Annotated in this window: 52 protein-coding genes and 1 riboswitch (1 of these 53 cut by a window edge); of the genes, 24 read left to right on the plus strand and 28 right to left on the minus strand. The window is 64.5% G+C overall.

All coding sequences use genetic code 11. The features are described from left to right. Window positions 1-65 precede the first annotated feature (65 nt). Together E5X34_RS06570 and E5X34_RS06575 are read right to left on the minus strand one after the other, a co-directional pair. Entirely contained in the window at window positions 66-1646 is a 1581-nt protein-coding gene (locus tag E5X34_RS06570) for a hypothetical protein (RefSeq protein ID WP_292562398.1), read from the minus strand. A 99-nt stretch (window positions 1647-1745) separates the two neighbouring features. Then, a complete protein-coding gene (locus tag E5X34_RS06575; protein ID WP_292562400.1) occupies window positions 1746-2321 on the minus strand; it encodes a GNAT family N-acetyltransferase in 576 nt (191 codons plus the stop codon). Between the two features lie 65 nt (window positions 2322-2386). Between E5X34_RS06575 and E5X34_RS06580 the strand changes: the two genes are divergently transcribed. Further along, window positions 2387-3715 (plus strand): DNA polymerase IV, encoded by a 1329-nt coding sequence (locus E5X34_RS06580; protein WP_292562402.1) that lies wholly within the window; start codon window positions 2387-2389, stop codon window positions 3713-3715. Between the two features lie 64 nt (window positions 3716-3779). Here the strand turns inward: E5X34_RS06580 and E5X34_RS06585 are convergent, their stop codons facing one another. After that, entirely contained in the window at window positions 3780-4283 is a 504-nt protein-coding gene (locus tag E5X34_RS06585; protein ID WP_292562404.1) for a hypothetical protein, read from the minus strand. Between the two features lie 215 nt (window positions 4284-4498). Here E5X34_RS06585 and E5X34_RS06590 point away from each other — a divergent pair, with 215 nt between their 5' ends. Further along, window positions 4499-5386 (plus strand): DMT family transporter, encoded by an 888-nt coding sequence (locus E5X34_RS06590; RefSeq protein WP_292562405.1) that lies wholly within the window; start codon window positions 4499-4501, stop codon window positions 5384-5386. A gap of 1 nt (window position 5387) precedes the next feature. On the opposite strand, the gene dnaE is transcribed toward E5X34_RS06590, so the two are convergent. Then, entirely contained in the window at window positions 5388-8915 is a 3528-nt protein-coding gene (dnaE, locus tag E5X34_RS06595) for a DNA polymerase III subunit alpha (protein WP_292562407.1), read from the minus strand. Between the two features lie 121 nt (window positions 8916-9036). After that, a complete protein-coding gene (locus tag E5X34_RS06600; protein ID WP_292562409.1) occupies window positions 9037-11049 on the minus strand; it encodes an acetyl/propionyl/methylcrotonyl-CoA carboxylase subunit alpha in 2013 nt (670 codons plus the stop codon). Between the two features lie 250 nt (window positions 11050-11299). On the opposite strand from E5X34_RS06600, the gene E5X34_RS06605 reads away from it, so the two are divergent. From E5X34_RS06605 to E5X34_RS06640, 8 genes are all read left to right on the plus strand, one after another. After that, the gene (locus E5X34_RS06605) at window positions 11300-12427 is read left to right on the plus strand and encodes an S-(hydroxymethyl)glutathione dehydrogenase/class III alcohol dehydrogenase (RefSeq protein WP_292562410.1); all 1128 of its coding nucleotides are present in this window, start codon (window positions 11300-11302) and stop codon (window positions 12425-12427) included. Then, window positions 12428-12688: a hypothetical protein gene (locus E5X34_RS06610; protein ID WP_292562412.1), complete on the plus strand. Its 261-nt coding sequence runs from the start codon at window positions 12428-12430 to the stop codon at window positions 12686-12688. A 23-nt stretch (window positions 12689-12711) separates the two neighbouring features. Further along, window positions 12712-13281 (plus strand): S-(hydroxymethyl)glutathione synthase, encoded by a 570-nt coding sequence (gene gfa, locus E5X34_RS06615; protein ID WP_292562414.1) that lies wholly within the window; start codon window positions 12712-12714, stop codon window positions 13279-13281. A gap of 65 nt (window positions 13282-13346) precedes the next feature. After that, on the plus strand, window positions 13347-13814 hold the full coding sequence (locus E5X34_RS06620) for a YaiI/YqxD family protein (protein ID WP_292562416.1): 468 nt from the start codon (window positions 13347-13349) through the stop codon (window positions 13812-13814). Window positions 13815-13840: 26 nt separating this feature from the next. Beyond that, window positions 13841-14512, plus strand: coding sequence for a DUF1345 domain-containing protein (locus tag E5X34_RS06625; protein WP_292562418.1), 672 nt, complete (start codon window positions 13841-13843; stop codon window positions 14510-14512). Window positions 14513-14610: 98 nt separating this feature from the next. Continuing rightward, complete coding sequence (locus E5X34_RS06630) at window positions 14611-15483, plus strand: cytochrome b/b6 domain-containing protein (RefSeq protein ID WP_292562420.1); 873 nt, start codon at window positions 14611-14613, stop codon at window positions 15481-15483. A 1-nt stretch (window position 15484) separates the two neighbouring features. Next, the gene (locus tag E5X34_RS06635) at window positions 15485-16276 is read left to right on the plus strand and encodes a molybdopterin-binding protein (protein ID WP_292562422.1); all 792 of its coding nucleotides are present in this window, start codon (window positions 15485-15487) and stop codon (window positions 16274-16276) included. Continuing rightward, a complete protein-coding gene (locus E5X34_RS06640) occupies window positions 16276-16695 on the plus strand; it encodes a GNAT family N-acetyltransferase (RefSeq protein WP_292562424.1) in 420 nt (139 codons plus the stop codon). Before E5X34_RS06635 ends, E5X34_RS06640 begins: the two co-directional genes overlap by 1 nt. Before the next feature lie 6 nt (window positions 16696-16701). On the opposite strand, the gene E5X34_RS06645 is transcribed toward E5X34_RS06640, so the two are convergent. Then, window positions 16702-17706, minus strand: coding sequence for a hypothetical protein (locus E5X34_RS06645; protein WP_292562828.1), 1005 nt, complete (start codon window positions 17704-17706; stop codon window positions 16702-16704). Window positions 17707-17892: 186 nt separating this feature from the next. Next, a riboswitch (glycine riboswitch) is annotated at window positions 17893-17979 on the plus strand. A 150-nt stretch (window positions 17980-18129) separates the two neighbouring features. Between E5X34_RS06645 and gcvT the strand changes: the two genes are divergently transcribed. The 3 genes from gcvT to gcvP are packed head-to-tail and all read left to right on the plus strand — an operon-like array spanning window position 18130 to window position 22429. Beyond that, window positions 18130-19230, plus strand: coding sequence for a glycine cleavage system aminomethyltransferase GcvT (gene gcvT, locus E5X34_RS06650; RefSeq protein ID WP_292562426.1), 1101 nt, complete (start codon window positions 18130-18132; stop codon window positions 19228-19230). A gap of 6 nt (window positions 19231-19236) precedes the next feature. Continuing rightward, window positions 19237-19605 (plus strand): glycine cleavage system protein GcvH, encoded by a 369-nt coding sequence (gene gcvH, locus E5X34_RS06655; protein ID WP_292562427.1) that lies wholly within the window; start codon window positions 19237-19239, stop codon window positions 19603-19605. Between the two features lie 16 nt (window positions 19606-19621). Next, window positions 19622-22429, plus strand: a complete 2808-nt coding sequence (gene gcvP / locus E5X34_RS06660; protein WP_292562428.1) for an aminomethyl-transferring glycine dehydrogenase — start codon at window positions 19622-19624, stop codon at window positions 22427-22429. A gap of 103 nt (window positions 22430-22532) precedes the next feature. On the opposite strand, the gene E5X34_RS06665 is transcribed toward gcvP, so the two are convergent. From E5X34_RS06665 to cpaB, 8 genes are all read right to left on the minus strand, one after another. Then, window positions 22533-23006: a tetratricopeptide repeat protein gene (locus E5X34_RS06665; protein ID WP_292562429.1), complete on the minus strand. Its 474-nt coding sequence runs from the start codon at window positions 23004-23006 to the stop codon at window positions 22533-22535. A gap of 271 nt (window positions 23007-23277) precedes the next feature. Continuing rightward, window positions 23278-24243: a type II secretion system F family protein gene (locus E5X34_RS06670; protein ID WP_292562432.1), complete on the minus strand. Its 966-nt coding sequence runs from the start codon at window positions 24241-24243 to the stop codon at window positions 23278-23280. A 1-nt stretch (window position 24244) separates the two neighbouring features. Next, window positions 24245-25210: a type II secretion system F family protein gene (locus E5X34_RS06675; protein WP_292562433.1), complete on the minus strand. Its 966-nt coding sequence runs from the start codon at window positions 25208-25210 to the stop codon at window positions 24245-24247. A gap of 4 nt (window positions 25211-25214) precedes the next feature. After that, a complete protein-coding gene (locus E5X34_RS06680) occupies window positions 25215-26636 on the minus strand; it encodes a CpaF family protein (RefSeq protein ID WP_292562435.1) in 1422 nt (473 codons plus the stop codon). Next, the gene (locus tag E5X34_RS06685; protein ID WP_292562437.1) at window positions 26633-27847 is read right to left on the minus strand and encodes a response regulator/pilus assembly protein; all 1215 of its coding nucleotides are present in this window, start codon (window positions 27845-27847) and stop codon (window positions 26633-26635) included. Before E5X34_RS06685 ends, E5X34_RS06680 begins: the two co-directional genes overlap by 4 nt. A 13-nt stretch (window positions 27848-27860) precedes the next feature. Further along, window positions 27861-28133, minus strand: a complete 273-nt coding sequence (locus E5X34_RS06690) for a hypothetical protein (protein ID WP_126082359.1) — start codon at window positions 28131-28133, stop codon at window positions 27861-27863. 4 nt (window positions 28134-28137) lie between these two features. Then, window positions 28138-29502: a type II and III secretion system protein family protein gene (locus E5X34_RS06695; protein ID WP_292562830.1), complete on the minus strand. Its 1365-nt coding sequence runs from the start codon at window positions 29500-29502 to the stop codon at window positions 28138-28140. Between the two features lie 101 nt (window positions 29503-29603). Continuing rightward, window positions 29604-30524: a Flp pilus assembly protein CpaB gene (gene cpaB, locus E5X34_RS06700; RefSeq protein WP_292562439.1), complete on the minus strand. Its 921-nt coding sequence runs from the start codon at window positions 30522-30524 to the stop codon at window positions 29604-29606. 255 nt (window positions 30525-30779) lie between these two features. On the opposite strand from cpaB, the gene parE reads away from it, so the two are divergent. Both parE and E5X34_RS06710 read left to right on the plus strand, forming a co-directional pair. Then, the gene (parE, locus tag E5X34_RS06705; protein WP_292562441.1) at window positions 30780-32834 is read left to right on the plus strand and encodes a DNA topoisomerase IV subunit B; all 2055 of its coding nucleotides are present in this window, start codon (window positions 30780-30782) and stop codon (window positions 32832-32834) included. Window positions 32835-32874: 40 nt separating this feature from the next. Further along, entirely contained in the window at window positions 32875-34956 is a 2082-nt protein-coding gene (locus tag E5X34_RS06710) for an FUSC family protein (protein WP_292562443.1), read from the plus strand. Between the two features lie 4 nt (window positions 34957-34960). On the opposite strand, the gene E5X34_RS06715 is transcribed toward E5X34_RS06710, so the two are convergent. Next, window positions 34961-36082 (minus strand): DUF2336 domain-containing protein, encoded by a 1122-nt coding sequence (locus E5X34_RS06715; RefSeq protein ID WP_292562445.1) that lies wholly within the window; start codon window positions 36080-36082, stop codon window positions 34961-34963. Between the two features lie 150 nt (window positions 36083-36232). Between E5X34_RS06715 and E5X34_RS06720 the strand changes: the two genes are divergently transcribed. Further along, window positions 36233-36685, plus strand: coding sequence for a MaoC family dehydratase (locus E5X34_RS06720; RefSeq protein ID WP_292562447.1), 453 nt, complete (start codon window positions 36233-36235; stop codon window positions 36683-36685). Continuing rightward, on the plus strand, window positions 36685-37560 hold the full coding sequence (locus E5X34_RS06725) for a CoA ester lyase (RefSeq protein ID WP_292562448.1): 876 nt from the start codon (window positions 36685-36687) through the stop codon (window positions 37558-37560). Before E5X34_RS06720 ends, E5X34_RS06725 begins: the two co-directional genes overlap by 1 nt. A gap of 2 nt (window positions 37561-37562) precedes the next feature. Here E5X34_RS06725 and E5X34_RS06730 read toward each other — a convergent pair whose 3' ends face one another. After that, window positions 37563-38237, minus strand: coding sequence for an isoprenylcysteine carboxylmethyltransferase family protein (locus E5X34_RS06730; RefSeq protein WP_292562450.1), 675 nt, complete (start codon window positions 38235-38237; stop codon window positions 37563-37565). A gap of 140 nt (window positions 38238-38377) precedes the next feature. On the opposite strand from E5X34_RS06730, the gene E5X34_RS06735 reads away from it, so the two are divergent. Further along, window positions 38378-39106, plus strand: a complete 729-nt coding sequence (locus tag E5X34_RS06735; protein WP_292562452.1) for a TetR/AcrR family transcriptional regulator — start codon at window positions 38378-38380, stop codon at window positions 39104-39106. 34 nt (window positions 39107-39140) lie between these two features. Here the strand turns inward: E5X34_RS06735 and E5X34_RS06740 are convergent, their stop codons facing one another. Then, window positions 39141-39725 carry a nitroreductase gene (locus tag E5X34_RS06740; RefSeq protein ID WP_292562454.1) on the minus strand — a complete coding sequence of 195 codons (585 nt, stop codon included), beginning with the start codon at window positions 39723-39725 and terminating at the stop codon, window positions 39141-39143. 169 nt (window positions 39726-39894) lie between these two features. Here E5X34_RS06740 and E5X34_RS06745 point away from each other — a divergent pair, with 169 nt between their 5' ends. Continuing rightward, window positions 39895-40860: a hypothetical protein gene (locus E5X34_RS06745; RefSeq protein WP_292314509.1), complete on the plus strand. Its 966-nt coding sequence runs from the start codon at window positions 39895-39897 to the stop codon at window positions 40858-40860. A gap of 13 nt (window positions 40861-40873) precedes the next feature. On the opposite strand, the gene E5X34_RS06750 is transcribed toward E5X34_RS06745, so the two are convergent. Further along, window positions 40874-41815: a lysophospholipid acyltransferase family protein gene (locus tag E5X34_RS06750; protein ID WP_292562456.1), complete on the minus strand. Its 942-nt coding sequence runs from the start codon at window positions 41813-41815 to the stop codon at window positions 40874-40876. 83 nt (window positions 41816-41898) lie between these two features. After that, window positions 41899-43875: a threonine--tRNA ligase gene (gene thrS / locus E5X34_RS06755; protein ID WP_292562458.1), complete on the minus strand. Its 1977-nt coding sequence runs from the start codon at window positions 43873-43875 to the stop codon at window positions 41899-41901. A 173-nt stretch (window positions 43876-44048) separates the two neighbouring features. Between thrS and E5X34_RS06760 the strand changes: the two genes are divergently transcribed. Next, entirely contained in the window at window positions 44049-44933 is an 885-nt protein-coding gene (locus tag E5X34_RS06760; RefSeq protein WP_292562459.1) for an SAM-dependent methyltransferase, read from the plus strand. A gap of 4 nt (window positions 44934-44937) precedes the next feature. Here E5X34_RS06760 and blaOXA read toward each other — a convergent pair whose 3' ends face one another. The 3 genes from blaOXA to E5X34_RS06775 form a co-directional block, all read right to left on the minus strand. Beyond that, the gene (blaOXA, locus tag E5X34_RS06765; protein WP_292562460.1) at window positions 44938-45750 is read right to left on the minus strand and encodes a class D beta-lactamase; all 813 of its coding nucleotides are present in this window, start codon (window positions 45748-45750) and stop codon (window positions 44938-44940) included. A 143-nt stretch (window positions 45751-45893) separates the two neighbouring features. Next, entirely contained in the window at window positions 45894-46268 is a 375-nt protein-coding gene (gene yidD / locus E5X34_RS06770) for a membrane protein insertion efficiency factor YidD (protein ID WP_292562463.1), read from the minus strand. A gap of 58 nt (window positions 46269-46326) precedes the next feature. Further along, window positions 46327-46485, minus strand: a complete 159-nt coding sequence (locus E5X34_RS06775; RefSeq protein ID WP_292562464.1) for a hypothetical protein — start codon at window positions 46483-46485, stop codon at window positions 46327-46329. 91 nt (window positions 46486-46576) lie between these two features. Between E5X34_RS06775 and E5X34_RS06780 the strand changes: the two genes are divergently transcribed. After that, on the plus strand, window positions 46577-47482 hold the full coding sequence (locus tag E5X34_RS06780) for a LysR substrate-binding domain-containing protein (RefSeq protein ID WP_292562466.1): 906 nt from the start codon (window positions 46577-46579) through the stop codon (window positions 47480-47482). Window positions 47483-47491: 9 nt separating this feature from the next. Here the strand turns inward: E5X34_RS06780 and E5X34_RS06785 are convergent, their stop codons facing one another. Beyond that, window positions 47492-47938 carry an iron-sulfur cluster assembly scaffold protein gene (locus E5X34_RS06785; RefSeq protein ID WP_292562468.1) on the minus strand — a complete coding sequence of 149 codons (447 nt, stop codon included), beginning with the start codon at window positions 47936-47938 and terminating at the stop codon, window positions 47492-47494. A 236-nt stretch (window positions 47939-48174) separates the two neighbouring features. Between E5X34_RS06785 and folE the strand changes: the two genes are divergently transcribed. The 3 genes from folE to E5X34_RS06800 all read left to right on the plus strand — a co-directional run bounded on the left by folE (window position 48175) and on the right by E5X34_RS06800 (window position 50356). Continuing rightward, window positions 48175-48807 carry a GTP cyclohydrolase I FolE gene (gene folE / locus E5X34_RS06790; RefSeq protein WP_292562470.1) on the plus strand — a complete coding sequence of 211 codons (633 nt, stop codon included), beginning with the start codon at window positions 48175-48177 and terminating at the stop codon, window positions 48805-48807. Between the two features lie 40 nt (window positions 48808-48847). Then, the gene (hisI, locus tag E5X34_RS06795) at window positions 48848-49306 is read left to right on the plus strand and encodes a phosphoribosyl-AMP cyclohydrolase (RefSeq protein ID WP_292562472.1); all 459 of its coding nucleotides are present in this window, start codon (window positions 48848-48850) and stop codon (window positions 49304-49306) included. Window positions 49307-49390: 84 nt separating this feature from the next. Further along, window positions 49391-50356: a patatin family protein gene (locus tag E5X34_RS06800; protein WP_292562474.1), complete on the plus strand. Its 966-nt coding sequence runs from the start codon at window positions 49391-49393 to the stop codon at window positions 50354-50356. Between the two features lie 16 nt (window positions 50357-50372). Here E5X34_RS06800 and recJ read toward each other — a convergent pair whose 3' ends face one another. The 5 genes from recJ to E5X34_RS06825 form a co-directional block, all read right to left on the minus strand. Then, window positions 50373-52157 (minus strand): single-stranded-DNA-specific exonuclease RecJ, encoded by a 1785-nt coding sequence (recJ, locus tag E5X34_RS06805; protein ID WP_292562477.1) that lies wholly within the window; start codon window positions 52155-52157, stop codon window positions 50373-50375. A 138-nt stretch (window positions 52158-52295) separates the two neighbouring features. Next, a complete protein-coding gene (glpX, locus tag E5X34_RS06810) occupies window positions 52296-53279 on the minus strand; it encodes a class II fructose-bisphosphatase (protein ID WP_292562479.1) in 984 nt (327 codons plus the stop codon). A 185-nt stretch (window positions 53280-53464) separates the two neighbouring features. Beyond that, on the minus strand, window positions 53465-54778 hold the full coding sequence (locus tag E5X34_RS06815; protein WP_292562482.1) for a homoserine dehydrogenase: 1314 nt from the start codon (window positions 54776-54778) through the stop codon (window positions 53465-53467). A gap of 41 nt (window positions 54779-54819) precedes the next feature. Next, complete coding sequence (locus E5X34_RS06820) at window positions 54820-56037, minus strand: LL-diaminopimelate aminotransferase (RefSeq protein ID WP_292562484.1); 1218 nt, start codon at window positions 56035-56037, stop codon at window positions 54820-54822. A gap of 48 nt (window positions 56038-56085) precedes the next feature. Beyond that, window positions 56086-56395, minus strand: the 3' portion of a protein-coding gene (locus E5X34_RS06825) for a hypothetical protein (protein ID WP_292562486.1). It continues 98 nt past the right edge of the window; the window shows 310 of its 408 coding nt (coding positions 99-408); its start codon lies beyond the right edge, outside the window; its stop codon occupies window positions 56086-56088.

The following is a 56395-nucleotide window of genomic DNA, read 5'->3' on the forward strand; positions in this document are numbered from 1 at the left end:
TTTTTACGCAATTCCGGACGGAAAACCGCTCACACTTTTCCTGGAATTGCTCTAGCGCGAATGCTTCAGGGCTGCAGCTTTGCGCCCGCCCCGCCATTGTCGCCGCCGTCCGAATCGTCACCCCCGGTGGAATCGTCCGTTCCGTTCGCGCCGTCATCGCCGCTCGAATTGCCGTCCTGTCCCGCGCTGTCGTCCTGGACCTCGTCCGGGCCCTTCAGCATCGCGCCATTGACCGCGACGGACCCATCGGCCTTGGTGTTGATCACCCACTCCAGGCGACCGTCCGGCAACGTCTTGCCGAAGCCCTTGACGGCCAGGGCAAAGGGAAAGGCCTGCGCCATCTGCTCATCGCTCTTGGCGCCTTCCTTCAGGGCATCGACGATCTTGTCATAGCCGGCGACGTCGATGGTCACGCTCGCATCCGGTTTCTCGCCTGGAAATGTCATCTCGCCTTCCAGCGCGACCTCGATGTCGCCGTTCTTCACCGTGCTGTGCCCGATGACGACCTTGGGATTCTTGGCCTTGAAATCGGCGACCAGAGCCTTGCCGAATTCATCCGAGAGCGGTGGTTCCTTGTTGAGATCAAAGGCTTCGATCGCCTTTTTCGCCATCGTATCGAGATCGATATTGGCGCCGCCGAAGTTCAGGTCGATGTCGGTTGGCAGCAAGGGGGTGGTCCATTCTGGCAGGGTCTGATGCGGGATCGTCAGCCCCGAGGCCTTGATCGTGTAATCGACCTTGCCGTTCTGGGAGACGCCGTCCATGCCGAATGCGGTGCTGAATTGCTTCGCGCCGAACTTGCCGACAGGGCTCTCCACCTCGAAATCCTTGAAGCCGTAATTGCCGTCGATCCTTTCCCAGACGGGCAGCGCGGCGAGCATAAGCGATTTGAGCTCAGCCTGGTTCGCCTTGAGCTTGGCTTCGTCCTCATTGGCCACGGCGAAGGCAAGCAGGTCGAGCAGCGGCTTCGTCCGCACGCCTTTGCCGTTTGTATCCACCGAAAGTTCCGGCGTCTTCAAGGTGAGCGGGAAATTCATTCCGCTGTTGGGATCGTCGATCTTGATCTTCTCGACGAAGTCCGAAACTTTCTGGGTGGCCGTGAAGTCGACGCCACCATTGGCGGACTTGGTCGCGGTAACGGTGGCGGTGCCGGCGCCGGTCGAGACATCGGCCTGCTGCTTGGCTTCCCGGGACGTCATGGTCATCCCGGCCAAGGAGCTGGTGGCGTTGGTGAAGGCGGCAAGCGCCGGATCGTAGACGCTGGTCAGCTTGCCGTCCTTGATCGTGAACTCCATGCTCTGACGGCCTTCCGGCCCATCGAACTCGAAAGACGCGCCTTGCGAGAAATTCGACGAGACGTCCCATGATCCGTCGCTGCGCGGCTTCACCATCAGCGCGTATGGCGCCATGTCAAATTTCAGGAGCTTCTGCTCCGGCACCGCATTGACGAGTGCTTTGATGTCGAGCGCGATCTTGTAGGCGTCGCCCTCGACCGAAACCTTGAGCACCCCCTTGTCGAAAGCCTGCTTGCCGAAATAGCGCGCCAGATCGTCGGAAAGCTGCTTGGCGCCTTGATTGTCGACGGTCTGGGCAAAAGCTGGCGCGCTGAGCGCGAGGGCAAAGGCGAGTGGCAAAATACGCTTCACGTCGGTTCTCCGTGCTGTCGGAAGACGAAACAATGGCTTCTGGTAGGCAAGAAGCGTCACAGCCGCAAGACGCCGACTGTAGGCCAAAAGCGCATCCGGCTAAAGCACCAGCCGCATCAGCGGCCGGCCGGGCTTGCGCTCCACGAGCCTTTCGAAGCCGGCCTTCTCGAACACCCGCGACGAGCCGACGAAAAGCCCGATCGAGCGCGAATCGCGCGACAGGTCGATCGGGCAGGCTTCCAGCAGCCTCGCGCCATTCTCGCGCGCAAAGGCGATGCCGCCCTCGACGGGCCTATGCGAGACCCCGCGGCCCCTCGCTTTGAGGCGGATGAAGAAGCAGGAGATCGCCCAGACATCCGGGTCGCCGGCATCGGCCGGGTCGACCGGCGCCGAGCCTCTGCCCTGATTGTTCCACTCGGGCACGTCGGCGCGCGGGCCGACCTGCATCCAGCCGACGGCCTTGCCGTCCTCAAACGCCAGGAGTCCCGGCGGCGGACCTGCCTCTATGCGCGCCTTGATAAGGTCCTTGTTGCGCTCCTTGTCGCTGGCGCGGCGCTCCGCCGGCGCCAGCCGGAAATGCGTGCACCAGCAGCCGTAACAAGCGCCCTGCTTGCCGAAGAGGTCCTCGAAATCGGCCCAGCGCTCGGGGGTCAGCGGTGCTATGGTCGTGCTCATGCGTTCTCCCCAGGCCAAGCTTGTTGCCAGCCCTGCGCTGTCGTACCATTGCGTTTGTTCTCTTTATGTTCGCAGCGATGGCGGCTCCTGTCAACAATCCCGAACACGGTTTTTGCCGTGACTGCCTGGCGCTCCAGCGCTCGGAGACGCGTCGCTGCGATCGCTGCGGCAGCCCGCGCCTTGTCCGGCACACGGAGCTCTACCGGCTCAAGATCGCGCATATCGATTGCGACGCCTTCTACGCGGCGATCGAAAAGCGCGATAATCCGGCGCTGAAGGACAAGCCGGTCATCGTCGGCGGCGGCCGGCGCGGCGTCGTGTCCACCGCCTGCTACATCGCCCGCATTCAGGGCGTTCGCTCGGCCATGCCGATGTTCAAGGCGCTGGAACTCTGCCCGGAAGCGGTGGTGATTCCGCCCAACATGGAGAAATATGTCGGTGTCGGCCGCCAGGTCCGCGCGTTGACGCTGGCGTTGACGCCGCAGGTCGAGCCGCTGTCGATCGACGAGGCGTTTCTCGACCTCGCCGGCACCGAGCGTCTGCACGGCATGCCGCCGGCGCTGGTGCTGGCCCGCTTCGCGCAGACGGTGGAAAAGGAACTCGGCATCACCGTCTCGGCGGGCCTTTCCTACTGCAAGTTCCTGGCCAAGATCGCCTCGGATTTCCGCAAGCCGCGCGGCTTTTCGGTGATCGGCGAAGCGGAGGCGCCGAGCTTCCTCGCCGCCCAGCCGGTGACGATGATCTGGGGCGTGGGCAAGGCTTTGGCCGCGACGCTGGAGCGCGACGGCATCCGCATGATCGCGCAATTGCAGCGCATGGAGCGCGGCGACCTGATGCGCCGTTATGGCGTCATGGGCGACCGGCTCTACCGGCTCTCGCGCGGCGAGGACGACCGCCCGGTCGACCCCGGCGGCGACGCAAAGAGCGTGTCGGCCGAAACCACTTTCGATAATGACATCGGCGCCCTGTCGGAACTGGTGCCGGTGCTGCGCGGCCTGTCGGAAAAGGTCTCGGCGCGGTTGAAGAAATCCGGCATTGCGGGGCGCACCGTGGTGCTGAAGCTGAAGACGCAGGATTTCAAGCTTCGCACCCGCAACCGCCAGCTCGGCGATCCGACGCGCCTTGCCGATCGCATCTTCCAGACCGGCCTCGACCTGTTGCGCCGCGAAGCCGACGGCACGAAGTTCCGCCTGCTCGGCATCGGCGTCAGCGATCTCTCCAATGACGACAAGGCCGACCCGCCCGACCTGGTCGACATCCAGTCGCGCAAGCGCGCGCTGGCCGAAGGCGCGATGGACACGTTGCGCGACAAATTCGGCAGGAAAGCGGTCGAGACCGGCTATACATTCGGCAAGGGCCGCGCCGCCAATCCGCCCGAGCCGCTGGAGGATTGAGGTTTCGAGCAATTCCAGGAAAAGTGTGAGCGGTTTTCCGTCCGGAATTGCGTCTAAGCAAAGGTCAGTTGCGCTTCAGATCGATCCTGCTGGTCACCACCATCTTGCCGGTGGCGGGATCCATGTCGGTCACTGTCATGCGCATATTGTCCGGCCCGGTCTTCTCGACCGTCAGCTCCGCGTCGCGGTCGCCATTGACGATCTTCGCCCAATGGATGTCGAGGTCGATCGCATCGCCCTTGCGGCTTCCGTTGAGCCCGGCGGGTCCGCTGCGCGAGCCGATATAGGTGCCGGTGTAGCTCGCTCCGCTGACCTTCAGGTCGGCGCGGATTTCGCGCGACATGATCAGCAGCGCGCGGCAGGTGCCATCAAGCGACAGCGAGTCCGCCGTCGCGTCCGAAGTGAAGGTGCAGTTGATGTTCATCACCGGCGTGTTCGTCCTGATCCTGACCGTTCCCTTGCCGGAAAACTCGCCCTGCAGCGAACGCAGGAAGGCCGCCTCGTCGGCATGCGCCCCGGTCGCGCAGAAAAGACAGGCGGCGGCCAGCAAGGCAGCGATCGATTTCATCAAGGTGTTCCCCTCTCGCGATCACTCGTACAATTCCAGGAAAAGTACGAAACGGTTCAGCCGGCGCCTGCCGACGGAAGGCGTGGCCTTAACGGATGCCCAGGCGTCAGGTTCCGCCGCGGCGATGACTGTTTTTTGATACGAATCCCTGGCCCAGTGGAATAACGCCACTAACGGTTGCAGGCCAGGTCCGGGCTTGCGAGATAGAGCCCCAAATGGCACCCGCTCCCTCGATCCCCAAAGCCGCATTCTGGATGGCGCTGTCAATCGCCTCCTTCCTGGCGATGACCGTCGCCGGCCGCGCCACGACCAGCGATCTCAACGTCTTCCAGGTGCTGGAGCTGCGCTCGGTGATCGGTTTCTTCATCCTGCTGCCGCTGGTGATGACAAGCGGCGGCTTCCGGGCCATGCTCACGAAACGCCCGTTCACGCATATCGCCCGCAATGTCATCCACTATACCGGCCAGGCGGCGTGGCTCTATGCGCTGACGCTGATACCGCTCGCCGTGCTGATTTCCATTGAATTCACCACACCGATCTGGACCGCGGTTTTCGCGGTCGGTTTTCTCGGCGAACGGCTCTCCAGGCCCAGGCTGACGGCTATTGTGCTCGGCCTGATCGGGGTGATCATCATCGTGCGTCCAGGCGTCAGCTCGGTCAATCCGGGGCAACTCATCGTGCTGGGCGCCGCGCTCTGCTTCGGCGCTTCGGTGGTCATGGTGAAATCGCTGACGAGGACAGACAGCGTCGTGCGCATTATCTTCTGGATGCTGATCATCCAGTCGGTGCTCGGCCTGCTGCCCGCGCTCTACGAGTGGCGCAACCCGCCGCTTGCGCTTTGGCCATGGATCGTGGTGATCGCTTTCACAGGCATGTCGTCACACTTCTGCATGGCGCGCGCACTGGCTTATGCGGACGCCACCCTCATCTCGCCGATGGATTTCCTGCGTGTGCCGCTGTCGGCGTTTGTCGGCTGGCTGCTCTATCACGAGCAGATCGACATCTTCACCGCCGGGGGCGCGGCGCTGATTCTGGCCGGCAACCTGCTCAATTTGCAGAAGAAGACGCCACAGGTGGCGGAGGCCGAGGCGGCAACGCCCTGAGCTAAACCAGCTCCACCTCGACCACACCCGGCACCGCCCGCATCGCCGACGCCACTTGCGGCGAGATGCGGTAGCGGTTGGGCAACTCGATCTCGACCTCGCCCTGTCCTGCTTCCTTGATCAGCACGAAGCTCACCTGCCCCTCGCCCTTGACCGAGAGCTGGTTGGCCAGCGCGCCGAGTGGTGCCGCGTCGCGCACGAAGATGCGCAGCGCCTTCTGGATGCGGCTCGCCTCATCCTCCAGCGACTGCACGGTCTGGATGCGCAGGTTGATGCCTTCCGGCCGGTCTTCGGCCGAAACGGTGATCACCACCGAGCGGCCCGGCTCCAGCATGTCGCGATACTGCCCCAGCCCTTCGGAGAACAGCACCGCCTCATATTGGCCGGTCGTGTCGGAAAACTGCACCACGCCCATCTTGTTGCCGGTGCGAGTCTTGCGCTCCTGCTTGGTGGTGACGGTGCCGGCAAGCCGGCCTGCGGCCGCGCCGCGTTTGACCGCGGCCGAGAATTCCGCCCAGTTTTGCACCCGCATCTTCTGAAGTGCTGCCTTGTACTCATCCAGCGGATGCGCGGAGAGATAGAAGCCCACCACCTGGAACTCGCGATGCAGCCGATCCGCGGCCAGCCACGGATCGGTCGCCGGCAGGTTGAGCGCCTGCGACTGGCTGCCAAGCGATGCGCCGAAAATGTCGGCCTGGCCGGAGATGGCGTTCTGCTGCGCCAGCGAGGCCAGCCCCATCATCCGCTCGACGCCGGCCATCATCTGGGCACGGTCATGCCCGAAGCAATCGAGCGCACCGGCCATGATCAGGCTTTCGAAAACGCGCTTGCCGACGATCTTCGGATCGACCCGCTCGCAGAAGTCGGCAAGGTTCTTGAACGGCTTCTCCCCACGCACTGCGACGATGTGCTCGACCGCCGCGTCGCCCACGCCTTTGAGCGCCGCCAGAGAATAGAAGATCTTGTTTTCACCCACTTCGAACGGGCGGAAGCTGGTCATCACCGACGGCGCCACCACCTCGATGCCGAGCCGCATGGCGTCCTGGCGGAAGTCGGCCAGCTTGTCTGTGTTGCTCATGTCGAGCGTCATCGACGCCGCCAGGAACTCGACCGGGTAATGCGCCTTGAGATAGGCGGTCTGATAGGAAACCACCGCGTAGGCAGCCGCGTGCGACTTGTTGAAGCCGTAGTCGGCGAACTTCGCCAGCAGGTCGAAGATGAAGTCGGCCTGCGGCTTAGAGACGCCGCGCTCGACCGCGCCGGAGACGAAGCGCTCGCGCTGCTTGTCCATTTCGGCGCGGATCTTCTTGCCCATGGCGCGGCGCAGGAGGTCGGCTTCGCCGAGCGAATAGCCGGACAGCTCCTGCGCGATCTGCATCACCTGTTCCTGGTAGACGATGACGCCTTGCGTCTCCTTCACCAGATGGTCGATCTTGGGATGGATCGAGGCCATCTCCTCCTCGCCATGCTTTCTGGCGTTGTAGGTCGGGATATTCTCCATCGGACCGGGGCGGTAGAGCGCCACCAGCGCGATGATGTCCTCGATGCAGTCCGGCCGCATGCCGATCAGCGCCTTGCGCATGCCGGCACTTTCAACCTGGAACACGCCGACAACCTCGCCGCGCGACAGCATGGCGTAGGTTTCCTTGTCGTCGAGCGGGATCGTGGCGAGATCGATATCGACGCCGCGTCGGCGGATGAGCTTCACCGCGGTTTCCAGCACGGTCAGCGTCTTCAGGCCGAGGAAGTCGAACTTCACCAGCCCGGCCTGCTCGACATATTTCATGTTGAACTGGGTGACCGGCATGTCCGAGCGCGGATCGCGGTACATCGGCACCAGTTCGGACAGCGGCCGGTCGCCGATGACGATGCCGGCGGCATGCGTCGAGGCATGGCGGTAGAGGCCTTCGAGCTTCTGCGCCGTATCGAGCAGCGTCTGCACGATCGGCTCCTTTTCCGCCTCCTCGGCGAAGCGCGGCTCATTGGCGATGGCATCCGCCAGCTTGACGGGATTGGCCGGGTTCTGCGGCACCATCTTGGAGAGCTTGTCGACCTGGCCGTAGGGCATCTGCAGCACGCGGCCGACGTCGCGCAGCACGGCGCGCGCCTGCAGCGTTCCGAAGGTGATGATCTGGCCGACCTGGTCGCGGCCGTATTTCTGCTGGACGTAGCGGATGACTTCTTCGCGCCGGTCCTGGCAGAAATCGATGTCGAAGTCCGGCATCGAGACGCGGTCCGGGTTGAGGAAGCGCTCGAACAGCAGCGAGAAGCGCAGCGGATCGATATCGGTGATGGTGGTCGAATAGGCGACCAGCGAACCGGCGCCCGAACCGCGCCCCGGGCCGACGGGAATGCCTTGCGACTTGGCCCATTTGATGAAGTCGGCGACGATCAGGAAATAGCCCGGAAACTTCATCTTCTCGATGATGCCGAGCTCGAATTCCAGCCGTTCGCGATATTGCTCGACTGTGTAGCCCGGTGTTGGCCCATGCGCGGCAAGCCGCGCCTCCAGCCCTTCGCGCGCCTGGCGCGCCAGCTCCGCGGCTTCCGCCTTCTCGGCGGCGTCCTTGTCGGTTGCGTCGGCGCCGGTGAAGCGCGGCAGGATCGGGCTGCGGTTCTTCGGATAGTAGGAGCAGCGCATGGCGATCTCGACGGTGTTGTCGATCGCTTCCGGCAGATCGGAGAAGAGCCGCGCCATCTCGGCCTGGCTGCGCAGGAAATTGTCCGGCGAAAGCCGCCGGCGATTGTCCGCTGCGACCACCGATCCCTCGGCAATCGCAATCAGCGCGTCGTGCGCCTCGTAGTCCTCGCGCTTGGAGAAGAATGCCTCGTTGGTGGCGACCAGCGGCAGGTCGTGGGTATAGGCCAGGTCGACCGTCGACTTCTCGACCATGCGGTCATAGCCGGCGACCCGCTCCACCTCGACATAAAGCCTGTCGCCGAACAGGTGCTTCAGGAACAGCAGCCGCTGTTCGGCGAGGTCGCGCCGGTCCGCTTTCAGCGCGCTGCCGATCGGACCGCGCGGGCCGCCGGTCAGGCAGATCAAGCCGTCGCTTTTGCCTTCCAGCATGGCGCTGGTCAGGTGCACCGGCTCGCCGGGCGGCGTCTCCAGATAGACCTTGCTGATCAGCCGCACGAGATTGGCATAGCCAGCCTCGCTGGCGGCGATCAGCACGACCGGCGACATTTCCGGCCCATGCCGGCGGCGGTCGCGCTGACCGTCGCTCGCCTCTCCGGAAAAGGCGAGATCGACCTGGCAGCCGATGATCGGCTGGACGCCGTCCTTGACCGCCTTCTGGGCGAATTCCAGCGCGCCGAACAGATTGTTGGTGTCGGTGACCGCTATAGCCGGCGCCTCGTCCTTGACCGCATGGCCGACGATTGCGCCGAGTTGCAGCGCGCCTTCGAGCAGCGAATAGGCCGAGTGCACGCGCAAATGGATGAAGGTCCTCGCCGGCGCTTCCGGGCGCGCGGCCTTCACGGCTGCTTCGCGCTGCAACGGGTCGCGTGGAAGTCGTTCATCCGCCATGTTTTTTCGCGCTGTCCCAGAGACTCAAAATCCATGCAGATGTATTGTCCCGGACGCGGCCATGCCAGTCCAGCACAAATGACCGACAAGGCACAGGCTTACGGCCGGCTACCGCCTCTTCTCAGGCGAACTCCATGATCACCGCATCGACCGCCAGGCTGTCGCCTGGCTTGGCGTTGAGCTTGGCTATCGTCAGGTCGCGCTCGGCGCGCAGCACGTTTTCCATCTTCATGGCCTCGACCACGGCCAGCGTCTCGCCGGCCTTGACCTCTTGGCCCTCCGCCACCGCGATCGAGACGACGAGACCGGGCATCGGGCAGAGCAGCATCTTCGAGGTGTCCGGCGGCAGTTTCTCCGGCATCAGCCTTTCAAGCTCTGCCGTGCGTGGCAGCATCGCGCGCGCCGTCACCGACATGCCTTTCCAGGCGATGCGCAAACCGTTCAGCATCGGACGGATCTGTGCGACGACCTTGTCGCCGCCGACCCTGCCCTGCCAGAGCCCGTCGCCCGGCCGCCAGTCTGAGGCAATTGTCAGCGGCTTGCCGCCGTCGATCGACAGATCGACCTCCATCGGGATCGAGACCATGCCGTCGACAATCGCGACCGGGAGATAGTCCGCGCCGATCTTCACCACCCAGTCGCGCCTGAGATAGCCGGAATGCGGCGCCAGCCGGCCGCTCAGGCGGTCGAGCCGGTCGCGGCGCAAAAGTTCGATCGCGGTAGCGACGGCGGCGAAAACGGCCCTTCCCTCGCCATCCGGCGCGACCGGCGAAAAACCGTCCGGATATTCCTCGGCGATGAAGCCGGTCGACAGCCGCCCCTCGCGCCAGCGCGGGTGCTGCATCAGCGCCGAAAGGAACGGGATGTTGTGCTCGATGCCGTCGACGACGAAGCTGTCCAGCGCCTCCGACATGGCGTCGATCGCCTCCAGCCTTGTCGGCGCCCAGGTGCAGAGCTTCGCCACCATAGGGTCATAGAACATCGAGATTTCGGATCCTTCGGTGACGCCGGTGTCGTTGCGGATCACGATGTCGCCGAACGTGCCCTCCTGCGGCGGCCTGTAGCGGGTCAGCCGGCCGATCGACGGCAGGAAGTTGCGGAAAGGATCCTCTGCATAGAGGCGGCTTTCCACCGCCCAGCCGTTGAGCTTCACATCGCTCTGCTTGATGGCGAGCTTCTCGCCGGCGGCGACGCGGATCATCTGTTCGACCAGGTCGATGCCGGTGACCAGTTCGGTCACCGGGTGCTCGACCTGCAATCGCGTATTCATTTCAAGGAAATAGAAGTTCTTGTCCTTGTCGACGATAAACTCGACGGTGCCGGCGCTCTGATAGTCGACGGCTTTCGCCAGCGCCACCGCCTGCCCGCCCATCGCCTTCCTGGTCTTGGCGTCGAGGAATGGCGACGGCGCCTCCTCAACCACCTTCTGGTTGCGGCGCTGGATCGAGCACTCGCGCTCGCCGAGATAGAGCGCCGTGCCATGCGCGTCGGCCAGCACCTGGATCTCGATATGGCGCGGATCGACGACGAACTTCTCGATGAAGACGCGGTCGTCGCCGAAGGAGCTTTTCGCCTCCGAGCGCGCCCGGTCGAAGCCGTCGCGCACCTCCGCCTGGCTCCAGGCGATGCGCATGCCCTTGCCGCCGCCGCCGGCCGAAGCCTTGATCATGACCGGATAGCCGATCTCGCCGGCGATCCGCTCGGCATGGTCGGCGTCTTCGATGACGCCTAGCCAACCCGGCACGGTCGAGACCTTGGCTTCGCTGGCGAACTTCTTCGATTCGATCTTGTCGCCCATCGCCTTGATGGCCTTGGGCTTCGGACCGATGAAGACGATGCCTTGCTTCTCCAGCGCCTCGCAAAATGAGGCGCGCTCCGACAGGAAGCCATAGCCCGGATGCACGGCCTCGGCACCGGTCTCCTTGCAGGCGGCGATGATCTTCTCCGGCAGCAGATAGCTCTGAGCCGCCGGCGAAGGCCCGATATGCACCGCTTCGTCGGCCATTTCGACATGCACGGCATCGCGATCGGCATCCGAATAGACCGCGACCGTGGCAATGCCCATCTTGCGCGCCGTCTTGATGACGCGACAGGCGATCTCGCCGCGATTGGCGATGAGGATCTTCTTGAACATTCGGATGTCGTTCCTCCGGCGAAGCGGATCAGTTCTATGGATAATTCCGGCGCGCCTCAAGTACCCACGGGCAGGCTCCCAAGGCTGGCGCATATTGCAGAAACCGCGCCGAAAAACGTCGCAAGAGACGTTGGCCGCCAGCGCGGAACTCGCTAAAGTTACCCCAACACAAAAGGGATGGCAGGCTGGCATTCGCCATGGGCAGCCTGCCGTTAGCTAAAACTTACAGATCGCTTGGGAGGAATGCCTCATGAAAACGCGTGCCGCCGTAGCCGTTGCCGCCGGAAAGCCGCTGGAGATCATGGAGGTGGACCTGGAAGGGCCGCGCGAAGGCGAGGTGCTGGTCGAGGTCAAGGCGACCGGCATCTGCCACACCGACGAGTTCACGCTGTCGGGCGCCGATCCGGAAGGCATCTTTCCGGCCATCCTCGGCCATGAGGGCGCCGGCATCGTCGTCGATGTCGGCAAGGGCGTCACCTCGGTCAGGAAGGGCGACCATGTCATCCCGCTCTATACGCCCGAATGCCGCCAGTGCCCGTCCTGCCTGTCGCGCAAGACCAATCTATGCACCGCCATCCGCGCCACGCAGGGCCAGGGGTTGATGCCCGACGGCACCTCGCGCTTCTCGCTCGGCGGCGAAAAACTGTTCCATTACATGGGCTGCTCGACCTTCTCCAACTTCACCGTGCTGCCGGAGATCGCTGTCGCCAAGGTCAATCCCGACGCCCCCTTCGACAAGATCTGCTATATCGGCTGCGGCGTCACCACCGGCATTGGCGCGGTGATCAACACCGCCAAGGTCGAACAGGGCGCGACGGCCGTCGTCTTCGGCCTCGGCGGCATTGGCCTCAACGTCATCCAGGGGCTTCGCCTTGCCGGTGCCGACATGATCATCGGCGTCGATGTCAACAACGATAAGAAGGCCTGGGGCGAGAAATTCGGCATGACGCATTTCGTCAATCCGAAGGAGATCGACGGTGACATCGTGCCTTACCTGGTCAACATGACCAAGCGGGGCGCCGACCAGATCGGCGGCGCCGACTACACCTTTGACTGCACCGGCAACACCAAGGTGATGCGCCAGGCGCTGGAGGCCTCGCATCGCGGCTGGGGCAAGTCGGTCATCATCGGCGTTGCCGGCGCCGGCCAGGAGATTTCGACGCGGCCCTTCCAGCTGGTCACCGGCCGCACCTGGATGGGCACCGCCTTCGGCGGCGCGCGCGGCCGCACCGACGTGCCCAGGATCGTCGACTGGTACATGGAAAAGAAGATTAAGATCGATCCGATGATCACCCATACGCTGAAGCTGGAGGACATCAACAAGGGTTTCGACCTCATGCATGAGGGCAAGTCGATCCGCAGCGTCGTGGTCTACTAGGTGAAGGAGGTCCGAATTCGCTTTATCGACCACGAGAAATCGACGATCCATCGGATACGGAACTTCGGCGAGGATCTGTGGCGGAATTTTCGGGACAACAAGCACGTCGAAAGCGACCTGAAGGAGATCGATCGCGCGAAAGACGAAATCACCTATCTCGTGCATGGCAGGTTCTTGAGGAGGAGCTTGAGCGAAGTGCACCGACTGCTGGAGGGGCACTTCATGGAAAGTGAGGTGGTCATCGACACTGGGTCGGCATGACCGAAAAACATGGGAGGAATGGAATGGCCGAGAAACTGCATCCGAAGATTGACAATGGCTTGCCGAAGGAAAGCGCATCCTTCTCCGGCGGCACGCTGGTCTGCCTGTGCACCAGCAAGCCTGTGAAGGTGAAGGTCAAGGGCCAGATCGCCCACGACCACGCCTGCGGCTGCACCAAATGCTGGAAACCGGAAGGCGCGATCTTCTCCGTGGTTGCCGTTGCCGGCACAGGCGACGTCACCGTCACCGAGAATGGCGACAAGCTGAAGGTGGTCGACCCCTCGGCGCTGATCCAGCGCCACGCCTGCACCGGCTGCGGCGTCCACATGCATGGCCCGGTCGAGCGCGACCATCCCTTCAAGGGCCTGTCCTTCATCCATCCGGAGCGCTTCGAGGAGGATGGCTGGTCGCCGCCGGGCTTCGCCGCCTTCGTCTCCTCGATCATCGAATCCGGTGTCGATCCCAGCCGAATGGCCGGCATCCGCGCCCAGCTGAGGTCGATTGGGCTGGAGCCCTATGACTGCCTCAATCCCGGCTTGATGGACTATATGGCCACCTGGACGGCGAAGAAGTCCGGCGCGCTTCCGGCCTGACAAATTCTGCGATTTCTGCCATGGGGCTGGCCGACACGCCGGCCCCATATTTGTTTGGAGCAACGATGCCTGCACCTGTTATCTACGTCGATGCCGACGCCTGCCCGGTGAAAGCCGAGGTCGAGAAGGTGGCGGAGCGCCACGGTGTCGTCGTCACCTACGTCTCCAATGGCGGCCTGCGGCCGTCGCGCGATCCGATGATCCGCAACGTCGTCGTCTCCAAGGGCGCCGACGCCGCCGATGACTGGATCGTCGAGAACGCCAGGGAGAACGACATCGTGGTGACGGCTGACATCCCGCTTGCCGCGCGCACGGTGGCGCTCGGCGCGTACGTGCTGGGGCCGACCGGACGCCCGTTCACCCCGGAAACCATTGGCATGGCGGTGGCGATGCGCGATCTGAAGCAGCATCTGCGCGAGACCGGCGAAAGCCGCGGCTTCAACGCCTCCTTCACGCCGAAGGACAGGTCGCAGTTTCTTGGTGAGCTCGACCGCATCTTGCGGCGCGCGCTCAAATCCGTCACACCGGATTGATCCAACGTCTTCAAGGGCCTCGGGCCATGGGTGACGATCTCAAGACCCCAATGCATCGGCATATGCAGTTCGCCCTGGCCTTTGCCATCGGCATTGTCGCGCTGCTGCTTGCCTTGCTGCTGCACGCGCCGCTCCCCTATTCCATCGGCGCCAATGTCTTCTTCGTGAGCTATATCGCCCTGGTGCTGACCCTGATGCCCGGCCTTACCGGCCGCTACCTCAGCAGGAACGCGCGCGCGACCGACATGCCCGTGCTGCTGATCTTCGCCGTCACGCTCTTTGTCGTCGTTGCGGCCATCGTCTCGCTGTTTCTTTTGATCAACCAGAAAGACGCGGCGCACCCCTGGCAGCTCGCCTTCGCCATGCTCTCGATCCCGCTCGGCTGGTTCACCATTCACGCCATGGCTTCGCTGCATTACGCCCATGTTTATTGGAAGGATGGCGACGAGATCGACGTGAAAACCCAGAAGAAAATACCTGTCGGCGGCCTCGATTTTCCCGGCGGCAAAAGACCGGAAGGCTGGGACTTCCTCTATTTCGCGACGGTCATCGGCATGACGGCGCAGACCGCCGACACGGCCATAACCACCTCACGAATGCGCCTTGTCGTGCTCGTGCACTCGATCCTGAGCTTTTTCTTCAACACGGTGATCGTTGCCGCGGCGGTCAATCTCGCGGTCACCCTAGGCTCTCCGTAATAAATCCGTGATCGCATGAAACATTGCCTTGTGCGGCGACGTATTGAGGGGAAGACAATGACCTGAGAAGCCGCCTGCCTGAGGCGGTCGGAGGCAAGATGGACGCTGTTGCCAACAACCAATCCGCCCCCAAGGCGGACGCCAAGGACACGACCCTCATCTACCGGCAATCGCGCTGGACGCGCTTGACCCATTGGCTGTGGGCTTTCTCGCTGTTCTTCATGCTGCTTTCCGGCTTGCAGATCTTCAACGCGCGGCCGCAGCTTTATCTCGGCAAGCAGTCCGGTTTCGAGTTCAACAACACCATTCTCGAGATCGGCGCCGAAAACACCGCCAACGGTCCGCGCGGTTTCACCGCGATCCTCGGCCACCGCTTCGACACCACCGGCGTGCTCGGTTGGTCAGGCCCGCCCGGACAGGAAACGCCCCGCGCCTTTCCGGCCTGGGCGACGATCCCCTCTTACTACGATCTCGGCACCGCCCGCGTCGTGCATTTCTTCTTCGCCTGGATCCTGACCGCCACGCTGCTCGTCTGGCTGATCGCGGGCCTGATCAACGGCCATATCCGCCGCGACCTCGCCCCTCGCGTGTCCGATCTGCGCAAGCTGCCGAAAGACATCGTAGATCACGCGAAGCTGAAATTCCATCACACCCGTGAGTACAACACGCTCCAGAAGATGGCCTATGGCGGCGTGCTGTTCGTGGCTCTGCCGTTGATGATCGTGACCGGGCTCGCCATGTCGCCGAGCATGGATTCGGTGCTGCCGTGGCTCAACGAAATCCTTGGCGGCCGACAGACGGCGCGCACCATCCATTTCACCGTCATGGTGCTGCTCGTCCTCTTCTTCGTCATCCACATCCTGATGATCCTGGCCGCCGGCCCGATCAACGAGCTGCGCTCGATCATCACCGGCTGGTACCGCACCGACCCGCCGGCGAAGCACGACCAGTCGACCGAGAGGAGCGCCTGACATGGCAAAATTCCAGATCAGCCGCCGTAAATTCCTGACAGCCGGCAGCCTCGGCCTTTCCGGTATCGCGCTTTCCGGCTGCGATGCTTTCGACAGCGGGCTCGGCATCGGCGGCGGCTTGCGCAGCTTCCTCGAGAACGCCAACGGCCTGACATACCGGGCACAGCGTCTTCTTGCTGGGCGCGACGCGCTGGCGCCGGAATTCACCGAGGCCGACATCCGCCAGCCGCAGCGGCCGAACGGTGTCACGGCGCCGGACGACGACACCTATAAGGGCCTGCTCGCCAACAATTTCGCCGACTGGCGCCTGGAGGTGACCGGCCTTGTCGAGAAGCCGCTGTCGCTGACCCGCGAGCAGCTCCAGAACATGCCGAGCCGCACCCAGATCACACGCCACGACTGTGTCGAAGGCTGGAGCTGCATCGCCAAATGGACCGGCACGCCGCTGTCGCTGGTGCTTGACCAGGCGATGGTCAAGCCGCAGGCGCGCTACGTCATGTTCCACTGCCTCGACACGATCGAGCAGAGCCTGTCCGGCAACATCAAATATTACGGCACCATCGACCTGATCGACGCCCGCCATCCGCAGACCATTTTGGCCTACGGTCTCAACGGCAAGCCCTTGCCGGTCGAGAACGGCGCGCCGCTCAGGGTACGCGTCGAGCGCCAGCTCGGCTACAAGATGCCGAAATACCTTTACAAGATCGAACTGGTCGACAGTTTCGCCACTATCGGCGGCGGCCGCGGCGGCTACTGGGAAGATAACGGCTACGACTGGTACGGCGGGATTTGATGGCCCCTCGCCTGAGGGCCGAGCACGATCTGTCGTCCGCCGAGCTTGATGCCGTCGAGGAGCGTCTGCATGACGACAATCGACGGCTGACCGGTCGCGACGACGACCGTGCCATCATCTTTGCCTTGCGGGATGAACAAGGGCGCGTCGTCGGGATCGCCGCCGGCTATTCCTGGGCCGGCATTGCCGAGCTCACGCTGATGTGGGTCGACGAAACCCATCGCGGCCATGGCCACGGCAGGAAGTTGCTTGATGCCTTCGTCGCCGAGGCCGCCGCGCGCGGCTCGCTGCGGATATGGGTCTCGACCCACGATTTCCAGGCGCCGGGCTTGTACGAAAAGGCCGGTTTCGAGCGCATCGCCGAACTCATCGGATGGCCCGAAGGCCATTCCAACATCATTCTTTGCAAGACGATTTAAGAGCGCCTAAGCGACTTTATCCAGCAAAGGCTTCAGCGCCGGATGAATTTCAGGCGAAGCGTGCCTGATCAGCGTCAGCAGCGCGCGCTCGTTGTCGCGCAGCGGCCGCTGGCCGCCGCCGATGCGCTCGGCCAGCCATTTGGCTTCGTCGGCATCGATGGTCTGGGCGCGGCGGGCAAGCGCCTCGGCGGCCCGGTTCCTGGCTTCCCATTCGGCCTCGATATCGCCGGGAGAATGATAGGCTTCGAGGACCGCGGCGAATCCGCCCGACACCATCCGGCTGAAGAACCCACCGAGCGCCGGGCCAGCCTCGTCGAGGAAGTTTTCGTGGCGCAGCGCCGTTTCGCGCGTCGGCGGCTCGTAGCCGGCCGAGCACATGACATAGTTGGCGATCGCCTTGACGAAGAGCTCGTTCCAGGACGGATCATTGTCGGCGGCCGCCGTTCGGTCATTGATCCTGAACAGCACCTCTGCCTCGGCCTTGGTAATGGCGATGTTGCCGTCGCCGCCAAAGGCATGGAGGATGCGGCGCAGGAGATCGACCTCGGCCTTGGCGATCAAGCCCGGAACCAGCTCGCCGCCGATCATCAACGGCCCCTTGCCGTCGATCACCGCATGCGCGACCTGGTCCAGCGCATAGGCCGAAAGCTGGCCGGGCGAGGATTTCGCTTCCTCCAGCACATGCACCAGCAGCTCAAGCTCCGTGCGGCTGTCGACCATGCCGTCACGCGAGACGGTGCGGACCAGCCAGTCGGCATTCTCCTCCGAGATATAGCCTTCCGGCTTTTCCTGGTGGACGATGTAGTCGGTCACTGCCTCGACGAAGAACGGTCCCCATTCGCCGCATTTGTCGCGCGCCGTCTGGTCGAGCGCGAACAGCGCCTCCGCCTCGCCCCGCGTCACCACACCGTCGGCGAATACCTCGCGCCGCAGCATTGCCACGTCCTCGGCCGTGATCTTGTTCTTCGACGTCAGCCCCGCCACCGGAGCGCTCATGATCAATTCGCCCATCTGCCGTCCCTGCCCATCGCCTTTGCCGGCGAACTCGATGCGTCGTTTGGTGGGCATATCAGAAGTATCTTGAGAAACCGGCAAATGGCGTGGTTAGCGAAGACTTGTCGGCAACATGTCGCTGGGAGGTGACAAGGTGTCGCCAACGAGCTATGGATGGCGCGTCGGGGGCTCGGTTGTGAGTCCCACCTGTTTGCGGGAGAGAGCAGCGCAAGCTGTCGCCGAAGGGGAAATCGCCCGAAATCTCTCAGGCAAAAGAACCGTGGACGGGAAAGACAACTCTGGAAAGTCGGGGCCTGGCCCCGCGCCGAAGGTGTAAGCGCTGCCGACAGAGTTACGGGGCGCGAGTCTCTCAGGCTTCAGACAGAGGGGCACGGACTAGGCCGCCAATGGCGGTCGATTGCGTGCGACTCTGGAGAAGACATGACAGGCCAAGACACCAGGCACCTACCCCTCGAGGATTTGCATCAGGCCGCGGGCGCGCGCTTCGGCGCTTTCGCCGGCTGGTCGATGCCGCTCACCTATCCGCCCGGCGTGATGAAGGAGCACCTGCACACGCGCGAGCATGCCGGGCTGTTCGACATCTCGCATATGAAGCTGTTCGAGGTCGGCGGTCCGGGCGCCGCGGCGCTGTTGAACCGGGCCTGCCCGCTTGATGCCGGCGCGCTGGACATCTCGCAGTCCAAATACACTTTTTTCCTCAACGAGGCTGCCGGCATCATCGACGACCTCATCGTGACGCGCCTTGGCGACGACCGGTTCATGGTCGTGGCCAATGCCGGCAACGCCATCGAGGACGAGAAGCATCTGCACGCGCTCTCCGCCAATTTCGACGCCAGGGTCTCGCCGCTCGACCGCGTCTTCCTGGCGATTCAGGGTCCGGATGCCTGGGCGGCTTTGGCACGGGCCGGCATCGAGACCGGCTCGCTGCTCTTCATGCATGGCATCGAGCCGCGCCAGAACTGGTTCATGAGCCGGTCCGGCTATACCGGCGAGGACGGTTTCGAGATCGGCCTGCCGGAGAAGGACGCGCGGGATTTGGTCGCCAAACTCCTGGAAGACGAGCGCGTGCAATGGATCGGCCTTGCCGCCCGCGACAGCCTGCGCCTCGAGGCCGGGCTCTGCCTGCATGGCCAGGACCTGACGCCGGGGATCGACCCGGCAAGCGCCGGCCTGATGTGGGCGATCTCCAAGGATGTGCGCGCCTCCGGCGCTTTCATCGGCGCGGACGCGCTGCGCTCGATCCTGGAGCGCGGGCCGTCGCAGAAGCGCGTCGGCCTGAAGCCCGATGGCCGCCAGCCGGTGCGCGCCGGCGGGGCGCTCGTCGATGCCGGCGGCAATCCGGCCGGCCATGTCACCTCCGGCGGCTTCGGCCCTTCGACCGGCCACCCGGTCGCCATGGGTTATGTCGACGCGGCGCTGGCCAAGGCCGGCACGAAACTCTTCGCCGATATCCGCGGGACGAAGATCCCGGTCGACGTCACGTCCCTGCCCTTCACCCCACACCGCTACCGCAAAGGATGATTCCAGATGGCAAAGATCTATTTCACTGAAGACCATGAATGGCTCCGCGTCGAAGGCGGCGTCGCCACTGTCGGCATCACCGACTATGCGCAGGAGCAGCTCGGCGATCTGGTTTTCGTCGAGCTGCCGGAAATCGGCCGCAAGCTCGCCAAGGGCGACACCGCGGTGGTTGTCGAATCCGTGAAGGCGGCGTCGGACGTCTATGCCCCGGTCGACGGCGAGATCACCGAGGCAAACGGCTCACTGTCGGCCGATCCCTCGCTGGTCAATTCGGCGGCGACTGGCGACGGCTGGCTCTGGAAGATGAAGCTCTCCAACGAAGGTCAACTCGACAGCCTCATGGATGAGGCCGCCTACAAAGCCCATATCGGCTGACAACAGGATATTGGAAATGACCGCAGCACCTGCTCCTTTCTCGGCCCGCCATATCGGTCCCTCCGTCAACGACGTCAGGGCGATGCTCGCCGCCATCGGCGTTCCATCTGTCGAAACGCTGATCAGCCAGGCCGTGCCGAAGTCGATCCGCCTCGATCGGCCTCTCGACCTGCCTGCCCCGGCGAGCGAAGCCGAGGCGCTGGCCGAATTGTCGGCGATCATGGCGAAGAACACGGTGCTGAAGAGCTTCATCGGCGCCGGCTATCACGGCGTCTTCGTGCCGCCGGTCATCCAGCGCAACCTGTTCGAGAATCCAGCCTGGTATACGGCCTACACGCCCTATCAGGCCGAGATCAGCCAGGGCCGGCTCGAAATGCTGTTCAACTTCCAGACTTTGGTCGCCGAGCTCACCGGCCTGCCCGTGGCGTCGGCCTCGCTGCTCGATGAGGCCACCGCCGTCGCCGAAGCAGTCGGCATCGCGCTGCGCCATCATCGCGACAAGCGCACCAAGGTGGCTCTTGCCGGCACCCCGCACCCGCAGACGCTGGATGTCGTGCGCACCAGAGCCGAGCCGCTCGGCATCGAGGTCGATGGCGAGACGATCGACGACAACACCGCCGCCCTGCTCGTTTCCTGGCCTGACACGTTCGGTGTCTATGGCGACCACAAGACGGCGATCGAGAAGGCCCGCGCCGCCGGCGCGCTGGTCGTCTTCATCGCCGATCCGCTGGCGCTCACCCTGACGGATGCGCCGGCGAAGCTCGGCGCCGACATCGCCGTCGGCCCGATGCAGCGCTTCGGCGTGCCGATGGGTTTCGGCGGTCCGCACGCCGCTTATTGCGCGGTTTCCGACAAGCTGACCCGTCTGATGCCCGGCCGCCTCGTCGGCCAGTCGACCGACACCAAGGGCCGCCCCGGCTACCGGTTGGCGCTGCAGACACGTGAGCAGCACATCCGCCGCGACAAGGCCACCTCCAACATCTGCACCGCGCAGGCGCTGCTGGCCAACATGGCCACGGCCTATGCGATCTGGCACGGCCCTGCCGGCCTGCAGGCAATTGCCGGTCGCATCCACGGCCTTGCCGGCCGCCTCGCCTCAGGCCTCGAAGCCGCCGGCGTATCGGTGCTCGGCGCGAGCCGCTTCGACACAGTGACGGCCGAGGTGAAGGGCAAGGCCGGCGCGATCGCCGCCGCCGCGCAGAAGACAGGCCGGCTGCTGCGCCTCATCGATGCGGACAAGATCAGCATCGCCTTCGACGAGACCTCGACGGAAACCGATCTCGAGGCGATCGCCGGCCTATTCGGCGCCAAGCCAGGCGCAGAAGGCGGCTCGATGCCCGGCAAACCGCGCGGCAAGGAGTTCCTGACGCAGCCGGTCTTCCACGAGAACCGCTCCGAGACCGAGATGATGCGCTTCCTGCGCCGGCTGGCCGACAAGGACCTCGCGCTCGACCGCGCCATGATCCCGCTCGGCTCCTGCACCATGAAGCTCAATGCCGCCGCGGAAATGATGCCGGTGAGCTGGCCGAGCGTCGCCAATCTGCATCCCTTCGCGCCTGCCGGCCATTCAAGCGGCTACCGCGCCATGATCGCCGATCTCGAAGCCTGGCTGTCGGAGATCACCGGCTTCGACGCCGTGACCTTGCAGCCCAATGCCGGCAGCCAGGGCGAATATGCCGGCCTGCTCGCCATTCGCGGCTATCACCGCGCGCGCGGCGAAGGCCATCGCACAGTCTGCCTGATCCCATCCTCCGCGCATGGCACCAATCCGGCGAGCGCCGCGATGGCCGGCATGAGTGTCGTCGTCGTGCGCTGCACCGAGGACGGCAACATCGATGTCGAGGACCTCAAGGCCAAGGCGGCCGAGCATTCGAAGGATCTCGCGGCGTTGATGTTCACCTACCCCTCGACGCATGGCGTCTACGAGGAAGGCGCGCGCGACCTCTGCGCCATCGTCCATGAGCATGGCGGCCAGGTCTATTTCGACGGCGCCAACCTCAACGCGCTGGTCGGCCTCGCCCGTCCAGGCGATATCGGCGCGGACGTCTGCCACATGAACCTGCACAAGACCTTCTGCATCCCGCATGGCGGCGGCGGGCCGGGTGTCGGTCCGATCGGCGTCAAGGCCCATCTGAAGCCCTATCTGCCCGGCCACCTGACGGAAGGCACGACCCATGCCGTGGCGGCGGCGCCGTTCGGCAGCGCCTCCATCCTGCCGATCACCTGGATGTATATCCGCATGATGGGCGCTTCAGGCCTGAAGCAGGCGACGGAAACGGCCATCGTCTCCGCCAATTACATCGCCACCCGGCTCGCGCCGCACTTCCCGCTCCTCTACAAGGGCCGGCATGATCGCATCGCCCATGAGTGCATCCTCGACACCCGTGTGCTGAAGGAAAGCGCCGGCATCAGCGTCGACGATATCGCCAAGCGCCTGATCGACTATGGCTTCCACGCGCCGACCATGTCGTTTCCGGTCGCCGGCACGCTGATGGTCGAGCCGACCGAGTCCGAGCCCAAGCGCGAGCTCGACCGCTTCTGCGAGGCGATGGTCGCCATCGCCGGCGAGGCGGCGAAAGTGGCGAAGGGCGAATGGCCGCTCACCGACAACCCGCTGGTCAACGCCCCGCACACCGCAGCGGAAGCGCTTGCCGCTGAGTGGAAGCATCCCTACTCGCGGCTCGAAGCGGCCTACCCTGCGGGCGACGCCGACCTGGCGACGAAATACTGGCCGCCGGTGTCGCGCATCGACAATGTCGCCGGCGACCGCAACCTGGTCTGCTCCTGCCCGCCGCTGTCGGAATATCTCGGCGCCGCGGAGTAGCGGCCGGCGTTAATTCAGGCGATGTTCAAGCGCCGGCCCGGCATCGGGCTGGCGCCTTGTTCTCGACTGACGCGCGCATGAAGCGCCGCGTCGCTTGCGCCAATCAGCCCTTGTCGAGCAGCGCCAGATTGGCGTTGACCACCGTCTGGTCGGCCATGCCGGCCTTGGCCTCGAGGAGCAGCGCGCGCGCCTTCTTCTTGTTGCCGCGCAGAAGCTGCGAATAACCCATATTGTTGACGATCTGCGGCTTGCGGCCGGCGACCTTCAACAATTGCGCATAGGCGCGGTCGGCGAAGTCGAAACGGCCGAGCTCGTCATAGGAAGCGGCAAGCCCCATCCAGGCTTCGGCATTGTCGGATTTGAGCTCGACCGCCTTGCGGAAATGCTGTTCGGCCAAGCCGAAATTCGCCTCACGGAACTGCGCCTTGCCTTCGACGAGATCATCGGCGCTGACATCCTTGGCCACCGGCTGGATCGCCGTGGTCTTGGTCGTGTCGACGTTGTTGTTCGTCGTGCAGCCGGTGATCATCAAGACGGCCGCCAATACCGCCGCTGCCTTGGGAAGTCTCTGACGCATGCCCCTGCCCCATCGCCCGATTTGCCGGGTCGTTCTTCACGAAAAGACGATACAGGAGAGCGATTAAGCTTCGGTGCCGAAATGCAGCTAAATTTTGGTTGCCCGCCAAGGATGCGTTAACCATCAGACCAGCGATGGTTGAGGTATGCTGAGATTCGGGTCAGGCCGTGTCGAGAATAGTAGCTTTCGAGAACCGGAGCGGAGCGTACTTGAAGTACGTGAGCACCGGAAGCGCAGAAAGTCGCTATTCGCAGGCGGCCTCACCCAAATATCAGTGATGCGCCGTCAGCTTCACAATGATCGGAATAATGGCGATCATCAGCACCACCGGCAGGATGCAGACCGTCACCGGCACCGACATCTTGGCCGGCAAGGCATGCGCCTTCTCCTCTGCCAGCGACATGCGCTTGTGCCGCATTTCGTCGGAGAAGACGCGCAACGAGCCCGACAGGCTGGTGCCGAGCTCCTTGGATTGCTGCAGCAGCGTCGCGAAGGAGCGCACCTCGTCGAGGCTTAGACGGTCGGCGAGCGCCTTCAGCGCATCGTCCAGGCTGCGCCCGGCCCGCAGCTCCAGCGACACCAGTATCAGGTTCTGGCTGAGCGACGGATAGGTCCTGGAAAGCTCCCTTGAGACCCGCTCGATGCCGGCCTCCATGCTCATGCCGGCATCGGAGCAGACGATCATCAGATCCATGAAATCGGGAAAGCCGTTGCGGTATTCGCGCATCTTCTCCCGAACCTTCTGCGTCAGCACCAGGCCCGGCAGGAAGTAGCCGCCGGCGCCCGACAGGATGATGAAGGTCCAGCGGCTGGTCATGGTCGACTCGGCGCTTGCCGCCCAATGGTTGATCAGGAACGCGCCCAACGCCGCGCCGATCAGGGTGGCGAAGCGGATCAGGAAGAACATGCCGACGGCGCGCGGCTCCATATAGCCGGCCTGGATGAGCTTCATGCGCAGCCGCGCGACATTTTCCGGGTCGCTCTTGGCATAGAACTCCTGCGCCCGTTTCACCGCTTTCTCGCGCACGGCGCTGGTGCTCTTCTTGGGCGCGGCTTCCGCCGGCTCGGCCGGCTGCACCACCTCAACCTTCAGCCGGCGCTTGACCTCGCCGCGATCGCCCTTGGCGAGCACAAGCGGCCAGGCGACGGCGCCGCCGCCCAGCACCAGCAGCAGCACGGCAACCGGCATCAGCGACGTCGGCGCGAGCGAAGCGAGGAAGCGGATGACGTCTTCCATTTCAGAACCTGAAATTCGACATCTTGAACATGATGGCGTTGCCGAGCAGCAGCCAGAAGATGGTTCCGCTCAGCATGTACCAGGTCTTCGGCTCGTCCCAGACATCCTGGTAGAATTGCGGCATCAGCACCATGATGGCGGTGAACAGAAGCGCCGGCACCGCGGTCAGGATGTAGGCAGACATCCGCCCTTCGGTCGAAATGGCGCGCACCTTGCGGCGCAGCTTGCCGCGCTCGCGGATCGTCGCGGACAGGCCGTCGAGGATCTCGCGCAGATTGCCGCCCGAACTGCTCTGGATCGACACCGCCGTGACGAACAGCGGCAGGTCCTCATGGCCTACCCGGTCGAACAGATTGTTCAGCGCCGACACCAGGTCCGAGCCGTAGGTCACCTCGTCGGCGACGACGCCGAACTCGGTGCCGATCGGGTCGGCCATTTCGCGCGCCACCATGGCGATCGCCACCGGCACCGGATGGCCGGCCTTCAAGCCGCGCGTGATCAGTTCCAGCGCCTCGGGCAACTGTATCCCGAACCGCTTGTGCCGGCGCTTGCGCATGAAGCGCATTGCCATCACTGGCAGCACCGGCAGCAGTACGAGAAACAGGATCAGGCCGAACAGAAGCGGCAAGCCCTTCCAGATCGTGAGAAGCGCCAGTGCGAAAGCGATCCCCGATGTGATCATCAGGAACTTCGGCAACGGCGTGGTCATGCCGGACTGGGTGCGCAGGGCGCGGAAACGGTCGAGGGAAAAGACGGAGCTGCCGCCGTCGATTCCGCGCTCCTTGCGCAGTTGGATCAGCACCTGCTCCTGGCTGATCTTGTTCTCGGCGAGCTTCATGCGGCGGTTGATCGCCGAGCGCTTGTCGCTGCGCCCGGCATAGAGCAGGTAAAGGCCCTCGGCGATCATGATGCCGGTGAGCGCCGCCGCCGCGTACACGACGTAGATCGGGCTGAATCCCTCGAACACCGGCCTAGTCCTGCGGCCGGCCGGGTTCGAAATACTTGCCCGGGAATTCGATGCCCATGTTGCGCAGGTCCTCGAGGAAGCGCGGGCGGATGCCGGTCGCCTCGAAGTGGCCGAGGATCTTGCCGTCCGCCTCCATACCGGTGCGCACGAAGCGGAATATCTCCTGCATCTGGATGACATCGCCTTCCATGCCGGTCACCTCGGCCACGCTGGTCACCTTGCGCTTGCCATCGGAAAGGCGCGTCAGCTGCACGATGATGTCGAGCGCGCTGGCAATCTGGCTGCGGATCGACTGCACCGTCATCGGCATGCCGGTCATGCCGAGCATCTGTTCCAAGCGCGAGATGGCGTCGCGCGGCGTGTTGGCATGGATCGTGGCCATCGAGCCTTCATGGCCGGTGTTCATCGCCTGCAGCATGTCGAAGGCCTCCTCGCCGCGGCACTCGCCGAGGATGACGCGGTCGGGACGCATGCGCAGCGCGTTCTTGACCAGGTCGCGCTGCTTCAGTTCGCCATGGCCCTCGATGTTGGCCGGGCGCGTCTCCATGCGCGCGACATGCGGCTGCTGCAATTGCAGCTCGGCCGCGTCCTCGATGGTGATCAGGCGCTCGTCTTCCGGGATGAAGGCCGACAGCGCATTGAGCATCGTCGTCTTGCCCGTGCCTGTGCCGCCGGAGATGATCGTGGTCTTGCGGGCGTGCACCGCCGCCGCCAGCACCTCGGCCATGTTCTGGGTGATAGCGCCGAACTCGACCAGCTTGTGCAGGCCGAGCTTGTTCTTGGAGAATTTGCGGATCGACACCAGCGGCCCGTCGACGCCGACCGGACGGATCGCCGCGTTGAAGCGCGAGCCGTCGAGCATGCGGGCGTCGACCATCGGCTGAGATTCATTGACGCGGCGGCCGACAGCCGCGACGATTTTATTAATGATTCGAAGCAGATGCGCCTCATCCTTGAATGGGATGTGGACCTGCTGCAGCTTGCCGCGCTTTTCTACGAAGCAGTTCTGGTGGCCATTGATCAGGATATCGTTGATCTCAGGGTCCTTGAGCAACGGCTCCAGCGGGCCGAGGCCGACCATCTCGTCGACGATGTCGTCGACCAGCGCATCGAGCTCGGCGATGTTGATCGCCATCCGCTCCTCGCGCGTCTTTTCCGAGACGAATTCATGCACCTGCCGGCGCATCTCGTCCTTGGGCAGCCGCTCGAGCGCCACGAGGTTGATCTCTTCCAGCAGCATGCGATGGATGCGCACGCGCGCATCGAGCACCTTGTTGGCGCTTTTTGCGGGCGCCGCTTCCGGCTTCGGCGGCACCGGCTTGCGGGTCGTCGGGATGATCACCGCATTGTGCACCACAGGCGCCGGCTCCGGCGCCCGCTGCGGACGAGTGTCGCGGTTCTGCAGGTTGGAAAAGCGAGTGTTCATCCGGCCTTCCTCTTCAGCAGGCCTTTGCCGAGGCCGAACAGCGATTTCGACTTGACCGTGGTCTGGACGGCCTCCTCCGGCAGGATGATCTTCTTCAGGTCGTTGACGACATTGGCGTTGGGGTCGATGGCGTGCAGCGGCACGCCGCGGTCGACTGCCTCGCGCACCAGCCGGTAGTTGTTGGAGATGCCGCCGACGAAATGCTCGCCGAGTATCTCCTGGACATCGGCCTGCTTGATGCCGCTGTCGAACATCTTCTGTTCGAAGCGGTTGACGATGACGTTGGGCTTCACTTCCTTGCCCGCGGTCTCATAGACTGCCTGGATGAGGCGCTGCGTGTGGCGCAGGCAAGGCACCGTCATCTCGGCGACGATGTAGAGCTTGTTGGATCCCAAGAGCACCGTCTCGGTCCAGGGGAACCAGGTGCGCGGCATGTCGATGACGACATTGTCGAAGTAAGCCGCCACGAGGTCGAGCATGCGAACCACCACATCGGTCTTGAACGAGCGCATGTCCGAAGGACGCGTCGGCGCCGCAAGCACGCACAGGCCGCTCGCATGCTTGGACAGCATCACATCGAGCAGTTGCCGGTCGAGGCGCTCCGGCTGGTTCTCGATTTCCGTGATGTCGAAGCGCGGTTCGAGGTCGAGATATTCGGCGCAGGCGCCCTGCTGGAAATTCAGATCGACCACGCATGTCGAAGCGCCGCGCGTCACCGAATGATGCAGCTGGAAAGCCGTCTGCAGGGCGAGCGTGGTGGTGCCGACGCCGCCGGCGGCCGGCATGAAGGTATAGATGTGCGATTCGGTGTTCTCTTCCCGCCCCGGCCCTTGCAACGCCCGGATGACCGAGCGCACCAGGTCTGCCGTGGTGATCGGCTTGACCAGGAAGTCGGCGACCTTGAGCTGCACGAGGATGCGCACCGCCGCCGCGTTGAATTCCTGGGTGACGACGACCACGGGAACGCTGCCTTCCAGCCGGCGCATGACGCGCTGCAGCGACTCGATCTCCTCGAGCTTGGCCGCGTCCATGTCGACGATGACGGTGCCGAAATCGGTCTCGAGGGCCTCGCCGCGCAGCTCGTTGATGCTCTTTTCCACTGTTTGGAGCTCGATGACCTCGGAGGTCGCAAAAGCCGTCCGCGTGTCCTGCACAAACGCCCTGTCGGTGGAAACGAGCAGGATCTTCTTGGTCTTGGTAGCAGATGCCATCGTCGTCGGCCGATCAATTCGATGTCGTTGATGATGTTGTCGGCGCGGACGCCGCGCCGGCTTTCGCGCCGACGGCGACAGTCTCGGAACCCGGACGTTGAGCCGGCACGAGAAGCCTTGTGTTCTGGACGCCGTACTTCCACGGATCGACCATCTGCATGGCGGTGTTGGATGCCTGCGCGTTGCCGACTCCCGGCGTCACCCCTTCGGTGCGCACATAGTCGTCGCTGGTGCAGCCGCCGGCGAGGCCAGTCAGCAAGAGAACAGTCCAAAGGGCGATGCGCATGGCCTTAGTCCTTCGGCAGGTCGAGGAAATGGCCGGACGTGCCGGATACGGAGCGGGCGGCGCTGCCATCGGCCAGCGCGAGCGGACGCTTCGGCGCCGAGGCGTCGACCTCCTCGGTGTTGTTGAGGAAATAGTCGGCGGCGCTTGCCGGCCGGGTGCCGTCGGTCGGCTCGACCATCTTCTTCGAGGGATCGACCGGCTTGACCAGGTACGGCGTGACGATGATGACCAGATCGGTCTCGCGCCGCTGATAGGATTTCGAGGAGAACAGCGGACCGAGCACCGGCAGCTTGCCGATCCCCGGCACCCGCGATGTCGTGATGTCGTTCTGCGACTGCAGAAGCCCTGCGATCATGAAGCTCTGGCCGTTCTTGAGGTCGACCGACGTCCTGGCGCGGCGCACGATGAAGGCTGGAATGGAAATGCCGCTGCTGACTTGGATGGAAGCGGACGGGTCGATCGACGACACTTCCGGCGCGATGTCGAGGCTGACGAGCCCGTCCTTCAGCACCGTCGGCGTGAAATCCAGGCCGACGCCATACTTCTTGTAGGTGACGCTGATCTTGCCGTTGTCTTCGGAAACCGGGATCGGGAACTCGCCGCCGGCAAGGAAGCTCGCCGTCTGGCCGGAGCGGGCAATCAGGTTCGGCTCCGCGAGCCGCCGCGCAAGGCCGCGTTCCTCCAGCGCCTTGATGGCGATGTCGATCGACAGGCCGTTGGACAGCAGGCTGCCGATGATCTCGCCTGTTCCGGCAGCCGGCACGTCCCCCCCGTCCGGGTTCAGCACGACGTGGCGGTTGCCGATGCCATAGGCGAAGTTGGCGCCGTATTTGGCGCCGAGATCCTGCCCGGCCTGGCGGTTGATCTCGACGAACCGGACATTGAGCTGCACCTGCTGCGAGGACGAGATGTTGACCGAGTTGATGACTTCCTCATTGCCGGAAAAGCGCGAGGCGATTTTGCTGGCCTTGTCGGCGGCGACGGCATCCTCGGCCTCGCCCGACAGCACGACGCGGCCGTTTGCCGAGCCGACCTTGATCTTGGCGTCGGGCACGCTGGCGCGGATGGTGCTGGCCAACTGGTCAGTATCCAGCGTCACCTCGATGTCGATGGTGCCGACAAGCTGCTTGTTCTGGTCGAACAGAGCGATACCGGTGGTGCCGAGATTGTTGCCCAGCACATAGAAGGACTTGTCGGTCAGCGGGTTGACGTTGGCGATCTCCGGATCGCCGATGACGATCTGGTAGAAGGCGGCGCTCGTCATGATCGTCTTCGGCTTGCCCTTGGCGACCTTGATCGAGGCGTTCTTGTTCGCCGAGACATAGACGACGTCATTGCCCGCCCTTGCCGGCGCGGCGGCGCCAAGCATAGCCGCCGCGAGCGCGATCGCGCCGAGAAGACGCCATCCCCCGGTCGTCCGAAATGCATCAAACCCGAACATCTTGCCCTGTCCCCGCCGGTCCCCACCGGCTATTGCTGCAGTTCCTGCGGCGGTTCCCGTGAAGGAACCTCGTATTCTTCGACTTTCTCGCCGCGCGTCACGATCACCGTCCTGAATTTCGGCTCGTCCTGATCCTTCGTAACCGCATTGACGAGCGAGGCCGCACTTGCCTCGGCGTTTGCGGCAACCGAGCCGCCGAAGGAGGAGATCGTCGTAAGCCCGCCTTTGCCGGCGCTGGCGTCGGCCGCGGACCGCAATGACAGCGACAAAGTGCCGACGGTGCGGGCGAGCGCCACTTTCTGCGCCCCTTCGTTGGTCACCTCGATGGTCACTGAATTGGCGACCTGCGGCTCGGTCTTGCGCTCGTCGGCGCCCTGGCCGACCGAAAGCACCTTGGCGTCGGAGACCACAATCTCGGAGGTCACCGTCGAGCCGGCCGCCCCTTGCGCGTTCTTGGATACTTCCTGGATGTCTCCCGCATCGCGCGTCAGGACGACGTCGACCCGGTCTCCCGGGGTGACGAAGCCGCCGACACCGGCGATTTCGTCGGTGCGGATGGTGACGGCCCGCATGCCCGGCGACAGCATGTTGGACAGCGTGGCGCGACCATTCGGTCCCGACAGCTTCGTGAGCAGCACCGGTTCGTTGACCTCGATCGGGGACAGCACCACGCGGCTGCCGTCGGCAAGCAGCTTGTCGATCGTCGGGAAAGCGCCTTGCGGCAGCGAATCCTGCGGCCACGGGATCTCGGCCAGTTGCGGCCGTCCGAGTTCCATCCCGTAACGCAGCGGCGCTTGAGCCACCACGATGGTCTTGAACTCGACCTTGGGCTGCTGCGGAGCTTCGACGGAGACGATCTTGACCTCGGGCTGAGCCTTTGCCTGGCTCTTGACCCAGAAGTCCGCCGCAAAGATCGAGATCGCGCCGAAGACGGCTGCGATACCGATCATGGTTATGGCCCTGCCCCGCACAACGAAACCCCTGACGCCCGTGGTCTTTTGTTGGTTTGGACCTCACGCTAGGCGTTAATGTTAAAGAATAAGGAACAGCGGGCCGCGCGGGCCGCCCTATTTCGGCCGGCTTGGTTATCGAATGGTTTTGGAATAAGAGACAGTTTGATCCCTGAACGGAACAGGAACTCGTTCGCCCGCCAAAAGCGTGGCAGTATCGAGCCGTGATTCGCATTACCGGACGCTAGGCCCAGCATGGACGACAGCAACGACCTCTTCGGCAAGATGGAAAAGCAGGCACAGCCGGTGCGGGCGCCCTCGCGCCACGCCGATCCGCTGGTGCAGGCCGCGAAGCGCTCGACCGCCGCCCGCGACGGCAGCGAGAGCTATAGCGCCGCCGATATCGAGGTGCTGGAGGGGCTCGAGCCGGTGCGGCGCCGTCCTGGCATGTATATCGGCGGCACCGACGACAAGGCGATGCACCACCTGTTCGCCGAGGTCATCGACAATTCGATGGACGAAGCCGTGGCCGGCCACGCCACCTTCATCGACGTCGAGCTTTCCGCCGACGGCTTCCTGACTGTCACCGACAATGGCCGCGGTATCCCGGTCGATCCGCATCCGAAATTCAAGAAGCCGGCGCTCGAAGTCATCATGACGACGCTGCATTCGGGCGGCAAGTTCGACTCCAAGGTCTACGAGACCTCCGGCGGCCTGCACGGCGTCGGTGTTTCGGTCGTCAACGCGCTGTCCGACCACCTTGAGGTCGAGGTCGCGCGCGGCCGCCAGCTCTACCGCCAGCGTTTTTCGCGCGGCGTCCCGGTCAGCGGGCTCGAGCATCTGGGCGAGGTTCATAACCGCCGCGGCACGAGGACCCGCTTCCACCCCGACGAGCAGATCTTCGGCAAGGGCGCCGCCTTCGAGCCGGCGCGGCTTTATCGCATGGCGCGCTCGAAGGCCTATCTGTTCGGTGGCGTCGAGATCCGCTGGACCTGCGATCCGTCGCTGATCAAGGAGAAGGACCAGACGCCGGCCAAGGCCGAGTTTCATTTCCCCGGCGGCCTGAAGGACTATCTCAAGGCGACGCTGGGCGACGAGTTCCAGGTCACGCGCGAGGTTTTTGCCGGCAAGAGCGACAAGCAGGGTGGCCACGGTTCGCTCGAATGGGCGGTGACCTGGTTCGGCGGAGACGGGTTCCTCAACTCTTACTGCAATACGATTCCAACGCCCGAAGGCGGCACGCATGAGGCCGGTTTCCGCAATGTGTTGGCGCGCGGACTGCGCGCCTATGCCGACCTGATCGGCAACAAGCGCGCCTCGATCATCACCACCGAGGACGTGATGATCTCGGCCGCCGGCATGCTGTCGGTATTCATCCGCGAGCCGGAATTCGTCGGCCAGACCAAGGACAGGCTGGCGACCATCGAGGCGATGCGCATCGTCGAAAACGCCATCCGCGACCCGTTCGACCATTGGCTTGCCGACAATCCGCAGGAAGCCTCGAAGCTTCTCGAATGGGTCATCGCGCGCGCCGACGAGCGTGTGCGCCGCCGCCAGGAAAAGGAAGTCTCGCGCAAGAGCGCGGTGCGCAAGCTGCGCCTTCCGGGCAAGCTCGCCGATTGCACCCAAAACGCGGCCGCCGGCGCCGAGATCTTCATCGTCGAGGGCGACTCGGCCGGCGGCTCGGCCAAGCAGGCGCGCGACCGCGCCAGCCAGGCGGTGCTGCCGCTGCGCGGCAAGATCCTCAACGTCGCCAGCGCCGGCAACGACAAGCTTGCCGCCAACCAGCAGATTTCCGACCTCATCCAGGCGCTCGGCTGCGGCACGCGCTCGAAGTACCGCGACGAGGACCTGCGCTACGACCGCGTGATCATCATGACCGACGCCGACGTCGACGGCGCGCATATTGCTTCCCTGTTGATCACCTTCTTCTATCAGGAGATGCCCAACCTGATCCGCGGCGGCCATCTCTACATGGCCGTGCCGCCGCTCTATTCGATCCGGCAGGGCGGCAAGGTCGGCTACGCCCGCGACGACGCGCATAAGGACGAATTGCTGCGCACCGAATTCACCGGACGCGGCAAGGTCGAGATCGGCCGCTTCAAGGGCCTGGGCGAGATGATGGCCTCGCAGCTCAAGGAGACCACGATGGATCCGAAGAAGCGCACGCTTCTGCGGGTCGACGTGATCGACGCCGAGCAGGCCACCAAGGATGCCGTCGACGCGCTGATGGGCACCAAGCCCGAAGCGCGTTTCCGCTTCATCCAGGAGCGCGCCGAATTCGCCGAGACGGACGTGCTGGATATCTGATCGCGGAAGGGTCCATAAAGGCTCCTGTACGGAGACGAATGTGACCTGGACGCGTCTGAAAGAGCTTGTCGAGACATCGTTAAGCGGTCTGACGCAGCCGACCCGTTCGGACTGGATCTTTGCCTTGCGCACGGTTTCGGCCGGGCTGATCGCGCTGCTTGCCGCCTACGCGCTGAAGCTCGACCATCCGCAATGGGCAATGATGACGGTGTTTATCGTTGCCCAGCCGGTGGCCGGAATGGTGCTGGCGAAGGGCTTCTATCGGCTGCTCGGCACGCTGGCCGGCGGCCTGGCCGCGATCGGCATAACATCCCTGTCCGGTACCAATCCCTGGCTGCTGATCACAGTCCTGGCGCTCTGGGTCGGCATCTGCACGCTCGTATCCTCGCTGCTGCGCAACCCGGAGGCCTATGGCGCGGCGCTTGCCGGCTACACGGCGATGATCATCAGCCTGCCGGCGCTCGGCCAACCGATCGTCGTTGTCGACCTCGCCATCGCGCGCTGCGCCGAGATCGTGCTTGGCATCGTCTGCGCCGGCGTTACCAGCCGGCTGATCCTGCCCAAGCTCGCGGCCGACGCCATCATTTCCAGGCTGAAGCGCAGCATCCTCGACCTCGCTGAATATGCCGGCGGCGCCTTTTCCGACGGCGATCCGGCAAGCCTTGCCGCGCTCCAGCGCAAGCTGATCACCGACGCCCAGACGCTCGCTGAAATGCGGACCTATGCGCGCCTGGAAGCGCCGAGCTTCGCCCCCCGCGCCCACCCGGTGCGGCGCACGATCGGTCAGCTTCTGTGGGCGCTGTCGGCGGCGCGCACGCTGCATAGCCACCGCGCGCCGAAGAATGCGGCGCTCATCCCCATGCGACGCGACTTGAAAGCCTTTGTCGGCGAGCTGGCGGCGACACCCGGCGCGCTCGACGACACGGGCCCCTGGGTGGCGCGGCTCGACGCGATCGCGAGCAAGGCCAGAGAGGTGCCGTCCCTGCCCGACGATGCCGGTGCAAACGATGCCGCCGAGGACAAGGTGGGCACCATCACTCGCCTCACCATTGCCGGTGATTTTGCCGAAGCGCTGAAACAGGTGTTGGACGGACTCAATGCGCTTCGCTCGCCCGTCTCCCGGAAATCGAATGAGCGAAGCCAGCCGGCCCTGGTCGTCCACCGCGACTATCAGGCCGCGTGGCGCAACGCCGTGCGCGCCGCGCTCGCGACGCTGCTCGTCGCCGTCTTCTGGCTGACGACCAAATGGTCGGAAGCGGCCGGCACCGTCATCCTCGTCGCGGTGGTCTCCAGCCTTTTCGCGACGCGTCCCGATCCCGTGCAGTCGGCCTGGGGCTTCTTCACCGGCACCCTGATCGCGCTGCCCTTTGCCTTTCTGGTCGGGCAGGTCGCGCTGCCGGCGCTACCCGGCTTCGGCTGGTTCACGCTCTTCGTCGTGCCGATCCTGGTGCCCGCGGCGCTCGGCATGGCCAATCCACGCCATGTCGGCGTCGCCACCGCTTTCGCCATCAACTTTCTCGCCTTCCTCAGCCCGCATCAGCAGATGATCTATGATCCCGGGCCGTTCTTCGCGGGCTCGGCCTCGATCCTGGTCGGCATCCTGATTGCCATCGGCGTCTTCATCGTCGTGCTGCCCGCTGACCCCTGGGTCACCGTGGAGCGTATCTCGCAGGCGATGCGCGAGGATCTGGCGCGGCTTTGCCTGCATGAGCGGATACCCCGGCGTTCGGCCTTCGAAAGCCTCGCCTATGACCGGATCAACCAGCTGATGCCGCAGGTGCAGCGAACGGGCCGCAGAGGCGACCCCATTCTTGGCGGCAGCATCGCCGCCGTCACCGTCGGGCTGGAGGTGCTGCGGCTGCGCCATGCGCAACTGGACTCCGCCGTGCCGCGCGAGACAGTCGAATCCATCGGCAATTTTCTGCGCGGCCTGGCGCGCGAATTGTTGTTCCGGCGGCCGGGCGAGCCGCAGACCGCGACCATCGCGGTGGCAAGGCAATATGCGGCCAGCATCGGCGAACGCAGCGGTCGGCTCGAAATGCTGCGGATCGCCGCCTCGCTGCGCATCATTGCCGCGGCGATGGAAGATTATCCGGATTTCTTTGCCAAGGGCCGCGCTTGAGACCTCAGGCAGCTGCAATCGCCAGCGCGTGCCCTCGCGCGTTTTCGCGCAGCGCGTCGAGATGGATCGACTTCACCAGCCCGGCAAGATCGCCTTCGGCCGACTGGCCGCCGAGTTCCTTCAGCATCAGCCAGCTCACTTCCTGCACGCCGGCGACACGCCGGCCGTTGGCGACTTCGCGCCAGACTTTCAGCGCGCGCAGGATGATGCCGTGCGTCGCCGGCGCAAGCCCGGCGCCGCGGAACAGCGCCTGCAGCGCCACGTCGTGCCCGCCGGCCAGAAGCGCCGTCACCCGCTGCTCGGACTGTCGGGCAAGCGCTACCAGCGTCGAACCGAAGAAGTCGACCTTGCCATGCGCGATGGTGCGGATGATGAAGCTGGCGGTGAGGTCGCCGCGCAGCCGCAGATGCTCGATCAGCGCGGCATGCTCCTCCATGCGCGTTCCCTCGATCAGCGTCACCGAGGCCTTCACGCAGGCATCGCGCATGACCCGATCGGCGCGCGCCGCGCCCATCATCGCCAGCACCAGCGGCGATCCTTTCAGGGTCTCGCCGATCTTGACCAGCAGCATATGCCGGCAGTCGGCCGGCAGGCGGCGATCGGCGATCAGCGACTCGCGCACCAGCGGCACGTGGCCATGCCGCTCGGCCATGCGGCGGAAGCTGAGCGAAGCGATCTCCGCGCCTCTGTTCCCGACCAGAGCCGCGCAGGCCTCCGGCTCGCCGATCTCGGCGATTGCCGCCGCCAGCGACATCGAGACCACCGGACGGTTGGCGATCAGCGTCTGCGTCGCCTTCTGGCCGCAGGCCACGCGCTCGACCAGATCGGCATCGGTAAGCAGCGGCGAACGCGCCAGCACCAGCGCCGCCACTTCCGGCTGGTCAGCGGCCAGGGCGCTGATCACCTGCGGCGGCGCGTGATGGCTCATCGACAGCGCCTCGGCGAGCGCCAGGCGCACTTTGGAAGAAGCGTCGTCCAGAAGCAGCGTGAGCGCCGCCTCGGCGGCGCAGCGATCCTCGAACGGCAGATCGGAATTGATGTAGGCGCGCGCCAGCGCGCTCGCGGCGGCGGCGCGCTCGGAAACCCTTGCCGTATCAATCCATTTTAGAAAGTGCGAAACAACCATGCCGACCAGCTACGCCCTTGCCGGAATGTCCCGGCCCCGTTGTGAACTGTAGGCTGGAAATGGTTTACGAACGGTTCACCATATTTCTTAACCGGCTTGATGGAGGCGTAGCCACCGCCTATCAAGCGGTGGAATTGGAGGAGATCGACCATGGCCGGGCTTTATCTGGAAGAGTTTGTCGTCGGCCACGTCTTCCACCACACGCTGCGCAAGACCGTGACCGAGAGCGACAACATGCTGTTTTCGGTGATGACGCTGAACCCGCAGCCTTTGCACATCGATTTCGACTTCGCCGCCAAAACCGAATGGGGCAAGCCGCTGGTGAATTCGCTGTTCACGCTCGGCCTGATGATCGGCATTTCGGTGAACGACATCACCGTCGGCACAACGGTCGCCAACCTCGGCATGAAGGAAACGGTGTTCCCGCACCCCGTCTTCCACGGCGACACCATCCGGGTCGAGACCACCGTCGTCTCTGTGCGCGAGTCCAAATCGAAGCCCGATCGCGGCATCGTCGAGTTCGAGCATCGCGCCTATAATCAGAACGACGTTCTCGTCGCCAGATGCACCAGGCAGGCGATGATGCTGAAGAAGGCGGCCTGATGCGCTCGTTGCTGTTCGTGCCCGGCGATTCCGAGCGCAAGCTGGAAAAGGGATTCGAGGCCGGCGCCGACGTGGTCATCGTCGATCTCGAGGATTCCGTCGCCGGCGCGAACAAGGGGGCGGCGCGCGCGGTCGCGGCCGGCTTCATCTCGAACCAAAGGCGCCGGACGGGTCCCGCCGTCTATGTCCGGGTCAACGACCTGTCCACCGGCCTCACCGACGACGACCTCGCGGCCCTTGTCCCGGCAAAGCCCGACGGCATCATGCTGCCCAAGTCGAACAGCGGGCAGGATGTCCAGCAATTGGCGGCGAAGCTGCGGGTGCATGAGGCCGAAAACGGGCTGCCGGACGGTGGCATAAAGATCCTGCCGATCATCACCGAAACCGCGTCCGGCGTGCTTGCTGCGGCTAGCTATGGCGGGGCAAGCGCGCGGCTCGCCGGCCTGACCTGGGGCGCGGAGGACTTGTCTGCCGCGATCGGCGCTCGGGCGGCCCGCGACGAGAACGGCCGCTATACCGACGTGTTCCGCTTGGCGCGCGCTATGACCATTCTGGCGGCGGGAGCGGCCGAAGTTGCTGCTATCGACACCGTCTTTCCCGATTTCCGCGACATGGCCAGCTTCGAGAAGGAATGCCGCGAGGCCGAGCGCGACGGCTTCACCGGCAAGATGGCGATCCATCCGGCGCAAGTGCCGGTCATCAACGCCGCCTTCACGCCGTCCGCCGAAGCGGTCGCGCGGTCACGGGCTATCGTCGATGCCTTCGCGGCGGCGGCAAATCCAGGCGTCGTCGGCATCGGCGGCAAGATGTACGACCGGCCGCATTTGCGTCTGGCGGAGCGTTTGCTGGCCCGCGCCAAGGCGTCGGGCACCTGAGATTACCAGAACATCGGGATCAGCTTGTAGCGGACGCGCGCGGCGTACTCGTCGTATCCCCGCAGGCCGGTCCGCAAAGTCTTTTCCTCGATGAAGGTGCGGATGGCGAGCAGGACGATGAAGAAAAGCACTGACACCAGTCCCCACCAGGAGCCGAGCAGCAACGCCGTGCCGGCAAAGAAAAGGATGGCGCCGCTGTACATAGGATGGCGAACATAGGCGTAGGGACCCGTGGTGATCACCTTCTGTCCGCGCTCGTCCTGGATTTTCACGACAGGCGCCGCGAAACTGTTTTCCAGCATCGTGAGATAGCAGATCCAGATGCCGACGAGCAGGACCAGCATCCCGATCGCCTGCACCCAGACAGGAGCTGCCGACCAGCCGAAACGGAAGTCGAGCCCCATCAGGGCCAGCCATGCGAAAATGCCGATGAGCAATATGCTCAGCACTATCTTGTCGGCCGCTGTCTGGGTCTTCTGGATCGGCGGGCGGAGGCGTTCGTTCATCAGGCCTGGATCGCGCCGGGCGAGCGCCACGCCCATGGTGAGGCTCAGTCCGACCATCACGACTATGTACACCCAGGCGCCCCACCAGTGCAGCGTTCCTGCGGACACGAACATCAGCGCGCCCATCACACCGAACCACACGAATGTCTGGAGAACCAATCTCGAGATCATGACCAACCTTCCATGACATGCCGCTCGTCGCGATTTGGCCGAATCCGACCGATGGTCTATTATACCGACCAACGGTCTATGACTCAAGGCACACCCGGCACTCTGGACGAGAACGGCCGCCGCATGCACAAGGTTTCGCTATGCCTCGCATCATCAAGCACCCGGAAATCAGACGCGAAGAACTGCTGGACCATGCCCAGGCCCTGTTCCTGACGCATGGCTACGACAAAGCGAGCCTCAACGACGTCATCGCGGCCGCCGGCGTCTCGAAGGGCGCCTTCTATCACTACTTCGCTTCCAAGGAGGCGCTGCTGGAGGCATTGGCCGAGCGTTTCGCCAGGCAGGCGCTGGCCGGTGTCCAGAAGGTTGTCGATGATGCGGACCTCGATCCGCTCGGGCGCCTGAATGCGCTCCTCGCGCAGTCGCGCCAGGCCAAGGTCGAGACCGCGGCGGAAGCATGGGCGCTGTTCGAGACAATGTTCCGGCCGGAAAACCTGGTCCTGTTCCACCGCATCAACCTGGCGGCGAGCAAGTCCTTCTCGCCGATCCTGGTGGAGATCATCCGCCAGGGCGTCGAAGACGGAACATTCCGGACTTTCGATCCCGAAGGCGTTGCCGACATCGTGATGCAGTTCGGCCTTGCCACCCACGACGTGATCGCCAAGGCGTTCGCCGGCGGCAGCGATGCCGACATGGACATCGCGATCGAGGCCCTGGAAAGGCGTGTCAGGCTCTACGAGATCGCGCTCGACCGCATCCTGGGACTGCCGGACGGCAGCATCCGGATCGGTGAGCCCGGCTATGTGCGCGCCGTGATGACAGCGCGCCGTTCCAATCCTGCGCTCGGCGGGCCCATCGAAGGAACGTAAACTGGCCCACGCTCCTTCGCGGCCCCTTAGGCCCTCACCCCGCCCAGGGACCGGCGTAATCGGCATAGAGCTTGGCTGGATCGGGCCGCGGCCGCTCCGGCGCCGGCCCCAGATAGGAGCCGATATGGACGAAGCCGATAACGCGCTCCTGCGGCGAGAGCCCGAGGATCGCCCTGCCCTCCGGCACATCGGAGTACCAGTTGCTGATCATGTTGGTGCCGTAGCCCAGCGCGTTCGCCGCGATCATCAGGTTCATGGCTGCCATGCCGCCGGACAGGAACATCTCCCATTGCGGGATCTTCGGGTTCTCCCTCGGCACCGACACGACGCCGATCACCAGCGGCGCGCGCGAGAAGCGCGCCAGTTCCTGGTTGCGCCGGCCCTCCGGCAACGGCCCCTCGCGCTGCTCGGCAAGTGCGGCCAGCTTCTTGCCGATCTCGACGCGCGCCTCGCTGCGGTAGAGGATGAAGCGCCAGGGCTCGAGCCGGCCATGGTCGGGAACGCGCGAGGCAGCCGCGATCATCGTCGCGATCTCGGCATCGCTCGGCGCCGGCTCCTTGAGGTCAGGGATCGGCGCGGAATTGCGGGTGAGCAGGAAGTCGATGATCGGCGACGCCATGGGGCCAAGTCTCCTAGCATTCAATAGCATTCAATTTTGAGCTGAAGCACGCCATCGGGAGGTCGGGCGGCTCGGGCGGTGGCGTTTTGCGACGGATAAGAAGCCGATGCGCAGGGCGCCGCGCTTCCAGGCCTTGAAATTGCCACCGCCTTGGGCTTCAACGCAAGGCATGTTTGAGGGGACCCTGCGCCTTTTCGTGATCGCACTCGTCGCTGCGTTGTTCGCGGTGCCGGTTTCCTTCGCGCTGGCCCAGAACGCCAACGATGTCGGCGACCTCAAGCTCCCAGGCATTTCGAGCTACGCGACGCCGAAGACAGGAGCACCGCTGGCGCTCGGCAATGGCGGCGCCATCACCCTGTCGGCGCAACTGACCGACAAGGGCGCCGACATCACCCGCGGCATCGTCTGGCGGGTCTTCAAGCCGCAGCCGTCCAGCGATGGCAAGCTTCCGATGGTGGCCTCAGCGCATGGTGGCACGGCCGTGTTCCAGCTCGACCCCGGCAGCTATCTCGTCCACGCCTCTTATGGGCGCGCCGGCGCCACCAAGCGCATCACCGTCGGCAAGGAGGCCAGGCACGAGAGCCTGGTGCTCGACGCCGGCGGCCTCAAGCTCGACGCGGTGACATCGGGCGGCGCCCCAATCCAGTCGAAGAAACTGCGCTTCTCGATCTATGAAGACCATCCCGCCGCCAATGGCGACCGGGCGCTGATCGCCCCCGACGTGGCGCCGAACACCGTGGTGCGGCTGAACGCCGGCACCTACCACGTCGTCTCCACCTATGGCGCGGTCAACGCCGTGATCCGCTCCGATATCCGCGTCGAGGCCGGCAAGCTGACCGAGGCAACCGTCGAGCACCGGGCGGCCGAGATGACGATGAAGCTGGTGCGCGAGCCCGGCGGCGAGGCCATTGCCGACACGTCCTGGTCGCTGCTCAACGAGAGCGGCGACCCGATCAAGGAAGCGGTTGGCGCCTTCGCCTCGATGGTGCTGGCCGAGGGCCAGTACACCATCATCGCCAAGAACCGCGACCGCATCTATCAGAAGGATTTCACGGTGGTCGCCGGCCAGAACCAGGAAATCGAGGTGGTTGCCAACGAGTCATCGGCCATCGATCCCGAAGAAGGCGCGGACTGATACATCTGAGCTGTCAGGCCGCCTTGCGCATCCGCCTCGGCAGGAACGGCACGCGGGTCCGTTGCGCGGAGGGCGTCGCCAGGTCGAAGACAGAGCGGTAGAGGCGATCGAGCAGCGCCTTGCGGTCGCGCAGCGGCTCGAGGTCGCTCCATCTCAGCACATCGCCGATACGCACCTCGATGGCCTTGCCCGACAAACGGGCGAACTCGCGGATGAGCAAGGAGGTGCGCAGAGTCAGCGACGCCTTGCCGATGAACTTCGCCACGCGGTTGTCGCGCTCGGCCATGTTCATCGGGCCGCTGACGAGATGGAACAGACGCCCGTTCTGGCCGGAAAAATGCATCGGGATGACCGAGGCCTTGGCGTCCTGGACGAGCTTGGCGGGGAACATCTTCCAGGGCAGGTCGATGGCGCGGCCGAAACCCTTCGGCGCCGTGGCGACACCGCCGGCCGGAAAGACGACGATGGTGACGCCTTCCTTCAGCAGACGCACGGCTTCATGGCGCACCGCCATGTTGTTCTTCAGCGCTTCCTTGGTCTCGGAAAAATCGATCGGCAGCGAATAGGGCTCCATCTCGCGGATCCTGAGCAGATCCTTGTGGATCATGACCCGGAAAGGCCGGCCGAGCTGCTCGACCAGCGACAGCACGGCGATGCCGTCGCCGATGCCGAAGGGATGGTTGGCGACGATGACCAGCGGTGTGTCCGGCAGCGCCGCCGGCGGCCATTGCACGGCGTTGCGGACTTTGACGTCGATCAGTTCCAGCATGCGGCTGAACACGCGGTCGCCGGTCGGCACCACCTGCCTGCGCCAGAAGTCATAAAGCACGGCAAAACGGTCGCGGCCGGACAAACCCTCGACCGAATGGATGAACCAGCGCGTCAGCACCGGCTGATGCGGGTTGGCATAGGAGAGCTCGGGAAAACGTCTTTCCCGCAGTTTCAATTTGAGCATGGCGGCTCGTTACAGGGCTGGCGTGACAGGCATATGAAAATGGCGGTGGACCGGCCACCGCCATTTTGGAAAGTGTTGGTATGTCAGGCCGCCGCGCGACGCTTCCGATCCGGCGAGACCGCCTCGTCGGCGAGTGCCTTCACCGCGTCCTCGAGCTTCAGCGATTCCTGGTCGCGGGAGCCCAGCCGGCGGACATTGACGGTTTCTTCTTCGGCCTCGCGCTTGCCGCAGACGAGGATGACCGGCACCTTGGCGAGCGAATGCTCGCGCACCTTGTAGTTGATCTTCTCGTTGCGAAGGTCGGCTTCGGCGAGCAGCCCCGCGGCCTTCAAACGGTCGACGACTTTCAAGGCGTACTCGTCCGCATCCGAGGTGATCGTCGCCACCACCACCTGCAGCGGCGCGAACCACAGCGGGAAATGGCCGGAATAGTTCTCGATCAGGATGCCGAGGAACCGCTCCATCGAGCCGCAGACGGCGCGATGCACCATCACCGGCTGCTTCTTCTCCGAATCCGAGCCGATATAGAAGGCGCCGAAGCGTTCCGGCAGGTTGAAGTCGACCTGCGTCGTGCCGCACTGCCATTCGCGACCGATGGCGTCCTTCAGCACATACTCGAATTTCGGCCCGTAGAAGGCGCCCTCGCCCGGATTGATCGAGGTCTTGATGCGGTTGCCTGAGCGCGTGCGAATCGTCTCCAGCACGTTGCTCATGATCGCCTCGGCATGGTCCCAGGCCTCGTCGGTGCCGACACGCTTGTCCGGTCTCGTCGACAGCTTCACGCTGACCTCGTCAAAGCCGAAATCGGCATAGGTCGACAGGATCAGGTCGTTGATGCGCAGGCATTCGGCGGCCAGCTGCTCCTCCGTGCAGAAGATATGCGCGTCGTCCTGCGTGAAGCCGCGCACCCGCATCAGCCCATGCAGCGCGCCGGACGGCTCGTAGCGATGCACATTGCCGAACTCAGCAAGTTTCACCGGCAGTTCGCGGTAGGACTTCAACCCATGCTTGAAGATCTGCACATGGCCGGGACAGTTCATCGGCTTCAGCGCGAAGACGCGGTCGTCATCGGTGTCGTCGCCGGCGACGGTCACCTTGAACATCGCGTCGCGATACCAGCCCCAATGTCCCGACGTTTCCCACAGGCTCTTGTCCAGCACCTGCGGCGCGTTGACTTCCTGATAGCCGTGCTCGTCGAGGCGGCGGCGCATGTAGTTGATCAGGTTCTGCACCATCTTCCAGCCCTTGGCGTGCCAGAAGACGACGCCGGGCCCCTCTTCCTGGAAATGGAACAGGTCCATCTCGCGGCCGAGCTTGCGGTGATCGCGCTTCTCGGCCTCTTCCAGCAGCGTCTGATAGGCGTCGAGCTGCGCCTGGTCGGCCCACGCGGTGCCGTAGATGCGCGTCAGCATCGGGTTGTTGGAATCGCCGCGCCAATAGGCGCCCGCCACCTTCATCAGCTTGAAGGCGTTGCCGATCTGCCCGGTCGAAGCCATGTGCGGACCGCGGCAGAGGTCGAACCAGTCGCCCTGCGCGTAAATCTTGAGATCCTGGTCCTCAGGGATGGCGTCGATCAGCTCGAGCTTGTAGCGCTCGCCCTTCTCGGCGAAGACCTTCTTCGCCTTTTCGCGCGACCACACCTCCTTGGTGAACGGCTTGTTGCGCTGGATGATCTCGCGCATCTTCTTCTCGATCGCCGGGAAATCGTCCGGCGTGAACGGCTCGTTGCGCGCGAAGTCGTAATAGAACCCGTTCTCGATCACCGGCCCGATGGTCACCTGCGTTCCCGGCCACAATTCCTGCACCGCCTCGGCCAGCACATGCGCCGCATCGTGGCGGATGAGCTCCAGCGCGCGCGGATCCTCGCGGGTGATGATCTCGACCTTGCCGGACGTGCCGAGCGGATCGGAAAGATCGCGCACGGTGCCGTCGAGGCTGTAGGCGACAGCCTTCTTGGCCAGCGACTTGGAGATCGATTCGGCAAGGCCGGCGCCGGTCAGCGCCGCGTCATACTCGCGGATCGAACCATCGGGAAATGTCAGGGAAACGGAATTCGGCATCAGGGTTCTCCTATCCAGTCCCGCAAACGAGCGCGGGTGGTGAAATGCAGGCCGCGGGATGCGTTGCGGCATGCAGAGGGTTAGCCGGAGGCGTCCGGCAAGCGGCGCGGTTTTAGAGGCAGTGCCGCGCGAGGTAAAGAGCGGCCATCAGGAAATGTCGCGAGCGAGGTCGCATGCCGGCGCGCGGGCTTGCGAACGCCGGCCGGCGCGGCTTGTATATAGGCATGGAAGACGCATCCCCCAGCCGAACCGCCCTGCGCGTCGCGCGCTTGCGGGCCCTTCATCAATTCTCACCCCAAGCGACGCTGTTTCGCGATCCTTACGCGCTGGCGATTCTGGGCGAGGCTGCGCCTAACGCCGGGGAACTCTCGCGGGAAGACGAGCATGGCCGCCGCATGCGCCTGTTCGTTGCCTCACGCGCCCGCCTCGCCGAGGACTGGCTGGCGGCGGCGGTGCGACGCGGCGTCGCCCAACTCGTGGTGCTGGGCGCCGGCCTCGACACTTTTGCGCTGCGCAATCCCTATCCCGACCTTGCGGTCTTCGAGGTCGATCACCCGGCGACACAGGCCTGGAAGCGCCAACGCATTGCCGATGCCGGTCTTGCCGAGCCCGCCGGCGCCGCCTTCGTGCCGGTCAATTTCGAACGCCAGAGTCTGGCAGGCGAATTGCCGGCTGCTGGTCTGAAAACGACCGAGCCGAGCTTTTTCATCTGGCTGGGAGTCGTACCCTACCTGACGCGCGAAGCGATTTTTGCCACGCTTGGCTACATCGCCGGCCTCCCCGGCTCGGAGGTCGTCTTCGACTACAGCGAGCCGGCCGAGGATCGCGACGCGACGGGCCGGGCGACGCTTGCCTTCTACGCGGCTCGCGTCGCGGCGATCGGCGAGCCCTGGATCAGCTTCTTTGTTCCCGATGAATTGGCAAAGTCGCTCGCCGATCTCGGCTTTGATGACATCGAGGATCTCGACAACGGCGACATTGCCGCCCGTTTTGCCAGGTCCCCGAGCACCAAAAGCAATTCCAGCGGGCACATCCTGCGTGCCCGCCGCAGCATCTGAGAGGCTACCTCACCAGTTGCGGCAAATCCTTGAGGAACGCCGCGCGCGTCGCGAGACCTTTCGGCTGGTCGGTACGCTTGGCATCGACGACCAGCCTTGCAAAGACGATGCGGCGCCCGCCCTTCTCGGCCCAGCCGACGAACCACCCAAGCGAGCGCCTGCCGTCCTGGCCAAGCCTGGTGCTGCCGGTCTTGCCCTGCACCGTCCAGTCTCCTGCCGCGAAGGTCGGCAGGATCGCCCTGGTCATTTCATGCGCCTTCGCCGACACCGGCATCTTGTCGGCGAGCAGCTGGCGCAGGAACGCCGTCTGCTCGACCGGCGATATCTCGAGCGAGGAATTGATCCAGGATTGCGTCAGTCCGTTATCCTTGCCGGCATCGCCCGAGACGTCCTTGTTGCCATAGCCGAGTTTGGACACGTAGCCGGCGAATTTTTCGGCGCCGAGCCGCCGCGTGATCTCGCGCGAGTACCAGACGATGGAATCGCGTTCCCAGATCGTCGGATCGACGGTCTTCTGGTCGCGCTTCGCCGCCTTGAATTCCGGCTTGTAGTCCCAGCTCGGCGTGTGCGCGTCGCTTAAGATGCCTGCGTCATAGCCGATCAGCGCCAGGGGCACCTTGAACGTCGAGGCCGGGCTGACGCGCTGGTCGCAGACGCCGTCCTGGTAAAGTGTTTCGCCGCTTTGCGCATCCTGGATCAGCGTGCAGCGGATGTCATCGAGCGGCGCCGATTGCGCCCGCACCGGCAAGCCGAGCATCCAGGCCAGAAGGAAAAGGACGATGGCAAAAATGAAGGGATAGCGGTCCATCTGGCGCATGGCGAAGTCACTCCGGGATGAGATTGCGGGAGCGGCTTAGCGAGGCGACTTGTCTCGATTTTGTCTCAAATTGGCAATGTTTGTGCAGCTTCGCGTTAACCCTACCGGACCGTTAAGATCCGGTTCGCATAACGGCGAAGCAATCAGATTTCGGGGTCGCCGCGCTTTTTGCCGATCCGCCAGTAACGCCAGGGCATGAACCAGACATAGCGCGCCGCAAGCACCTCCGGCACGCGGTCGATGCCATGCGTTCCGAATGGCCCGCAGCGCAACACCCGGAACAGCCCCATCCAGCCGCCGGCCCACAGGCCGTGGCGGGCGATCGCCTCATGCGCGTATTCGGAGCAGGTCGGAAGATGCCGGCAGCTGTTGCCGACGAAGCCTGAGAGCGTCAGCTGGTAGAGGCGCACGAACGACGTGCCGAGCACGCGCCCTGGCGTCTTGCGCCATGGCCCCGGCCAGTTGCGCCCGCGCTGAACTGGTCGAGAGCCGTGCGTATGTCCGTGATGGTCGCCCATCGCTCAGCCTGTTTCACTGCGCGATAGATGTGGGCTTCGACGCTGAAACGCAATGCCCTCAAGGCCTGGAGCGCCGGATGGGATGGCTGCCGGTCCATGGGCGATGGTGAGGGGGAAGATCGCGACGGTCATGGCGGCCGTCGCGCACGACTCCACCATGCCATTGGAAGGTCGCTATCCGTAGCACGTCGCTGAAAATGGCCAGGAACTCGTTCATGGCAGGTCTCCTTTGACACGGATTAGACTGCCGCTGGCCTTCCTCCTCAAACGAGTATAATTTCCGTCTCGGATAACTTGAGGTTATGCGAATGAAACGGGGCCGACTGCCGCTGACGGCATTGAGAAGCTTCGAGACGGCCGGCCGGCATTTGAGCTTCAGCCGGGCGGCAGAGGAGCTTTATGTCTCGCAGGCCGCAATCAGCCGGCAGATACGCGAGCTCGAGAGCTTTCTGGGAAGACCGCTGTTCCTGCGCCTCCATCGCCGCGTCGAACTGACGGATGCGGGACATCGGCTGCTCGACCGATTGGTGAGAAGCTTCGACGATATCGACCGCGTGCTTTCGGAGCTCGCGGCCTCGCCGGCGCAAGCCGTGGTGCGCGTCAGCGTCGAACCGTCGCTCGCCGCGGTGTGGCTGGTGCCACGGCTCAATCGCTTTCGCCAGTTGCGGCCCGATATCGACGTTTCCCTTGAAGTCGATCCACGGCCGATCGAGTTCCGCAGCGACCAGCCCGAGCTTGCCTTGCGTTTCAGCGCGCACGCCACGTCATGGCCGCGCAGCGAGGCCGAGCGCCTGGCTTCGACCGTCGATTCACCAGTCCTGTCGCCGGCGCTGCTTGCCTCCGGCCCTCCCCTGGAAAAGCCGATCGACCTTCGCCATTACACACTGCTGCATGAGGAAAACCGCCAGGGCTGGGCGCGCTGGTTCCAGGCGGCCGGCGTGCCCGCCGAGGCGGTGCCCGCGCGCGGCCCGATGCTGACCGACGTCTCGCTTTCCAAACAGGCCGCGCTGCTCGGCCATGGCGTGGCGCTCGGCGATCTCCTGCAGGTCGGCGAAGAGCTCGCTTCGGGGACTTTGATCAAGCCGTTCGATATCGATGTCGCTTCCGGCGCCTACTGGCTGGTGGCCAGGAGTTTGAAGAACCTGCCGGAGCCGGCCAGGGCGTTCGCCGACTGGATCCGAAGTGAATTCGCTGTGACCAGGAGAACGGCCTAAGCCCTGTCTTCAAGCCGCTTGTCCGGCGCGCTTCTTCTCGATCTGGCTGATCGCGTCGACCACCGCGTCGAAGGTCAGCATGGTTGAGGCATGGCGCGCCTTGTAGTCGCGCACCGGTTCCAGATATTTGAGGTCGGCGAAGCGGCCTTCCGGCGGCGCGCCGTTTTCCTTCAGCATCCTCAGCATGGCTTCGCGCACGGCGCGCAATTCGCCGGCGTTGGCGCCAACCACATGCCGGGCCATGATCGACGACGAAGCCTGTCCGAGCGCGCAGGCCTTCACGTCATGGGCGAAATCGGTCACAACGTCGCCGTCCATCTTGAGGTCCACGGTCACGGTCGAGCCGCACAATTTGGAATGCGCCCTGGCGGTCGCGTCGGGATGATCGAGCCGGCCGATACGCCCGATGTTTCCGGCGAAGCCGAGAATTTTCGCATTGTAGACGTCGTCGATCATATTTTTCCAATCCGTCGCCGCCCAGCGAACAGGGTTTGCCGCTCTCGCGTCTTCCTTTCGCTCCGCTCCAACCATATATAATGGTGGCAGTCGGGCATCGACAAGGCGGCTGGAAGCTGCCTTCGTTGCCCCGCTGTTCACGCCGCTTGCGGGATGGAAATGGGCGATTTTCACCCAAAAGGTCATGGTCCGTTCAACTCGTCCCACCTTTGAGTGGGACTACGGGAGACGCCTTTATGGATGCCGTCATCAAGAAAATCATGCCCCCTTCACAATATTTGGACAAGCCCGTCACCGACCGGCCGAGCGAAGCCGAGGTCGAAGCCGCCGTGCGCACATTGCTGCGCTGGACCGGCGACAATCCGGACCGCGAAGGCCTGATCGATACGCCGAAGCGTGTCACCAAAGCCTTCCGCGAGATGTTCAACGGCTACGACATGTGCCCGGCCGACGAGCTTGGCCGCACTTTCGAGGAGGTTGCCGGCTATGACGACCTCGTCATCGTCAAGGACATAAAGTTCCATTCGCATTGCGAGCACCATATGGTGCCGATCATCGGCAAGGCGCATGTCGGCTATCTGCCGGACGGCAAGGTCGTCGGCCTGTCGAAGATCGCGCGCGTGGTCGACATCTTCGCGCATCGCCTGCAGACGCAGGAAGCGATGACCGCGCAGATCGCCGGCGTCATCCAGGACGTGCTCAACCCGCGCGGCGTCGCCGTCATGCTCGAGGCCGAGCATATGTGCATGGCCATGCGCGGCATCCGCAAGCAGGGCTCGACCACGCTGACCTCGACCTTCACCGGCGTCTTCAAGGATACGCCCGAGGAGCAGGTCCGCTTCGTAACCATGGTGCGCGCAGGCGGCTGATTTGCCGGCCGTCGCCGGCCAAAACACGTAAGGACCGGCGATGTCGGCAGTCGAATTCCCGAAAGCTCCCTCAAGCAAGAAAGCGCTGGAGGAAGGCTCCGTCTTTTCTCCGCGCTTCGACGCCGCCGGCCTCGTCACCGTCGTCGTCACCGATGCCGGTGACGGCATGCTGTTGATGGTCGCGCATATGAATGCCGAGGCGCTGGCGCTTACTCTGGAAACCGGCATTGCTCACTACTGGTCGCGCTCGCGCAACGCGCTGTGGAAGAAGGGCGAGACCTCGGGCAACTTCCAGCAGGTCGTCGAGATGCGCACGGATTGTGACCAGGACGCGATATGGTTGCGCGTGAAAGTGTTGGGCCACGACGCAACCTGCCACACCGGACGGCGTTCTTGTTTTTATCGGACGGTGGGGCTGAATGACGGCAAAGCGACGCTTGCCGGCGACGGCAGCAGGCCGCTGTTCGATGCGGAGGAAACGTATCGGAAGCCGGTGTGAACCATTCAATATTCACAAACCACTCAAATTCACTATTCTCAAATATCTTTGCGGTAGAAGGGATATGGGACAAGGGAGATCATGATGCTCGAATGGGCGTCATTGCGCAGCAGACCTGACGTTCGGGAGGCCAACGGCCCCGCATCGTCCGGCGGCTTGCCCGATCCTCAGCCCGGCAGGAAGACCGGCATCTCGCTGGCGCTCGGCGGCGGCTGCGCTCGCGGCTGGGCTCATATCGGCGTGCTGCGCGCGCTCGATGAGGCCGGCATCGAAGTGTCGATGATCGCCGGCACCTCGATCGGCGCCCTGGTGGGCGGCTGTTATCTTGCCGGCAAGCTCGACGAGCTGGAGGAGTTCGCCAGAAGTCTGACCAAGCGGCGCATCTTCGGCCTGCTCGACCTCAATCTGCGCGGCAGCGGCCTGTTCGGCGGCATGAAGCTCGACCAGCGCCTGCGTGAGCATCTCGACGGTGCCCGCTTCGACGACCTGTCGAAACCCTTTGTCGCCGTCGCGTCCGAAATCCGCACCGGCCACGAGATCTGGCTGTCGAGCGGCTCGCTCGTCACCGCCATGCGCGCTTCCTACGCGCTGCCGGGAGTGTTCGAGCCGGTCGCCTGCAACGGCCGCATGCTGGTCGACGGCGCGCTGGTCAATCCGGTGCCGGTCTCGGTCTGCCGCGCCTACGAGCAGCCGCTCGTCGTGGCGGTCAACCTGCACTACGACCTTTTCGGGCGCGCCGCCGTCATCAAGCACAGCGCCGGCGAGCTGGTCGTCGAGAAAGACGCCCCGCGCCCCGGCCAGATCAATCCCCAGTCGCACCAGAGCCGCCTTGGCATCACCGGCGTCATGGTCGAAGCCTTCAACATCATCCAGGACCGGATTTCGCGCGCCAGGCTCGCCGGCGATCCGCCCGACATGTCGCTGCAGCCGAAGCTCAGCCATATCGGCCTGACGGAATTCCACCGCGCCGACGAGGCGATCAGCCTCGGCTACCAGGCGACGATGTCCCAGATCAGCGAACTGACCCGGCTGCAGTCCGTCCTGGTGTGAATTTCCGGTATCGTTGCTACGCGAGAGCTGCATCGCTGATGCGAAACTGCACCGTGCGGTTGCCGTTCCAGTAATTGCCCGACAGCGAACCGGCGATATGCACGGTCCTGCCCCTGTTCTTGAACAGGAATTCGCCCAGCGCGGTGTCGACGGCGCGAAAGGCGATCGCCTGGATGTTGCCGCCGCTTTGCGACTGCAGGTCGACCCGGATGTGATTGGTTCCGATCGCGCGCGCGTCGGTCAGCCGATGGCGCGGCAGCACGAAGACCGGCGCGATGTGCCCGGCGCCGAACGGGCCGGCTTTCTCCAGCGCGTCGAGCAGCGCGATCGTGGCGCCCTCGGCGGCCAGGGCGCCGTCGATCGCCAGGCTTTCCTCGTTCTGCAACCGGAAGACATCGGCCGCGGCGCGCTCTTCGAAGAAGGCGCGCAACTCGCCGAGCTTGGCGCGCTCGACGGTGATGCCGGCCGCCATCGCATGGCCGCCGCCCTTGACGATCAGCCCGGCAGCCGCCGCCTCGCGCACCAGCCGGCCAAGATCGAAGCCGGGCACCGAACGGCCGGAGCCCGTGCCGATGCCGGTCGAATTGAAGGCGATGGCAAAGGCCGGCCTGCGCGCATAATCCTTAAGCCGCGAAGCGATCAGCCCGACGATGCCCGGATGCCAGCTGTTGCTGGCGGTGACGATGACCGCCGGCCCGTTGCCGCCGGCAAGCTCGGCATCGGCCTCGGCGCGCGCCTGCGCCAGCATCTCCTGCTCCATCTGCTGCCGTTCCTGGTTCAGCCGGTCGAGCGTCTCGGCGATGCTTGCCGCTTCGACGGGATCGTCAGTGGCCAAAAGCCGGCTGCCGAGCGCCGCGTCGCCGATGCGGCCGCCGGCATTGATGCGCGGGCCGATCAGGAAGGACAGATGGAAGGTGTTGATCGGCTCGCCGATGCGCGAGACCCGCGCCAGCGCCGCCAGCCCCTCATTCTTCAGCTGGCGCAAGACCTGCAGCCCCTTGACGACGAAGGCCCGGTTGACGCCGGTGAGCGGCACCACGTCGCACACCGTCGCCAGCGCCACAAGATCGAGCAGCGAAAGCAGATCGACAGGCGCGGCATCCGGCAGCCTTTCGCGCAGCAGCTTTGCCGTCTGGACAAGGCACAGGAAGACGACGCCGGCGGCGCACAGATGCCCCTGCCCCGACAAATCGTCCTCGCGATTGGGATTGACCACAGCCACAGCGGGCGGCAGCGGGCCGCCGACCTGGTGGTGGTCGAGCACCACGACATCGGCGCCGGCTTCCCTGGCCGCCTCGATCGAGGTCGCGCTGTTGGTGCCGCAATCGACGGTGACGATCAGCTTCGCGCCGCGCGAGATCAGCTCCCGCATCGCTTCCGGATTGGGCCCGTAGCCCTCGAAGATGCGGTCCGGGATATAGATTTCGGACGGCACCGAAAAATGCGTGAGGAAGCGTTTCAGGAGCGCCGACGAGGCGGCGCCGTCGACGTCGTAGTCGCCGAAGATCGCCACTTTCTCGCGCGCGACGATCGCATCGGCAAGCCGCGCCGCCGCTTTCTCCATGTCGGTCAGCGATGCCGGGTTCGGCAGAAGCTCGCGGATGGTCGGGTCGAGGAAGCGCTCGGCCTGCTCCGCGCTGACGCCGCGCCCGGCAAGCACCCGCGCGACGATGTCGGGCACGCCGTGGCCCTGCGCGATCGCCAAGGCGGCCATGTCCTGCCGCTCGGTCAGCCGGTGTTGCCAGGAAACACCGGTCGCCGACTGCCTGACATCGAGGAAGAACCGTTTCTCGCCCGTCATGCGACGCGCCGTCTGCACATCATCTTGGGCAGATATCAATATGCGACGGCGGGAGCAATTCGGCGTAAGCGAGCAATCCGGGGAAAAGTGTGGAAGGTTTTTCCCCGGAACGCCGCGGTGGCGCTCAAATGGGCGAAATCAGAACTTCTCCGGATCCTGGTGTCGCGCCTTGATCTCGCGAACGGTGCGCGAGGACGATCGCAGCACGATGGTATGCGTGGTGATGAAGGTGCGGCCGAACTTCACCCCGTCGAGCAGATTGCCGTCGGTGACGCCGGTCGCCGCGAACAGCACGTCGCCGCGCGCCATGTCCTGGGCGCGATAGACCCGCTTCGGATCGGAAATGCCCATCTTCTCAGCCCGCGCCACCTTCTCCGGCGTGTCGAGGATCAGCCGGCCCAGCATCTGCCCGCCGGTGCAGCGAAGCGCCGCCGCCGCCAGCACGCCTTCCGGCGCGCCGCCGGTGCCGAGATAGATGTCGATGCCGGTCTCGTCCGGATCGGTGGTGTGGATGACGCCGGCGACATCGCCGTCGCCGATCAGCCGGATCGCCGCGCCCGTGGCGCGCACTACGTCGATCAGCTTGGCGTGACGCGGCCGGTCGAGGATGCAGGCGGTGATGTCGGAGACGGCCACGCCCTTGGCCTTGGCCAGATTGGCGAGGTTCTCGGCCGGCGAGGCGTCGATGTCGATCAGGCCTTCCGGATAGCCGGGACCGATCGCGATCTTTTCCATATAGACGTCGGGCGCAAACAGCAGGCTGCCCTTTTCCGCGATGGCGATGACCGCAAGCGCGTTCGGCAGGTTCTTGGCGCAGATCGTGGTGCCTTCCAGCGGATCGAGCGCGATGTCGACGGCCGGGCCTTTGCCGGTGCCGACCTCCTCGCCGATATAGAGCATCGGCGCCTCGTCGCGCTCGCCCTCGCCGATGACGACGGTGCCCTTGATGGCCAGTCGATTGAGCTCCTGACGCATCGCATCGACCGCCACCTGGTCGGCTGCCTTCTCATCGCCGCGCCCGCGCAGCCTGGCGGCCGCGACGGCGGCCCGCTCGGTGACGCGCACCACTTCCATGGTGAGGATCCGGTCAAGGCCGGCAGCGATGTTCTGGGCGATGTTCATGGATGGGCATTCCTCGTTGTCTGTTTGCGTCGAGCAATCCCAGAACGGTTGAGCACTGGAATTGCTCCGCCTCCCGCCAGAGGCGGGTTTCTTCTGGCAAAGCTCCATGACAACGGCAAGACTTGCCACGTCAATTTTTGAAATGGCAGCAAAATCAATCGATTGAAGACGGAACCGGACCTGGCTTATTCCGCCCGCTCGATGCGGATCACTTGCGGCTTGTCGGTCAGATGACCGTCCTTGGTGATGCCTTCGACCGCTTTGCGCACCGCCGCTTCCGTCGTCTCGTGGGTGACGAGGATGACCGTTTTCTGCGCCTGCGTTTCCGTGCCGGCCGCCTGCTGGACGATCGATTCCAGCGAGATGTCGTTGTCGGCCATGCGCTTGGCGATGGCCGCGAAGACACCGGTGCGGTCATGCACGGTCAAGCGAATGAAGTAGCCGCCGGCATGGCTGCGCATGCGCGCCTTCTTGTAAGGCTTCAGTTCCTTCGCCGGCCAGCCGAACACCGGAGCGTGCTGGAACCCGGGCCGGCTCTTGGCGATGTCGGCAATGTCGCCGATCACCGCCGAGGCGGTGGCGTTGCCGCCGGCGCCTGGACCGGAAAGCAGGAGCTCGCCCAGAATGTCGGTCTCGATCGCCACGGCATTGGTGACGCCGTGCACCTGCGCGATGACCGAAGCCGTCGGCACCATCGTCGGGTGCACCCGCTGCTCGATGCCGCTATCGGTGCGCTGCGCGACGCCGAGCAGCTTGATACGGTAGCCGAGATCGGCCGCCGCGCGGATATCAGCCTGGGTGATGTTGGAGATGCCTTCCATATAGATGTCGTTGGCGGCGATCTTCGTGCCGAAGGCAAGGCTGGTCAGGATCGACAGCTTGTGGGCCGTGTCGTGGCCTTCGATATCGAAGGTCGGATCGGCCTCGGCATAGCCCAGACGCTGCGCGTCCTTCAGGCAGGCATCGAACGAGATGCCCTCGGCCTCCATGCGGGTCAGGATGTAGTTGCAGGTGCCGTTGAGGATGCCGAAGACACGCGTCACCGCGTTGCCGGCCATCGCCTCGCGCATCGTCTTGATGACAGGGATGCCGCCGGCCACTGCCGCCTCGTAATTGAGCAGAACACCCTTCTTCTCGGCGATCTCGGCAAGCGCCACGCCATGCTTGGCAAGCAGCGCCTTGTTGGCGGTGACGACGTGGCGCCCGGCCTCGAGCGCCGCCTTCACCGCCAGCCGCGCCGGCCCTTCGTCGCCGCCGATCAGCTCGACAAAAACGTCGATGTCGGCCTTTTCGGCCATCTGGACCGGATCGTCGAACCATGTCGCGGCGCTGAGATCGATGCCGCGATCGCGTTTCCGGTCGCGGGCGGAAACGGCCGTCACGACGATGTCGCGGCCGCACTGGCGGGTGAGCTCCGCCGCCTTGTCGCGCAGCACGCGCGCCACCGAGGCGCCAACCGTGCCGAGGCCGGCAATTCCAACACGCAACGCTTCAGCCATGTCCGGCGACGCCCCTCAAAATCCAGAAATATTAGGCAGACTCAGCGCCGAGCGGCGAGCGGCACCACATTGTTGGGCTGCTTGGCGGTCGATGCCAGGAAGCGCTTGATGTTGCGCGCGGCCTGGCGGATCCGGTGCTCGTTCTCGACCAGCGCCACGCGCACATAATCGTCGCCATGCTCGCCGAAGCCGATGCCCGGGGCCACCGCGACATCCGCATGCTCGATGAGCAGCTTGGAGAATTCGAGCGAGCCGAGATGGCGGAACTGTTCCGGGATCGGCGCCCAGGCGAACATCGAGGCCGCGGGCGCGGGAATGGTCCAGCCGGCGCGGCCGAAGGAATCGACCATCACGTCGCGCCGCTTGTGGTAGACCTCGCGCACCTCCTCGATGTCGGCGCCGTCGCCGTTCAGCGCATGCGCCGCGGCCACCTGGATCGGCGTGAACGCGCCATAGTCGAGATAGGACTTCACCCGCGTCAGCGCCGAGATCAGCCGCTCGTTGCCGACGGCGAAGCCCATGCGCCAGCCCGGCATGGAGAAGGTCTTCGACATCGAAGTGAACTCGACGCACACGTCGATCGCGCCGGGAACCTGCAGCACCGAAGGCGGCGGATTGCCGTCGAAATAGATCTCCGAATAGGCGAGGTCCGACAGGATGATGATGTCGTTCTTCTTCGCGAAGGCGAAGACGTCCTTGTAGAAGTCGAGCGAGGCGACCAGCGCCGTCGGATTCGACGGATAGTTGAGGATCAGCGCCAGCGGCTTCGGGATCGAATGGCGGATGCCGCGCTCGACCGCCGGGATGAAGCCGTCGTCGGGCTCGACCTGCAGCGAGCGGATGACGCCGCCCGACATGATGAAGCCGAAGGCGTGGATCGGATAGGTCGGGTTGGGGCACAGGATGACGTCACCCGGCGCGGTGATCGCCTGCGCCATGTTGGCGAACCCTTCCTTCGAGCCGAGCGTCGCCACCACCTGGGTGTCGGGATTGAGCTTCACGCCGAAGCGGCGGGCATAGTAGTTGGCTTGGGCGCGGCGCAGGCCCGGAATGCCGCGCGAGGACGAATAGCGATGCGTGCGCGGATCGCGCACCACCTCGCACAATTTGTCGACGATGGCTTTCGGCGTCGGCAGGTCCGGATTGCCCATGCCAAGGTCGATGATGTCGGCGCCGCGCGAACGGGCGCTGGCCTTCAGCCGGTTGACCTGCTCGAACACGTAAGGCGGAAGCCGGCGGACCTTGTGAAATTCTTCCATTGGAGTTCCAGACGATCGAAGGGGGCGCTTTCGGCGCGCGATATAAACCTAATTGCAGTTAGGGTCGAGGGTCGGGTCGCATTTGCCCTCGATCTGTTTCAGCGTGTCGTCGCCATGCGTCTTGGCAAGCGTCTTCAGCGCCGCGGAATTCGCCGGCGCCTTGACGCTGCCGCCTTTGGCAGCCTGCGCCTGCTGCTCGGCCTTGAGCCTGGCCAGGTTCGCCGCGGTCTCTTCCTTGGTGAACTGCTTGGCGGCCACCTGCGGCGGGATGTTGAGGTTCGGGTAGGAGCCGGTGTCCTTCGGGCCTTCGGTTACGGCCGTCGGCGTTGCATTGCTGGTGCTGGTGCTCGTGCAGCCG

This window comes from Mesorhizobium sp., assembly GCF_004963255.1.
Classification (GTDB): Bacteria; Pseudomonadota; Alphaproteobacteria; order Rhizobiales; family Rhizobiaceae; genus Mesorhizobium.

Coding starts and splice junctions, on each gene's coding strand:
- E5X34_RS06575 (WP_292562400.1), bottom strand. CDS start 2,321: ATGAGCACGACCATAGCACCGCTGACCCCCGAGCGCTGGGCCGATTTC.
- E5X34_RS06580 (WP_292562402.1), top strand. CDS start 2,387: ATGTTCGCAGCGATGGCGGCTCCTGTCAACAATCCCGAACACGGTTTT.
- E5X34_RS06585 (WP_292562404.1), bottom strand. CDS start 4,283: ATGAAATCGATCGCTGCCTTGCTGGCCGCCGCCTGTCTTTTCTGCGCG.
- E5X34_RS06590 (WP_292562405.1), top strand. CDS start 4,499: ATGGCACCCGCTCCCTCGATCCCCAAAGCCGCATTCTGGATGGCGCTG.
- dnaE (WP_292562407.1), bottom strand. CDS start 8,915: ATGGCGGATGAACGACTTCCACGCGACCCGTTGCAGCGCGAAGCAGCC.
- E5X34_RS06600 (WP_292562409.1), bottom strand. CDS start 11,049: ATGTTCAAGAAGATCCTCATCGCCAATCGCGGCGAGATCGCCTGTCGC.
- E5X34_RS06605 (WP_292562410.1), top strand. CDS start 11,300: ATGAAAACGCGTGCCGCCGTAGCCGTTGCCGCCGGAAAGCCGCTGGAG.
- gfa (WP_292562414.1), top strand. CDS start 12,712: ATGGCCGAGAAACTGCATCCGAAGATTGACAATGGCTTGCCGAAGGAA.
- E5X34_RS06620 (WP_292562416.1), top strand. CDS start 13,347: ATGCCTGCACCTGTTATCTACGTCGATGCCGACGCCTGCCCGGTGAAA.
- E5X34_RS06625 (WP_292562418.1), top strand. CDS start 13,841: ATGGGTGACGATCTCAAGACCCCAATGCATCGGCATATGCAGTTCGCC.
- E5X34_RS06630 (WP_292562420.1), top strand. CDS start 14,611: ATGGACGCTGTTGCCAACAACCAATCCGCCCCCAAGGCGGACGCCAAG.
- E5X34_RS06635 (WP_292562422.1), top strand. CDS start 15,485: ATGGCAAAATTCCAGATCAGCCGCCGTAAATTCCTGACAGCCGGCAGC.
- E5X34_RS06640 (WP_292562424.1), top strand. CDS start 16,276: ATGGCCCCTCGCCTGAGGGCCGAGCACGATCTGTCGTCCGCCGAGCTT.
- E5X34_RS06645 (WP_292562828.1), bottom strand. CDS start 17,706: ATGGGCGAATTGATCATGAGCGCTCCGGTGGCGGGGCTGACGTCGAAG.
- gcvT (WP_292562426.1), top strand. CDS start 18,130: ATGACAGGCCAAGACACCAGGCACCTACCCCTCGAGGATTTGCATCAG.
- gcvH (WP_292562427.1), top strand. CDS start 19,237: ATGGCAAAGATCTATTTCACTGAAGACCATGAATGGCTCCGCGTCGAA.
- gcvP (WP_292562428.1), top strand. CDS start 19,622: ATGACCGCAGCACCTGCTCCTTTCTCGGCCCGCCATATCGGTCCCTCC.
- E5X34_RS06665 (WP_292562429.1), bottom strand. CDS start 23,006: ATGCGTCAGAGACTTCCCAAGGCAGCGGCGGTATTGGCGGCCGTCTTG.
- E5X34_RS06670 (WP_292562432.1), bottom strand. CDS start 24,243: ATGGAAGACGTCATCCGCTTCCTCGCTTCGCTCGCGCCGACGTCGCTG.
- E5X34_RS06680 (WP_292562435.1), bottom strand. CDS start 26,636: ATGAACACTCGCTTTTCCAACCTGCAGAACCGCGACACTCGTCCGCAG.
- E5X34_RS06685 (WP_292562437.1), bottom strand. CDS start 27,847: ATGGCATCTGCTACCAAGACCAAGAAGATCCTGCTCGTTTCCACCGAC.
- E5X34_RS06690 (WP_126082359.1), bottom strand. CDS start 28,133: ATGCGCATCGCCCTTTGGACTGTTCTCTTGCTGACTGGCCTCGCCGGC.
- E5X34_RS06695 (WP_292562830.1), bottom strand. CDS start 29,502: ATGCTTGGCGCCGCCGCGCCGGCAAGGGCGGGCAATGACGTCGTCTAT.
- cpaB (WP_292562439.1), bottom strand. CDS start 30,524: ATGATCGGTATCGCAGCCGTCTTCGGCGCGATCTCGATCTTTGCGGCG.
- parE (WP_292562441.1), top strand. CDS start 30,780: ATGGACGACAGCAACGACCTCTTCGGCAAGATGGAAAAGCAGGCACAG.
- E5X34_RS06715 (WP_292562445.1), bottom strand. CDS start 36,082: ATGGTTGTTTCGCACTTTCTAAAATGGATTGATACGGCAAGGGTTTCC.
- E5X34_RS06720 (WP_292562447.1), top strand. CDS start 36,233: ATGGCCGGGCTTTATCTGGAAGAGTTTGTCGTCGGCCACGTCTTCCAC.
- E5X34_RS06725 (WP_292562448.1), top strand. CDS start 36,685: ATGCGCTCGTTGCTGTTCGTGCCCGGCGATTCCGAGCGCAAGCTGGAA.
- E5X34_RS06730 (WP_292562450.1), bottom strand. CDS start 38,237: ATGATCTCGAGATTGGTTCTCCAGACATTCGTGTGGTTCGGTGTGATG.
- E5X34_RS06735 (WP_292562452.1), top strand. CDS start 38,378: ATGCCTCGCATCATCAAGCACCCGGAAATCAGACGCGAAGAACTGCTG.
- E5X34_RS06740 (WP_292562454.1), bottom strand. CDS start 39,725: ATGGCGTCGCCGATCATCGACTTCCTGCTCACCCGCAATTCCGCGCCG.
- E5X34_RS06745 (WP_292314509.1), top strand. CDS start 39,895: ATGTTTGAGGGGACCCTGCGCCTTTTCGTGATCGCACTCGTCGCTGCG.
- E5X34_RS06750 (WP_292562456.1), bottom strand. CDS start 41,815: ATGCTCAAATTGAAACTGCGGGAAAGACGTTTTCCCGAGCTCTCCTAT.
- thrS (WP_292562458.1), bottom strand. CDS start 43,875: ATGCCGAATTCCGTTTCCCTGACATTTCCCGATGGTTCGATCCGCGAG.
- E5X34_RS06760 (WP_292562459.1), top strand. CDS start 44,049: ATGCCGGCGCGCGGGCTTGCGAACGCCGGCCGGCGCGGCTTGTATATA.
- blaOXA (WP_292562460.1), bottom strand. CDS start 45,750: ATGCGCCAGATGGACCGCTATCCCTTCATTTTTGCCATCGTCCTTTTC.
- yidD (WP_292562463.1), bottom strand. CDS start 46,268: ATGGGCGACCATCACGGACATACGCACGGCTCTCGACCAGTTCAGCGC.
- E5X34_RS06775 (WP_292562464.1), bottom strand. CDS start 46,485: ATGAACGAGTTCCTGGCCATTTTCAGCGACGTGCTACGGATAGCGACC.
- E5X34_RS06780 (WP_292562466.1), top strand. CDS start 46,577: ATGAAACGGGGCCGACTGCCGCTGACGGCATTGAGAAGCTTCGAGACG.
- E5X34_RS06785 (WP_292562468.1), bottom strand. CDS start 47,938: ATGATCGACGACGTCTACAATGCGAAAATTCTCGGCTTCGCCGGAAAC.
- folE (WP_292562470.1), top strand. CDS start 48,175: ATGGATGCCGTCATCAAGAAAATCATGCCCCCTTCACAATATTTGGAC.
- hisI (WP_292562472.1), top strand. CDS start 48,848: ATGTCGGCAGTCGAATTCCCGAAAGCTCCCTCAAGCAAGAAAGCGCTG.
- E5X34_RS06800 (WP_292562474.1), top strand. CDS start 49,391: ATGCTCGAATGGGCGTCATTGCGCAGCAGACCTGACGTTCGGGAGGCC.
- recJ (WP_292562477.1), bottom strand. CDS start 52,157: ATGACGGGCGAGAAACGGTTCTTCCTCGATGTCAGGCAGTCGGCGACC.
- glpX (WP_292562479.1), bottom strand. CDS start 53,279: ATGAACATCGCCCAGAACATCGCTGCCGGCCTTGACCGGATCCTCACC.
- E5X34_RS06815 (WP_292562482.1), bottom strand. CDS start 54,778: ATGGCTGAAGCGTTGCGTGTTGGAATTGCCGGCCTCGGCACGGTTGGC.
- E5X34_RS06820 (WP_292562484.1), bottom strand. CDS start 56,037: ATGGAAGAATTTCACAAGGTCCGCCGGCTTCCGCCTTACGTGTTCGAG.